This window comes from Paenibacillus xylanexedens, assembly GCF_007680605.1.
GTDB lineage: Bacteria > Bacillota > Bacilli > Paenibacillales > Paenibacillaceae > Paenibacillus > Paenibacillus xylanexedens_B.
Window position 1 is genome coordinate 3253718 of the sequence record NZ_VEIO01000001.1, and the last position, 57671, is coordinate 3311388.

Here is a 57671-nt window from a genome sequence, read left to right on the forward strand (position 1 = left end):
ACGGATCTTGCTTTCGCAGACGATGCCACCAGCACAGCCGGGTCACCTGCACGGCGTGGTTCCTGAACAACCGGTATATCCAGGCCTGTTACTTTTTTAGCGGTTTCGATCACTTGCTTCACCGAGAATCCAGTGCCGTTCCCCAGGTTGAACACATTGCTGTTCTCCCCTTTGCGCAGATAATCCACAGCACGCAGATGCGCATCAGCCAAATCGCTAACGTGGATGTAGTCGCGGACACATGTGCCATCTTCTGTTGCATAGTCATCTCCGAATACAGCGATATGTGAACGTTGTTTCAATGCCGTCTGCAATACAAGCGGAATCAAGTGACTTTCCGGCTGGTGATCTTCACCGATTTTGCCACTTTCGTGTGCACCGGCTGCGTTGAAGTAACGCAGGGACACGTATTTGATATCCTGCACTTTGTCGAACCAGGACATCATGCGCTCCATCATCAATTTGGTTTCACCATATACATTCGTAGGCTCCGTACGGTCGCTCTCTTCAATCGGCACCTTCTCAGGTTCGCCGTAAGTTGCTGCTGTAGAAGAGAAGACGATGCGGCGTACATTCGCTGCATTCATCGCTTCAAGCAGGCAAAGTGTGCCGAATACGTTATTATCGTAGTATTTAGCCGGTTCTTTCATGCTCTCGCCGACCAGCGAGTTCGCCGCAAAGTGAATGACGGCATCAATTGAATTTTCCGCGAACAGCTTCGTCAAGATTTCCTTGTCACGCAAATCACCTTCATACAACTTACCGCCAAGCAATGCCTCGCGATGTCCTGTCTGCAAGTTATCCAGCACAACGACCTCTTCGCCACGTTCAAGCAACGCTGCCACCGTATGAGAACCAATATACCCTGCTCCACCTGTCACCAAAATTGCCATTTTACTTCGCCTCCTTGAGTTCGTTAACACCTTCGCCTACGCCACATACATAAAAATCACCTGTGAGACCGGTACGTGCTTCGTACGCCGCCCCCACCTCACTCACAAAACGTTCCACATCATTCTCATGTACCAGGGACACTGTACATCCACCAAAACCTGCTCCCGTCATACGTGCACCTAGTGTTCCTGGAATCCGCTGTGCTTCCTCAACCATGACATCCAGTTCACTGCAGCTGACTTCATACAAATCACGCAACGATTCATGCGAAGCATTCATCAGCTGTCCAAACATCTGCAAGTCATTGTTCTGCAGCGCTTCTACGGATGCAAGTACTCGTGCATTTTCTTCTACAACGTGCTGGGCACGCTGTCTGACTTTCTCATCCTTGATCTGATCCTGTAAGGTGTCAAACTGCTCTGGCTTCAATTGAGCCAGGTAATTCAGTGCAGGCAGCTGTTCCTTCAAAATGGCAAGTGCCTGCTCGCATTGAGAGCGCCGCTCGTTGTAAGCCGAATCAACCAAACCACGGCGTTTGTTTGTGTTACCGATAATCAGTTTGTAAGCACCTGTACGGAAAGGAACCTTCTCGTACTCCAGCGTATCACACATCAGCAGAATCGCATGATCCTTCGCCCCGTTGGCTACAGCAAACTGATCCATAATACCGCAGTTGACACCAACAAACTCATTCTCTGCTTTCTGGGACAAAAGCGCAAGTTCCACTGTATCGATGTCCGCGATCCCTTCCATCGATTGAATAGCATACCCGGTGAGAACCTCCAGAGATGCTGATGAGGAAAGTCCTGCGCCATTTGGTATTTCACCGTGGTAGAGGAAATCATACCCTCTCGTCACTTGCACACCTTTGCCTTGAAGCTGTACCATGACGCCTATCGGGTAGTCCGTCCACTCTCCCGTTTTCTCCTGACCAATGGAGGCTCTGTCCAGAGTCCCCTCGTAATCCATATTGGTAGAAGCCAGCTGCAATTCGTTATCCGTACGTTCACGAATGAGCAAGGTTGTGCCAAACTCAAGCGCGGCCGGGAGCACATAACCACCATTGTAGTCGATGTGTTCACCAATCAGATTCACACGCCCAGGGGCATGAAATACACGGATGTCCGCTCCACTTTCTCCGTACTTCTCAATAAACTTTTGTTGCAAATCAGTTACATTCAAAGCCGATGCACCTCGCCTCTTTGTTGTGGTTTTCTTAATGTTATTATACAAGGAAGTGATCTCTCTTAAAATGAAACCATGTGTGATTCATATGGATAAATGTGACCTTTAATCATATAATGAATCTAACGACCGAGGCTCTAATCAACGGAAAGAAGGATTCCACATGAAAGATTCCAAAACAAATCCGGCAGAAACATCCCATAACACAACAGGTTCGTCCAGTTCCAGGCCCTCACAGGAAACAGCGGTAAGCAAAAGCGGAGCACTTAGTTATTCGGTTGCCTCCAATCCCACCTATGATAACCGAGGGGCACTTCATGTCCTGTTTGCCGGTGCAAGCCAGACTCTCCCTGGACATGCACTTGGACCGAAGCTATATGATTATTATCTTTTGCATTATGTAGAAAAAGGAGCCGGTACGTTCCGTACGGAGCTGCACACCTACGATCTCGCCGCAGGCGATTGTTTTTTGATCCATCCGGGACAACTGGTAAGCTACCAGTCCCATGCCCGCAAGCCGTGGCAATACCGCTGGATTGCCTTTACAGGCAGTGAAGCTGCCCAGCACGTTGAACGGGCCGGGTTCAGGCCCGAGAAATCGGTTTTTCATGCCGGTATAGCCTGTGACATATCCAACTGGTTGTCGGTCATGCAAGATGCTTTTGCCGAGCGAAAAGAAAGTGCCCATTATACATCACTCGGTACACTGTATATGATTTTAGCCGAGGCCCAGACCCATCTCTCCGAGGGGCAGACATTAACATCAGGAGAATCCTCCATCCGGCGGACGGTAAAACAGATGATTCAATATATGTCCACTCAATACGCTTACCCCGTATCCATTGAACAAATGTCGGAGAGTCTGGGATATAACCGTGCGTACCTGTCGCGTATTTTCAAACAGGAAACCGGACTCACCCCTGTAACCTATTTGTTGAAACTGCGGATCGACAAGTCACGTCAATTACTGCGGGAACGGCCAGACTTGTCGATTGAACAGGTATCTGCATCTGTCGGTATGCCTGATGCTCTGTATTTTTCTAGGCAATTCAAACGTTTCCATGGTGAAGCCCCCACTCTCTATCGGGAGAAACTGCTTGCGCGTCCGTTACGTTCAAAAGGTACGTAAGATCACTTCTCCACATAAAAGAGAGAACATCACATCGTAAAATAAATGAACAAAAGTACAGAATGACTGACTGAATTTGGCCCACATGTTCAAAATAAAAAGTGCACCTCGCCTTTATGGCTAAGATGCACTTTTTGGTTATGATTTATTTGTAGACGCTCCCCATACACGGCACAGGTTCTAATCTTTGTTTTTATTCGTAGACTCTGGTCGCAAAATGGATTCAATCCGCTCCAGTTCCTCCGCGGAAAACTCCAGCTGACTAAGCGCAGCTACGTTCTCTTCAATCTGAGACGGACGGCTTGCGCCAATTAACGCAGACGTGACTCTTCCATTGCGCAGTACCCATGCCAGTGCAAACTGGGCAAGACTCTGACCACGGGATGCCGCAATCTGATTCAGAGCACGTACCTTACGAAGTGTCTCGGGAGAGATATTATTTTCATTCAGAAATACAGAAGGGCCTTTGGCACGTGAATCTTCCGGAATCCCATTCAAATATTTGTTCGTAAGAACGCCTTGCTCCAATGGACAAAACGCGATACTGCCTGCTCCATACTCATCCAGCACATCCTGGAGCCCATCCTCAATCCAGCGATCCAGCATGGAGTACCTTGGCTGATGAATCAATAGCGGTGTACCTAAGCTTTTCAAAATCTCGGCCGCCTGTTTCGTTTGCTCTGCAGGATAATTGGAGATGCCCACATAAAGTGCCTTGCCTGAACGAACCAGTTGATCAAGTGCCATCATGGTTTCTTCCAGTGGTGTATCTGGATCATAACGGTGTGAATAAAATATATCTACATAATCCAGTCCCATTCGAGTCAGACTCTGATTCAGACTGGAAATCAAGTATTTGCGGGACCCCCACTCACCGTAAGGCCCTGGCCACATATAATATCCCGCTTTGGTGGAGATTATCAGTTCATCCCGGTATGGTTTCAGATCCTGAGCCAGCACCTGACCAAACAGTTGCTCCGCTGAACCTGCAGGTGGGCCATAATTGTTCGCCAAATCAAAATGGGTAATCCCGAGATCAAACGCACGCGTAATCATGTTGCGTCCATTCTCCAGACTGTTAATTCCACCAAAATTATGCCACAGTCCAAGTGAAATCGCTGGCAGCTTCAGGCCCGAACGTCCCACGCGGTTATATTTCATCGTTTCATAGCGAGTATCAGCAGCTACATAGACCATTATGAATCCCTTCTTTCCCCAGGTTCGCGCATCCTGTATCCAAGCCTTAGCCAGAGGATGCCATCATTCCATTCAATCCGTTTACTAAAGCTGGTTCACAACTTTGTATCAACCAATAAGCTGGTCTACACCCTTCATTACCTCGCCAATCGGCTCTGTAATCAACAAGTCTGCCCGGTGATCATAAGCGGTTGGTGTGGCATTCAGCAGAACGGTGTGTTTTCCCTGAAAATACGTAATTAATTGCGCTGCTGGATATACCGTCAGCGAAGTCCCGCCTACAAGCAGTAAATCTGCTGAAGACAAGGCGTCGATGGCATGATACAACGTTGCCTGATCCAGTTCTTCTTCGTACAGGACCACATCTGGCTTGACCACACCTCCGCATGACGAGCAACGGGGTACAACCTCTTTCGATTGCATAATGTCATGTAGCGAATAGAACTGTTTGCAATCCATGCAAGCATTGCGATGAACGGAACCGTGAAGCTCCAGCACATGACTGCTGCCTGCCTTTTGATGCAAACCATCGATGTTTTGCGTAATGACAGCGTGAAGTTTACCCTCCTGCTCCAGCCTGGCAAGTAAACGATGACAACCATTCGGTTCCGCATCGGGATGAAGCATTTTCCCCCGGTAGAAGTCATAAAAAATATCGGCGTGCTGATCAAAAAAATGTCGGCTTAACAGTTCCTCTGGAGGATAAGGGGAGTGTTGCTCCGTCTGGTACAGTCCCGCAGCCGAGCGAAAGTCGGGAATTCCGCTTTCCGTTGAAGTTCCGGCTCCTCCGAAAAAAACAATGCGTGAGCTTTCCTGAATCCAGGCAGCCAGTTGCTCTGTTGCGTTCATCCTCTCTCCTCCTTTGATTTCCCTTATACTTACGAACATAGAGCAGGATCTATAACACAATAGCTAACTCATCATAATGACGAATGACGGCGTCCGCATCATGCAAATGCACACCTTGGTCTACTTGAAGGCAGAACCCCAAAGTATATGCCGCTCCTGCATGGCGTCCCATTTGCATATCCCCGTTGCTGTCCCCAATGACTACAGCCTCATGAGGCTCAACCGTTAATTCCCGGCAAGCCAGCAGGAATGATTCACCATCGGGTTTGCCGCGCGTTACCCGGTCACAGCCTACAATCGAACTGAAAAAGGAACGGATGCCCATCCAGTCCAGATGTGCCTCAGCCGCTGATGTACTGTCGGAAGTCACCACTGCAAGCTGAATGCCTGCTTCCTTACAACGTTGCAGTAAGTCCAGTAATCCAGGCATGGGTTCAGCGGATTTCCGCTCTCTTACAGACTTCATCGCTATGCTCGAAAACTGGCGTATCGTTGTAATGGCTTCGTTCCATGGCGTACTCGCAGCATAGAGCTGCCCTGCCAGCCAGCCGTTACACTCATCTACAGTTGCAATGGCAAGCGGCCCTTGCACATCGTATCCGCTGAGATGGCCTTCCGAATCATGAACCGTACCCAGCACCTGTTCAAGTTCCACGGTAAAAGAGGCATCTCGTTCCCGCATATATGCTTGCATCTGCACAAGCATACTCTCAGCCCATGGGCCCCATAATTGAAGAAACTCCAGCAAAGTGCCATCTTTGTCAAACAGAATTGCCCTGCAGGGAATCTCCTCTCCCTGCACCTGTAGCAAAGCCACTGACCTTCACCTCCGCTGAAAATTAGACTACTTGATGGTATCTAACCAAGATAACAACGTTTTGACCGTCTGCTTCAACTGATCTTCTTCACTAACTGACGGCTCGCCGTCTCCCTTCTGATGACCATAGTCACCAAACTGAGCGTGGTTCCCTCCTTCAACGGTGTAATACACGGTATCTGGTGGCAAATACATGCGTCCTGCCTGATACTTGGTCATATTCACAACGCCATCATTCGTGCCGAGAATGGATAAGGCCGGAATATCCAGCTTCTGCACACTTCCTTTTTCATCCGGATAGGACGCCAGGAAAAAAATGCCGTGAAGGGCATCTGGATGTGCCACTACATATCGTGCAGCCATGGAGCCCCCTAACGAGTGACCACCCATGACGAACTGCTCTTCAGGGTACGCTGCCAAAATATCATCGGCCAGATCGGGTTTGATTACAGCCAAGTTTACCGGCATCTTAGCAATAATGGTATGATGACCAGCTGCAGCGAGCTCGTGAGCAAGAGGAGCATAACTTTCTGGTTTAACTAATCCGCCAGGATAGAAAAGTACACTTTTTCCATTTGCTTTGGGTTTATCCGGCTTAAAATCGATCCAGTTCTCCTGCTCACTGACGGTAACCCCATCAGAAGTTTCCATCGCAGCCTGTGCTGCTTCCTGCGGGCCATAAGGCGTGAGCAACTTCCATGCAACATATCCGCAACCAATAACAATGAGCGCCAAAAGTACGAGCAGAAACTTGCCAATGCCCCTCTTCTTGCGCCCCGTATGATAACGATTTCTCAACATCATTCACCTTTCTGCACTTCCGCAAATTACCGCGGCTTATGGAAGCGGGAGCCTGCTTGCCGCAGGCTCCCTTCCATCTTGAAACATTATTCAGCCTTGGCTTTGCGATAAGCTTCCATATATTGTTCCGCTTTGCGGCGGACATGACTCAAATCTCCCGTCTTCACAGCTTCCGACGTCAGATCAGAGCCGATGCCGACAGCTACTGCTCCACCTTTGATCCACTCACCCAGATTGGACAAAGACACACCGCCTGTTGGCATGAAGTTCGCCTGTGGCATAGGGCCTTTCATCGTTTTGATAATGGATGGATCATACAGGTTGCCAGGGAACAGCTTGATAATATCCACGCCAAGCTCCAGTGCACGCTGCACGTCGGCAATGGTCATCACACCCGGCAAGATCGGCACGCGATACAGATTACACATCTGAACGGTCTCAGGGTTAAGAGATGGTCCTACGACAAACTCGGCACCTGACATAATTGCAGCTCTCGCCGTTTGCGCCTCAAGCACAGTTCCTGCGCCAATAATCGCGAATTTCTCCGGATCTTGCGTATTCCAATGATACACACGGCTTAATTTTTCGATCGCTTTGAGCGCACCCGGAACGGTCATCGTAATTTCGATCACCTTGATCCCACCCGCGATTGCCTGCTCGGCCATCGCAATGACCTGGTCAGCTGAATCTGCGCGCAGAACCGCCACCACACCATTGTCCGTCATCTTTTGCAACAGTTGAAGCTTCTTCATTTCATTCTCTCCCTTGTTCATGTGGTGGTTGTGTATACAAACTTTACATTTTTAAAGAACGAAGATGAGTCATCCTGATTTTAACGCGACTTAACGCTCGACGTGAGCAACATTATTCAGCTTGGCCTCGACTTGTGCCCATGTCGGGAGTGCTTCCCAATCCCCGACGGCCTGAATAACCATTGATCCGTTCAAATTACCAAGCCGGGTCGCTTCCTGCGGAGTGTAGCCTTTTAACAGGCCAGCTAAAAAACCTGCACAGAATCCGTCTCCAGCTCCGACAGTATCAAGAACCTGATCTGCTTTAAAGTACGGAACTTCCGTTAGGGTACCATCCGCAAGTACGTAGGTCAAATCAGGCCCACCCTTAACAATGCACACGGCATCCATGGCAGCCAAGCGTTCAAGCACCTTCTCATCGCTTTCTTCGTTATATAACAGCTTCATCTCATCCAAACCTGGTAAAAAGTAGTCCGCCTGTTCAGCCAAACGTAGTAATACAGGTCGGGCCTTCTCTGCTGACCAAAGCTTCAGGCGCAGATTCGGATCGAAGCTCACTTTCACCCCTGCCTGCTTGGCAATATGTATGGCGGCTTCAACCGTGGCAAGACCTGATTCGCTAATCGCTGCAGTAATACCTGTGACGTGCAAAATCTTGGCCCCGGCAATATATTCCGGATCCAGATTATCCGGTGTCATGGCACTGGCCGCGGATAACTTCCTATAATAATGCACCGAAGCTTTCCCGGAAGCGTTCTCACGAATCATCAGACCTGTAGGTTCATGATCACTTAGTCTGGCCCGGGATACATCCACACCTTCGCCGCGAATAGCTTTTAGAATCATGTTTCCGATCGGATCGTTGCCAAGCCGTCCAAACCAGCCGCTGGTATGTCCAAGGCGTGCTACGCCAATGGCCAGATTGCTCTCGGCACCTCCGAACGTCTTGTCCAGTGTAGCTGCATATTCAAGCCCTCTCGTATCTCTGGCCGTCAGCAACCCCATACTCTCCCCGAATGTAATAATATCAGGGCTTTGAAAGGGACTCGTTGACATATTGCCTTCCTCCTTAATATTGACTACCTCATCTTCTTCTACCATTGTCATCCCGTATGCAACCGTTGTCAATCCCGAAGCATTCTTTTTGTTGTCACATCTTTGAGAAAAGATAACGTTTACTAATGTGAATTAAATCACAATCATTGGAGTGAATCCATATTAACCTTAGTACAGTTGTATATAACGAATGCAGATAAACTTTTAAACGAAGTTTTCGAGGGGGCTACATCATGAGAAAACAGATACTGATTCAGCATGATCAGGAATCTTTCTTTTACAATCTTCGCTTTATGTTAATTGTGTGCGTACTTGCGGGAAATGCACTGGAACCGCTCATTACCCGCTTTGCCGGAGCAGAGGCATTGTTTCTGTGGATTTATACGTTTCATATGCCGCTGTTCGTTTGGGTGACCGGATATTTTGCCAAACCTTCTATCCAGGGTGTCTCGGGGCGCAACGTCCTGAAACAGATTGCACTTCAATATCTTCTGTTCCAAACGTTATATGCATTGATGGATGCGACCGTGTTTCATACACCTCATATGCGCTTATCCTTCTTTGCACCGTACCTGTTGCTATGGTTCCTTGCCAGCCATTTCTGCTGGAGGTTACTTGTCCGGCTCACCATCTCCTGGAAACCTGTATATCGGTTGATTGCTTCAATCGCGCTTGGAGTCATTGCCGGTTACTTGCCTGTCGACGGTTTTTGGCTCAGCTGTAGCCGCACCTTTGTATTTCTGCCATTTTTCGTCATCGGATATGACTATGGTGCAGCCATCCGTGCTCGCCTGCTCCCCGGCTGGGGCCGCAGAGCAGCCGCTATTCTGTCAGTTGCTCTGCTGATCTATATTGCATATGGCGGTTTAAACATTCCGCAAGGATGGCTGTTTGGAAGCAAGACTTATGCTGAACTGGGGCATCAGGAGTGGTATGCCGGGATTTTCCGACTTGGCATATATCTGCTGGAGATCATATCCGCCACGCTTTTCCTTGCCTGGGTTCCGAATTTGACCTCCAAACTGACCGACCTGGGTCGTCGTACATTGTACGTCTTCCTTTTACACGGATTCCTTGTACGGCTTGCGATCTGGTCAGGGATCTACAGTTATATGGGTAGCGCACTCTTCATCCCGGTTATCCTTGGTGTTGCTGTGCTCTTCTCGGTTACTCTGGCCCACCCGCTTGTACGGCATACCTTTAAAGTACTCATTGAGCCGGACATCTCACGGATTTCAATTCATCGACATGGTGTTTTCAAGCGTTCTGCCTGAAGTTTTACTCTTTTCTAATATCCAACCGTTTCCATTTAAGTTGTTTCATACTGGAAAAACTGTGGTAATTCAGCATACACGGTGCAAAAAACAACTTATTATGGTAAGGAGTGATTTGTAATGGCACGAGGGCAGACGTCAGAACGCAAGATGAGCAGGGAAGAAGCCGGACGGTTAGGCGGGAAAGCCACATCGAGAAACCATGACCGGAGCTTCTACCAGACCATTGGTAAAAAAGGTGGTGAAGCGACTTCCGACGCTCATGATGCAGATTTCTACAAGGAAATCGGACGTAAGGGCGGAGAAGCGACTTCTGAAAACCATAGCAAAGAATTTTATCGCGAAATTGGTCGTAAAGGCGGAAGTAGTTAAATTCAGCTTATAAAAGGCGTATACGATTTTGAAGTGAACCTGCTTTGAACTCAATTCAGAAGCCAAACTCCATGTCAATGGAATAGTGGCTTCTTTTCTATATGTCTATTGAATGTAGAAATATGACGATGGTTGTGATAGACTCTATAGAAAAACCGGGTGTTCACGGGTTTAAAGCAGCAAAGAAATTCACAAACTACGGGGAGCCAGACACCAGCCCACGGGTTATTTTTTAGAGTACGGATGAAATTAAACGACAGATGCACTGCCATTTATTTTTCCATTCATGTTGCTCAATATTATAGTTTTGGGGGGAATACACCATGTCAGCCAATAAAATGCGTTCCGATATGATCAAAAAGGGGTTTGACCGCGCACCACACCGGAGTTTGCTCCGTGCAGCGGGCGTAAAAGAAGAGGATTTTGGCAAGCCGTTTATCGCGGTATGTAACTCGTACATCGATATCGTACCTGGTCATGTTCACTTGCAGGAGTTTGGTAAAATTGTTAAAGATGCCATCCGCGAAGCCGGCGGCGTTCCGTTCGAATTCAACACCATCGGGGTTGATGACGGAATTGCGATGGGCCACATCGGTATGCGTTACTCCTTGCCAAGCCGTGACATTATTGCGGATTCCGTAGAAACGGTTGTATCAGCTCACTGGTTCGACGGCATGGTTTGTATCCCGAACTGTGACAAAATCACTCCTGGTATGATGATGGGCGCACTGCGCTGCAACATCCCTACCGTATTTGTAAGTGGTGGCCCGATGAAAGCAGGCCGTGACAGCAACGGTAAAGCCCTCTCCCTCACGTCCGTATTTGAAGGCGTAGGTGCATTCCAGGCTGGTAAAATTGATGATAAAAGCTTGCTTGAGCTTGAGCAATTCGGATGCCCAACTTGCGGCTCCTGCTCCGGTATGTTTACAGCTAACTCCATGAACTGCCTCGCAGAAGCGATGGGCCTGGCTATGCCAGGTAACGGAACCATTCTGGCTGTTGCTCCAGAGCGCCGCGAATTTGTTAAACAATCGGCGAAACAACTGATGGAACTGATCAAACTGGATCTGAAACCACGCGATATCGTAACTGTAGAAGCCATCGACAATGCGTTTGCTCTCGACATGGCGATGGGCGGTTCCACAAATACGGTACTTCACACACTTGCTCTGGCACACGAAGCTGGCATTGAATATCCGATCGAGCGTATCAATGAAGTTGCTAACCGCGTTCCGCATCTGGCGAAACTGGCACCAGCTTCTGACCTGCACATCGAAGATGTTCACAATGCAGGTGGCGTAAGTGCGGTTCTGAATGAATTGCTCAAGAAACCGGGCGCAATTCACGCGGACTGTATTACGGTTACAGGTAAAACGATCCGTGAAAACGTGGAAGGCCAGGAAATCAAAGATACAAACGTAATCCACAAGCTGGACAACCCGCACTCCGAAAAAGGCGGATTGGCTGTATTGTTCGGTAACCTTGCACCAGAAGGTGCAATCATTAAAGTTGGCGCGGTTGACGCTTCGGTTGGCGGATACCACAAAGGTCCTGCGATCTGTTTCGACTCCCAGGAAGAAGCACTCGAAGGTATTGCTAACGGGAAAGTTAAAGAGGGACATGTCGTAGTTATTCGTTATGAAGGACCAAAAGGCGGACCAGGTATGCCTGAAATGCTCGCTCCAACTTCCCAGATCGTAGGTATGGGACTTGGTGCCAAAGTCGGTCTGATTACGGATGGACGGTTCTCCGGTGCATCCCGCGGAATCAGTATCGGCCATATCTCTCCGGAAGCAGCGGAAGGCGGTCCGATTGCCTTTGTTGAAGAAGGAGATATCATCGAACTCGACCTCAACAACCGTACGATTGAGTTGCAAATTAGCGATGAGGAATTCGAAGCTCGTCGTGCGAACTGGAAAGGTTTTGAACCAAAAGTCAAAACCGGCTTGCTGGCTCGCTACTCCAAACTTGTAACCAATGCAAGCAACGGTGGAGTACTGAAAATCTAGTTTGCTTGAAGAAGCCACAAATACTGAAACAAGTATATAAAAACCAAAAGGATGGGCTCTGCCACGCTGGCATAGCCCATCCTTTTTTTGCATCGAAATTGCGTACAAACGCTCTGCTCAGAAAAATTGCAATGTTTAAATGAATAATTAAATTTTTGTATAAGTCCGTTACACCCTTATCAGCGAATTCAGTCCTCATCAATGAATTCAATTCTGTTCCGTCAAAACCTCATTTTCTATAACAAAGGAATCGTCTTCTGCTTGTTCAGTTACACCTGAAGCGACCGTATGATGTTGCTGTCCATAACGTTTCAACAGTTCCTCGACAGGCATCACAATCATTTTAGGCACCAATTGATCTGTACGCTGTTTCAAGCGCTTTTGCCCTGCCGGATGAATAACGCTAAGCAACAGCCTTAGATATAACCTGGTGGCCAAGCTGAACGGGCCTGGTGCCAGCTCTTGCACAGTGAATCCAAATTTTTCAGGACCACGGTTAATCATGCTTACGCCATAGAGTGCCTTTGCCGAACGTAATTCAGGATCTGCAGCAACAACCTGTGCCAGGTCTGGCAGTTGTTGTTCCATCGCACGAATCATACGAATCGCTAAATGCATCGTTGAACGGGATGTAACACCAAGTTCGAATAATGTTTGATTGTCAAAATGTAGCTCTATAATCGGATCTCCGTTCTGCATCACATAACCATGTTCCATCTCAACTCGCGCACCGTGGTACACACGGGAACGAAAATGGAGCATCGTATTTTTAGGTGAAGCGGCCCGCAGATGATATGCCCAGTGAAACAGCTTTTCCCATCCTAACCACAAAGCAACCACGGCACGTTTCCACAGCTTCAGTTTCAAGCGGGTTTCCACTTCCTTCGTTGAAACTCCTGACGACGATTCGGTTATTGTGTTACCATTCATCAACGTGTCCACACGTACACTTTCCAAGCCACGCCGCTCCGCTTCCTGTAGCACGGCCTCCAGCGCCTCAAGCATCTGCTCCGGTGCTTGTGCATCTGCCCCCAAAGTCGTGCCGCGATCATGGAGTAGCATTACCTCTCCGCCCTTTAATTTGTTCAGCATACGTTCTTCCAGCCGCTCCACACCTACGCTGCATTTCCAATCCTCAAACATGGCGGACCAAAGAATAATTTTGCGATCTTTTTTGCTGAAAAAATCAAACAGGTTCATAATGCCCCATGGCGGACGATAATAACAGGTCTTTTCCCCCGTAATTTCTTGAATAATCTGGCCTGTTCGATCGATCTGATCCCGAACCGTTCGTGGACGCATCAACCAGTTTGTTTTGTGAATGTAGTTATGGATTCCGATCAAATGTCCTTCCTCATGCATACGTCTGATTAACTCCGGATGACTTGCAGCATGCTCCCCCACAACAAAAAAAGTTGCCTTCACGTTATACTTACGTAACAGATCAAGCAACCGGGGCGTATAAAAAGGATCAGGCCCATCGTCAAATGTCAGGGCATAGTGCGTCTCGCTTTTCCCTCTCCTGAACACACGAAATCCGAACAGTCTGCTGATCAGACTCGGAATAAAAGCATAAAAAGAGGACAGATACAATAACCACAGTAAAATACTCTGAAGCATCGTTGTCATGATGTTAATTCCCCACTTCTCCTGCTAATTTACGGCCATACGGCACTATCTAAAATAAACCGCCTTTAATTTTATCATAGTTAGTTCTTTTATTAAATGCTGTTTTCTCAAATCCCCACTATCATGTACAATGAATACAATCTAATTTCTGCCTGTAAAGGAGTCTATGCCCATGTTGCCGCTTTATAAAAAGTACGGGCGCACCGTCTTTGATATCGCTCTGCTCGTGTTAACCGTGTATGTGATCATGTTTGCTTTTAGTAAATTGTATCACATCGCCGCACCCGTTTTTCTTTCATTTATTGTCTTTTGGATGATTGAGCCGTTAGCCAAATTCCTTCACCGAAAAGGATTGCCCAAAACAGCTGGAACCGCCATATCCGTATTATTGTTTCTCGGAGTCATTGTGGCTGCCTTTTTCGGTCTAGGCTTTTTTATCATTTCACAAATATCGGATCTTCAGCTCAATTTTCCGGTTTATGTTGAGATGATCCAACGTGAATTCACGAATCTGGTTATGCTCATCCAGGATAAGTCCAATGCTCTTCCTGACGGAATACTGGATAAAGTAAACGAATATTTTGCCACACTGTCCGGGATTCTTTCCCGCTGGGTCACTAGTGGAGCACAATTCATTATCGGTTTTCTAAGCTCATTCTCTACCTTCATTACAAACTTTGGGATCGCGATCATTCTGGCATTTTTCCTCAGTATCGAGATTGAATCCTGGCGTAAGTTTGCTCGTGCCAAAACGCCTAAAACATTAAAAACAGCGAATGAATTTATGCGCACTCACGTGTTCAAAACGATCCGTTCCTATATGAAGGCACAATTGATCATGATGCTTATTACTTTTGTATTGATATATGCGGGGTTGTTGATTCTGGGAACCTCCAATGCCTTTACTATCGCAGCTGTCTGCGCCATCTTTGATCTGGTGCCGTTGCTCGGTGTTCCAGTGATATTTATTCCGTGGATTGTTTATTTGTTTATCGTGGGCAACAGTACACTTGCGATTGGCTTGATTGTGGTTTTGGCTGTGACCATGCTGACGCGGCAACTGTTGGAACCTAAAATTTCAGGAAATTCCATCGGTGTTTCCTCTGCTTATTTGATGCTTTCGTTTATGTTAATTTCCCTGTCGATCTTCGGACTCGCAGGTGTCGTATTATCTCCTGTGCTTCTGATCTTGTTAAAAGAACTTCTACAGCAAGGTTATCTGCAAAAATGGATTCATCTGCCCACAGACGAATTCGAATCGTCACCATTAGTGGTTGATGCTCCTGTCCCTGATGTATCAGAGAGAACAGAACAGCAGTAGATGGCATGCTCGTGATCCTTCCCCGCTGAAAAATCACGAGCACTTGGCCAGATAGTCCATGACTTTGCGAAATAGAGCCTTAGCCTGATGAGAAGCTTCTGGAGAGACATTCTGTACCAACACAGCAACAGCGTATCTCGGCTTCTCTACGGGCCCATATCCTATGAACCATTGGTTGTTTCTGGTGTTTCCTTGTTGTTGTACCTGAGCTGTCCCTGACTTCCCTGCGACGTGCCATCTTGCGTGTTGCAGGGATTTTCCTGTTCCCTCCCGTACTACGGTATTCATCCACCTTAACAGCAGATGAGCTGTGGCCGGAGAAATCTGTCCTTCTGCTGAAGGAGATTCATGTAAAGGCATGTCCAGCATCGTACCTCCATCCGCGTACCTGATTCGTTGCACCAGCCGAGGGGCGTTTACTTTTCCATCATGCAATAATGTCACGATCAGGTTTGCTGCTTGTAGCGGAGTGACCAGAACATCCCGCTGTCCAATGGCTGTTTGAATTTTGGCTCCTTCGTCTGCAGACTCTACAGCATTGGTTCGAATGCGTCCAGATTCTTCATGGTCAAAATGTTTTAATACCGGCATCCCCGCGATATGTTGTGCTTGCCAGCCGACAGAACGTGCAAGCCCCAGGCGATCAGCAGTTTGTTCCAATTGCTCCATGTGCAGTCTACGTGCAGTTTCAGCGAACACAATGTTACATGACTCCGCGAATCCCTTTTCTAAATTCAATTCGCCATGTCCATGCTCCTTCCAGCAGGAAAGACCATATTTTCCATAAGCTCCTTCGCAGTGGAACTTCTCATCACGAGAAACAACCTGATTTTCCAGGGCTGCTGCAGCCGTTACGATTTTGAAAATAGAGCCGGGTACAGCCGCCTGTATCGCTCGATTCCCCCAGGAGGAGTGCAGTGGATCAACATGTTGCGGTTGATAAAAGGGACGTGATACCATTGCGCGTACATCTGCATTTGCAGTATCAAGAACCACTATGGCTCCTTCCTTCAGCCCGGCTGCTTCTGATAATTCTTCGATGCCTTGCTGTATACGTGCATCAATCGTGGTTTCCACCACTAATGGATAGTGCGAATTCCTAGGAGCAACTACGCGCGGCTCCATCTCTGGAATGACCTGCCCATTCCCTGATACCATACGAGTTATTAACGTTGGGCCTATACCTCTTAGCAACGGCTCCAGCGTTCTTTCCAGTCCAGATGCTCCCGATTTCATGGCAAAAGGCTGTTTTACTTCATCTTGATGTCTGCTAAGCTTCCCATCATCTTTGGGAGATTCATTGAGATAACCCAGCCACTGGCTTCCACTAGCCTCTGGGAAATACCTCGTCATAACAGGGTACACATCAGCTCCTTGGAGGTGCAGGTTCCGTACATTAACAACTTGGGCATCCGTTAATAAAATAGGCTCTGAACCGCCTCCGGTCCAAAGATGTGGCGTTTCCTCCTTATGCCATTCCCTTTTTAACTGGTTCACATCTGTATGAAGGAAGGAGGACAGTTGTTTGAGCTTGAGATCATGCTCACTTTTCCCACTGGATGGATAAAGCACAAGCCCCCATTGCAGCTTCCCTGTTAATAGACGCCCGTGGACATCCGTAAACTGCCCACGGCCTGAATCCAGCATCACACCCTGTTCACGTTGCAGCACCGACATCTCCCGCACGGTTCGCTGAAACCCGGGCATCGTTCGGTTCACTTGAACCATTTGAATCCAGCCAAGTCTCAGCACCAACACTGCGAAGAGAATAGTAAGTCCGGCGCTTATTATGGCTATACGACGTTTCCGCACCAGTTGCAACTGCACACCTGTTCCACCCTCACCGTTTTCGTGTATTATGCGCTGCCCTGTCTGGAATTATCCGGAAAACAAACGAACCTGCCTCGAAAAGGCAGGTTCGTTTGTAATTCGTAGCTAGCTTTTTCTGCTGGTTACACAGTAAAACGTGAGAGCGTTTCTTTTAATTCCGTCGATACATTCTCCAGCTTGCCAGAAAGGCTGACGAGTTGATTACTGATGTTTTGCTGTTCACTGCTCAAGGAAGCCACTTCCTCTGAAGTTGCCGAGGATTCTTCAGCAACAGCGCTGACATTGCTCATCGCTTCAGACAACGTTGCTTGAGATTTGCTCAATTCTCCAATGGAGCCTGTGACCATACCCAGACGTTGCACGAAAGCACCCATCTGTTCCTGTACAGAAGCAAAGATCACATTGGTATCTTTGACAGCATCCATCTGTTCCTTAAACAAAGGATATGCATCGGACAGAGCTTTTACCGTTTCGTTCATCTCTGACATGATTTTGTCGGTAATTTCCCCAACCATATCAATGGACTGTCTGGATTGGGCAGCGAGTTGACGCACTTCATCCGCTACGACCATAAAACCACGGCCAGCTGCACCAGCCCGCGCTGCTTCAATCGTTGCATTCAGAGACAAAATGTTGGTCTGCTTCGTAATATTTTGCATAACATCCAGCACTTTTAATACAGAGGATGTGCTCTCTTTTAACGAATCAACTTTGTTAACCAACGCTCCAATCATTTCTTCGGTCTTCTGCGTTTTGGTCATCAACTGATTCAGATGCTGAGTTCCCGTTTGACTGGATTTCTCCACATGACGGGCAGAACTGCCCATCTCTTCATTGGCTGCAATCACACTTTCCATCTGACGAGAGATATTATCCGTCAACTCATTGCCTCGTTCCGCTTCCGTTGCCAGACTACCTGCACCACCAGCAATTTCTTCGGTAGCTACAGCAATTTCGGAAGCAGATACAGCTGTTTTCTTCGAAGCATTGCTCAGTTCTGAAGCTGTATCCAATACTTCCTGTGCAGAACGATTGGTCTGCTCGACCAGCTTCGTAATTTGTTCCATCATCGTATTAAATGCAGCGGATAGCTGTCCAATCTCATCTTGGGAACTATACGGAGTGCGCACTTTCAGATTTCCTTTTGCACCCTCTTGCATCAGATCTTTCAATCCGCTGAGCGGACGAGCAATCATACGAACCATCCAGACGCCGATGACCACAGCAAGGGCTGCAAATGCAAGTGCCATCCACAAGGTCATTGTCAAGATGCCTTTGGCATCCTTAACCAGCATTGAAGTGGGAACCATACCCACCATCTTCCACGCAGATGAATCCAGCGTACTGTATACAGCCAGCATATTCGTCGATTTGCCATCGATATCATATTCGGTATTTGTACTTCCTGCAGGCTCTTTCAAATCTTTCACAAAGGCAAGTTCCGTTTCTTTTCCTGCACGTCCCGCCATAGACGAAGCAACGACTTTGTTATCCGGAGCAATCAATTGAATGACCGAGCCTGCCCCCAGATCCAGTGATTTCAGTTGCTCCTCCAGCACTTCCAGTTTCAACTCAATAATCAGTACATAAGACTGTGTTGTCCCTTGCAGGTTCTTCATCGAACGTGCAATTCGGAAAGTCTGTGTTGTGCCATCGGTCTTCTCTTGTGTCGGGAGCCAGCGGTATCCACCCTGTGCTACGAGGTCCGTATACCATGATTCCTGACGCACGCTTCCCATCGTTGAACTGCTGTTCCCTGTGCCCATAACCGATTTAGATTCATCTGTCGGCACCAAATAAATCGCTTCCATGGATTTGTTTGTAAAAGCTACATTCGATAACTGTTTATTAATTGAACTCGAATTGACGAACGTATCATATGCCGTCAGATTCGGATCTGACATTTTCTGAAGCAAAGACTGCATCTCTGGATCAAAGAAGATCTGTGTAGACGTATCCACAAAACGCTCCAAAATGATATCCAGCTTCTGCTTGGTTTGATCAATCGTCTCCTGATTTGCTCTGGATGCATTAGCCTCGATCGTATTTTTAGCCTTGGAATAGGATAATAGGCCTAAACTAATAACAACAATCATAATGGCTGCAAAAAAGATTAAAAATAGTTTAACCCCTACAGATTTGACCGGATTAACTTTCCTAATCTGTTTGAATGAACTTCCTCCAAGCCCTTTCCAATCCCGATTCTTCAGTTGTTTCTTCAACCAATCCACTCTGATCCAGTCAAACCTGATCTTACTTCGATCAAATTTGAAAGGCTTTTTATGTATCCCTTCTTTTTTGATTTTGACCGGTTTAACTTTCTTTACATTCTGTGTCTTATCAGGCTTAGCCTGCTCGGGTTGTGTGCTGTGTTCCCCACTGTCTTTATCCTTCTTTTGTACCATCCCAATCACCTGCCAGTAATTTTCTTGTTAGATTTTTCAATCTCTCCCCTATAAATATGTAGTATTCGACAGCTTTCCTGCTTTCCCTCCAATTCCTCAGAAATATATTACAACTTTTTTCCTATTTTTCTATAAAAAAAAGACCCCCATATACCGATATACGGAGGTCTATTTCTGTACTTTATAACACAAATTTGTGATTTGTTAACATTATTTTGTTACAAAATAGGAATATAAGCCTACTTCTTTTTCCGCATCATGTCAAAATAAGAAACTGGCTGATCTACTTTCATTTTCACCAGTTGCAACGGATGTCTGGCAGCATCGAGAACATTGCCTTGTTCATCCTGAATTTCTCCTACCACTTGTTTGAAAAAAGTACCATTGGGACCGAAGAACTCGATTTCATTTCCCGGCTTAAAGTGATTCCGTTGCTGAATGGTCGCCATGCCTGTTTCTTCATCATAACCCATAACCAGACCAGCAAAGTCGTAAGGCACTGCTTTCTCTTCCGGCTCATAGATATGATCTTCATGATCAGGGGTGTCGTAGAAGAAACCGGTATTCAGCGGACGATTCGCCGCTTTATTCATTTCTTCCACCCACTCCGGTTTCAACACATAATTTTCTGGATCAGCCATGTAAGCATCAATGGCCTGACGATATACGTTAACAACAGTCGCAACGTAGTGAATCGACTTCATTCGTCCTTCAATTTTGAAGCTGTCCACACCCACATCAATCAATTCCGGGATATGACCAATCATGCACAAATCTTTCGAACCCATGGAGAAGGAATTATCCTGTTCCTGAAAAAGCGGCAACTGATTATCTCCCAGTTTAAACGGTGCAGGAGCCTTCATCTGCATTTCCTCTTCGCTTACCCAGACCGTATCTTCTCTCGCATCCTCGAACAGATCATACTTCCAGCGGCAAGACTGACAGCAGCCTCCACGGTTAGAGTCACGGTCTGTAAAGTGATTGGACAATACACAACGGCCCGAATAGGAAGAACACATCGCTCCGTGAATGAAGGCCTCAATCTCGATATCGACATTTGCCTTGATCTCTTCAATCTCTTCAAAGCTTGTCTCACGGCCAAGCACAACCCGCGGCAGTCCTTCGTCCTTCCAGAACTTCACGGCTTGCCAGTTCAAAGTGGACTGTTGTGTGCTAAGATGCACTTCCAAGCCCGGTACTGCACGCAAAGCCACTTCAATGATGGCCGGATCGGCAACAATAACCGCGGAGATGCCTGCATCATACAGGTTCTGCAAGTATGCTTCAATGCCTGCCACATCTTCGTTATGGGCATAGATATTCGTTGCTACGAATACTTTAGCTCCATATTTTTTCGCGAATTCCACACCTTCACGCATTTCTTCAAAACTGAAGTTATCCGCGTTCGAACGTAGCCCATAAGCCTGTCCGCCGATATATACGGCGTCAGCCCCATAGTGAATCGCAAATTTTAATTTTTCCAGATTTCCCGCCGGAGCCAAGAGCTCCGGTTTATCCAGACGGTTACGTTTACCGGAAAACTTCCGCTTGACCGCCACTGTTTCCATCTTGTTCACCTCGTCTATTAATACACTTGTTCTTTATAGAAAAATCCAAATGACAATTCCCGCTCAGGGTCCTGCAGCTCGCGAACCTCACGTAACCATTCTTCGTCGTATGCATACGCCTCCGCGTCTGCTTCATACAGATCTATCGCCTTACGATAAGCACGAACAACTGCTTCGTTGTAAGCAAGAGACTTCAGTATCCCCTCTACCTTGAAGCTGTGCACACCTGCTTCCATCATCAGATGAAGATCTTCCAGAATGCAGATGTCCTCTGAACTCATAATATGCGTTCCATTGATGTCCTCATAAATCGGAAACTTCTCATCCCGTCGCTCGGCTTCAATCAGGAACAATCCGCGTTCCTTACCGAGATGCCCCTCCACTGGACGTCCTTGATGAGCCATGTAACTCTGAACCAGGCTTCGCTTGGAGTGATAAATATTAGTCATGCCATGAACCTGCACCTGTGCCTCCACTTTTAAAAATGGAACCATCTCCGTGATTTCGTCCATGTTCAACTCACGGGCAAGGACAACGCGGCTGGCCCCCTTGGTTCCCCAGTAGTTGGCCGTTGCATAGTTTGTCGACGTCATCTCTGCGTTCCAATGCAAATGAATATGCGGTGCATGTTCCTTAATCGCAGCCAGTACAGATGGATCATTGAACTCGACCGCATGCACGCCAATTCGGCCCAACGCTTGCACATAGTCAGGCAATTCTTTCAATAATTCATTCGACATCAGGTTGTTCATAGAAACAATAATCCGAGCCTCGTGTTTGGTAGCCATGGCCACCACTTCTGCAGTCTCTTCCAGGCTAAAACTGCCTGGCAGACGCATGCCAAAGCGATCATCTCCAATTAACAAAGCGTCCGCTCCGGCTTGAAGCAACGCTTCTGCTTCTGTTACATTTGCTACTGTCACGAGCAGTTCATGTTTTGTACTCATCTAATCCCCTCCGCTTATTGCGCAGCCTTACTTTTGGCTATATTTCGCTGATGTTCCTTGTATGTCTTGGCAAACAGATGCCCTGAAGTTCCATCCTTTTTCGTCACATAAAACAGATACTCCGAAGCTTCCGGATTCAACGCTGCCTTAATCGACGAAAGACTCGGACTAGCAATCGGGCCTGGTGGCAAACCTTTGTTCAAATACGTATTGTACGGGCTTTGTACCTTTAAATCCTTGAACAATAGCCTTGCCTTCGGTTTATCAAGCAAATACTGTACCGTTGCATCAATCTCCAGCTTCATATCGTCTTTGATCCGATTATAGATTACACCCGCTACCAATGCACGTTCCTGATCTACGACAACTTCCCGTTCCACCAGCGATGCAATCGTCAGAAGTTCATGCAACGAAAGTTTCTTTTCATCAAGCTTCGCTTGCAAATCTGGAATAGAATTCACTTTCGTCTGAAACTCTTCCAGCATTCGCTGCATCACATCATGAGTACTGCTGCCTTTTTTCATTTCGTAGGTTTCCGGGAAGAGATAACCTTCCAGCACATATCTCAATTCTTCATCCACCGGGATACTTTTGATGATATCCACATTGAAGGCTGAAGGATCATTCGCCAGCTTAAGGAACTCCTTCTTATCCACAATGTCCTCAGCCGAAAGCTTGTCCGCCATCTGCAATACGGTGTAGCCTTCCGGGATCGTAAACTTCACCATCTCCTCAGGGACAACCTCGCCGCTGCTCAGTTTGTGAATGATCTCATCGTACGTTACACCCGGATTCATGGCATATTTTCCCGCCATAAAATTACTGCCCAGTTTCTTCCACTTTAGATAACCTTTGAAGACCAGACTGTTTCGAATAAGTCCTTCCTGCTGCAACTGATCCGCAATTGCGGATATGCCCGAACCGCTCTTGATTTCAAATACAACTGGTTCGGAAGAAGCTTCCACTGGACGCATCATGTTCCATACATAACCGCCAGCTCCTCCTGCCAGAATGAGCAGTACGAGTAGCAAGATGCCTATGACTTTGCCTTTCAACAGAGATACAACTCCTTTACACAACCAAAAAGAGCGGACTTCTCCGCCCTTCCGGTTTTTTCAATTTGAAGCTGGTTAATCCTCGTCAATCGGGAGTGTACATTCATCATAAAGCTCTGAAATACTCTCCCACTCATCGTCATCATCAATCGTAACTAACTCCGGCATGATCTGGTCTTCGCTACCAGGTACAACCCTTAGCAGTTCAACCTCGTCATACGGACGCAATGAACTGCGGAGCACCGCGTACTGCTGCCCATGTACCTCAAATTCAGCGAGCAGTTCATACGGATGTGATTTACCGTTCTCTTCCTCGAGCTCCACATGAGCACCGAATGCCAGACGCAGCGAATCTGTCCATTTCAGGTCCTTGCGATTATATTCCGTCATTTAGTTCGCTTCCTCTTCATCTTCAGCAAGAAATGTATTAAAGGTCTCCTCGACGATGTCCCACTCGGCATCATCTTGGATCACAAAAAGTTTGATATCATCGCCATCTTCTTCATAACGGAATGCATACACATCCGTCTCGCCATCTTCAGGTTCAACCGGAGCAACCATCATATACTTGGCCTCCGAACCGTCCACTTCGAATTTCATGATGACTTCGAATTCCTCTTCGTTACCCTCATCATCTGCAATGTAAATGATCTCAGCTTCTTCTTCCATACCCAGTTGATCTTCAGCCATTGTTGATCCCCCTCACCTTGTACTATTGGCATCCAAATAATTTTGCAAAATCAGGCTAGCGGCCATTTTGTCCACGACCTGTTTGCGTTTTTTGCGACTGACATCCGCTTCGATCAGCGTACGTTCTGCTGCCATCGTTGTCAGCCGTTCATCCCAAAGGTGAACAGGTAAATTCAGTTCGCCCCGCAGGCGTTCAGCAAACGCAATGCATAGTTCACCACGTGGTCCTACGGTGCCGTTCATGTTTTTGGGGAGCCCCACCACAATTTCGCTGATCTCATGCTCACGCACTAATTCAGCAATTCGTGTGAACTCGCCTTCATCCCGGCGGCGTTCAAGCACTTCCAATCCCTGGGCAGTCCAACCGAAGGCGTCACTGACAGCAACTCCGATTCTGCGGTCCCCATAGTCCAAACCTAATTTTTTCATCATGCTCTCCCATCCTGAGTCTGTTCAGAACGATATACAATCGTCAGCTTAGACTTCAGTCTGTCTTCTGTCGGTTCATTATCCGTTTGCCTGCACGGCTGCAGACAAACGGAAGTGGCGTATATTACCGGTGATTGGCCAGATAAGATCGAACAAGCTCTTCAATCAGCTCGTCGCGCTCCTTTTTCCGGACCAGACTGCGTGCGTTGTTGTGACGCGGAATATACGCGGGGTCGCCGGATATCAGATATCCAACGATCTGGTTAATGGGATTATACTCTTTATCGACCAGCGCGTCATATACCGTGAGAAGAATCTCTTGCGAAGATGCCTCCTGTTCGTCACCTTTCACATTAAATTTAACCGTCTTATCCATGGAGTCCATTGATGACACCTCGCTCCTGCATGAACATGGGGACCATGTCCTGCCGAATTGATTTCTGTTTATATAATAACATATTCTGACTGCCACAAGTACACAAAGGATAAGGCAATTGTGTTTTTTGCTTGTCCTTTACTGGCTGACGATGGAAATCGCCAGTTTCAATGCTTCATCCAGCTTACTTGCGTCCTTGCCTCCGGCCTGAGCCATATCCGGACGTCCGCCGCCGCCGCCGCCGCATACTGCAGCAACTTCCTTCACAATCTTACCGGCATGCAGACCTTGTTTCACCTGCTCGGCAGGTACTGCAACTACAAAATTCACTTTGCCATCCGCCGGCGCACCGAGTACGAGAACGGCATCTGGCAGTTTTACTTTCAGCTCATCCGCAACGGTACGAAGTGCATCCATATTCGGTGCATCTACACGAGCGGCCAGCAATTGGGTATTACCTGCTTGTACCACTTGATCCGTCAACTGACCTGCTTCCATCGCACTGAGTTTACTTTGCAGCGATTCAGTCTCTCTCGCAGCTTCTTTCAGTTGCTGATTCAGACCTTCGATACGCTTCGGAACATCTGTTACATTCGCTTTAAGAAGGTTTGCGGACTGTTTGAGCAGTTCCAACTGGCTTTCCACATACAAATATGCACCGCGGCCTGTCACAGCTTCAATCCGGCGCACACCGGAGCCGATTCCACTTTCGCTGACCAGTTTGAAAATTCCAATCTCTGAAGTATTATTTACGTGACAGCCGCCACAAAGTTCCAAACTGTAATCTCCAATTTGCACGACGCGCACAATATCTCCATATTTTTCGCCGAAAAGAGCCATAGCTCCCATTTCCTTCGCTTCATCGATGCCTTTGAGCTCAATGTTTACGTTCAGACGATTCCAGATCTGCTCATTCACTTGACGTTCAATTTCAGTCAACTCTTCCGGAGTAATACTGCCGAAGTGAGAGAAGTCAAAACGTAGACGCTGTGGTTCCACAAGGGAACCAGCCTGATTGACATGCGTACCGAGCACATCTTTCAATGCTTTGTGGAGCAAGTGTGTTGCCGTATGGTTTTTAATGATATCGCCGCGTTTGGTTGCGTCCACTTCTGCTTGAATGACATCGCCCACACGAAGCTCACCGGACTTAATCGTCACCACATGCACGTGCTGTCCTTGCGGAGCCTTGAACAGACCTTGAACAGTTGCTACAGCACTTGCACTACGAAGCACGCCTTGGTCACTGACTTGACCGCCACTTTCTGCATAAAATGGCGTTTGATCCAGAATAACCTGAGCAGTCTGTCCTTCTCCTACAGAGTCTGCAAGAGCATCTCCGGTAACAATGGCTACCACTTTTGCTTCCGTCAAAAGGTCAGTATATCCAACAAACTCGCTTTTAACCTCCAGGTCAGCCAGCGGTCCACCTTGAATCTTCATGCTTTCGTTCTCTTGACGCCCTGCACGCGCACGATCACGTTGCTCTTGCATGGATGCATCGAAGCCATCACGATCTACGGTCAGACCATGTTCCGACGCATAATCCTCAGTCAGGTCAAACGGGAATCCGTACGTATCGTATAGTTTGAATGCTTCTGGTCCGCTAATCACTGTACGTCCTTCGGATTTGGCTGCAGCACTGATATCTGCCAGAATGGAAAGTCCGTCTGACAACGTTTCGTGGAAACGTTCTTCCTCGGTTTTGATCACTTTGGCAATAAATTCTTGCTTCTCTACCACTTCAGGATAGTACATGCCCATCACTTCACCAACAGTCGTTGTCAGCTCATACAGGAACGGACGATCCAGGCCCAATACTTTACCGTAACGAACGGCACGGCGCAACAAACGGCGAATGACATATCCGCGGCCTTCATTGCTTGGCAGTACGCCATCACCTACAGCAAATGCCACGGTACGGATATGATCGGCAATGACTTTGAGCGCAACATCAATCTCAACGCTATCATTATATTTAACGCCTGCCAGTGCAGCCGTTTTCTGAATCATCGGTTGGAACAGATCGGTGTCAAAGTTGGAATCTACATTTTGCAGAATGGATGCAAAACGCTCCAGCCCTGCACCTGTATCAATGTTTTTGTTCGGAAGAGGTGTGTAGCTGCCGTCTTTGTTATGGTTGAATTGCGAGAATACAAGGTTCCACACTTCCAGATAACGCTCGTTCTCTCCACCTGGATACATTTCAGGATCGTTCATATCGTTACCGTAAGCTTCCCCACGGTCATAGAAGATTTCAGTACAAGGTCCACATGGGCCTTCGCCGATATCCCAGAAGTTTTCGTCTAACTTGATGATGCGTTCAGCCGGCAGTCCGATTTTTTCATTCCACAGCTTGAAGGCTTCTTCATCTTCCGGGTATACGGTAACGGACAGGCGATCCGGATCAAATCCGATCCACTCTTTGCTCGTTAGGAATTCCCAAGCCCAAGTCACCGTTTCTTCCTTGAAGTAATCACCGATGGAGAAGTTACCAAGCATTTCAAAGAACGTATGGTGACGGCGCGTTTTGCCGACATTCTCGATATCGTTGGTACGGATACATTTTTGCGAGTTTGCCAGACGTGGGTTCTCCGGCTTCTCCCGTCCGTCAAAGTATGGTTTCAGCGGTGCCATACCTGCGTTAATCCACAGCAGGGAAGGATCATTGTGTGGTACAAGCGACGCGCTTGGTTCAATTTTGTGGCCTTTACTTGCAAAAAACTGGATCCATTTGGATCGGATTTCACTAGCTTTCATACTGGTTGCCCCCATCAGATTATAAGTTCCGCAGCGAGATCGCCCCGGTTGGTTAACAGATTGTTTTGTACATTTTTTTGGTAACGCATCTGTAAAAATAAACACAAAAAACGCCCCTGAATGATCAGGGACGATGTTATCGCGGTACCACCCTGGTTATTGTTCATCTCCCCTTATTGAAAGGGTTCAACTCCCATCATTGAAAAGGGTTCAACTCCCGTCATTGGAAGGATAAACGAACAATCGCCTCGTTCATGCGAGTAACGGTCGCGCCCGGCAGGGTTGTCCTGCACTCCGAAATCAGCTTTCTGCCGCTTCAACTTTCAAGACTCTCCCAGCCAACGAACTCAGCACGTGTCTGAATTCGAAGAAGTCTATTCTCTGAGGAAAGGAACCCTCGGCATACTTCATTTCATCATCGATTTTAATTTAGTAAACATACACCCTCATTATATCGATAGAGTTCCCCAGTGTCAACGCGCCTTCTGAGGCGATTCCAGATAATTTCCTGTCTCACTCTGCCTATTTGATTACTCGGTTCTCCGCTTGATGTAATAGGCGAAGAAGTGCTGCACGATGACCTTCAACACGGCAAAGACCGGTACTGCTAGAATAAGACCGACAATCCCCGCCAGCTCTCCCCCGACCAGAAGCGCAAATATAATCGAAAGAGGGTGCAAATGCAGCGTTCGTCCAACCACCTGCGGGGAAACCACATTGCTCTCCAGCACCTGGCAGAGTGTATTCACCGCGATGACCAGAAGTACCATTTTGAAAGAAACCGTTGAAGCCATCACCACTGCAGGTGCCGCCCCCAAAAAAGGCCCCAGATACGGCACAATGTTGAATACCGCCACAATACTTGCCAGAAGCAGAGCATAAGGCATATCGATCACGATATATCCGATATATGCGAAGATACCCACGATCACACAGACGATAAATTGTCCCCGGATATAATTTCCAAGTGCGGTGTCGATCTCTTTCATCACGGAAACAATGGCTTTACGGCGAGAACGAGGCAGATAAGCCACTACCGTGCGTTCAAATACATCAAAATCCTTTAACATATAGAAAATCAGAAACGGCACGATGAATACGTTAAACAGCACATTGATCGTTGCTCCGATATTGTCCATCAGCACGGTGATCCCTTGCGTAAGCCGGTCTTCCATCTGAAAAAACCAGCTGTTCATGCCTGTGCGTATGCTTGGCGGCATTAATTTGTGATCCATACTGTTCATCAGACTTTGCGCCCGCATCGATAGTTCCGGCATATGTTCATTTAACTCTTCCAATTGTTCAATCAGGACAGGAATAACATTCATTAAGATGACTCCGATACAGGTCAGAAAAAAAGCATAGATTAACAAAACCGCAATGGAACGCGGAACTTTGCGCCCGCCAAGCATACTTACTATCGGGTTAAGTACATAAGATATGATCAGTGCAACGATGAATGGGGCCAGTACCGTTTTCAAAAATCCATAGATATGTAATAATAACGGCCGTAACAGCCAGATAAAATATAAAATGATCAATCCGAGCAAGAGCCAGATCGCGTAACGAAACATTTTATTTTTGGTTAGTTGCTCCATTTCGATTCTCCCCTTTGGACTGCCTCTACAGTTCAGTATATGGACTGGCTCTGAAAGTCAGTATATGTAGGAGAGGGATTTTTTATTAACTCCGTGCAGATGTGGTAAAAGAGGAAGGGAACAAGAATATGTTCGGTGTTCTGAAATTGGTATTCTATATTAAGCTTGAATAATAAAAAAACGCTCCCCTCTAAAAAAGAGGAAAGCGAATTTTATGAATCATTGTCTCATATAATCATTCATATGCTTCCTGACCACTATGTAACTACATCTATATCCATCTGTCGCCAGATTGCGACATCATTAAATGACATGTATTGTCATGAAACCGCATATAGAGGAAGTTAAACCGCGTATTAAGAAGAAGCGTGAATATGTGGGAAGTCTTGTGGCAACTCTTCTCCGAAGAACAGATCATCCAGAGAGCTTAACGTGCCGTCCTCTTCCACCTGATATACAGACATTTTCTCACCGTTTACCGTTAACTCAATAAAGCATCCCCAGCAATAAAACTGATGGGAGCCAATTTTTCCGATATCTTTCGAACTACAATTTGGACATTTCATATTCATTCACCTATCCATTAACAGAATGAATGGCATTTTCCAAGCGCTGTTCACTCAGCGGCGGTACCATAATGGCACTTTCTCCGATAGACATATCACTTGTACATGGCAGCCATTTACGGCCCTCGATCAGGTCGGACACAAAACCGTCCGTAATTTCAATCCCTATTATTGTATTTCCCAACTCCTGGTCAAAATAAACATCGGAGACACGTCCGAGCAGCAAACCTTCTTCGGTGAGCACGGACATCTCCTTCAATTTGGAACGACCAAGGAGGTACGTGTATTTTATGTCGTCGGCCCCCGTCTTGCGGACAGCCTGTTGATTACGGATCATGACGGCATCTTCGCCATAGGCAACGATATCTTCCCATTGCACCATTTTGACATGATTGGTAAACAGGCCTTTATTCTCAAGTTCAATGCCTTCAATCTCCCAATCATCATTCACAATGAAATCCTGGATTTTACCGACCTGCTTCCCATCCTCAACATCAAAAACGGCAAGTCCGATCATTTCCTGAAGCTTCATCGCTGGGTCCCCCTCATCTTCTTCACATTGTATAGGCGCGGCGCTATTGCTAGGTATGCCCAAAGTTGATGAGTGGCAATCAGACGCCGATCATCAAACCGCTTCTATCCAACCGATGAAAATGGAACTTCTCCCCTCCTTCTGTTCCATGTGTAAAGAGCCCCTTAAGGTCTATTACGTAGCCGTTGAAGAATGGTTCCAATTTTTTCGGCGGTTGTGATGATTTCTTTTGTAGTATTACCCAAACCCCAGCTAAATCGAATCGCAGACTGCAAAAATGCTTCCGGCAAGTTCATTGCTTTGAGTACATGGGATACTTCCAGGGAACCAGAAGTGCAAGCTGAACCGCTTGCTACAGCAATGCCCTCCATATCCAGGTTCATCAGCATCGTTTCGGTAGATACCTCGGGGAAACTGATATTGAGAATATTGGGAAGCGTGTAATCATGATGTCCGTTGACATGAAAATGTTCTGCCCCAACATGAATGGCAAGCTGATCCAGCAGGATTTTTTTTAATTCCAGCGCATGCTGCAGATGCTCTTCCGCATTCTCGGTAATGATCTTGAGCGCCTCTGCAAAACCTGCGATCCCCGCCATGTTCTCTGTTCCTGCACGACGTTGTCGTTCCTGTAATCCACCATGTGATCTGGCTTCCAATGTCACGCCACGTCTGACATACAGTGCACCCACACCTTGGGGTCCGTTAATCTTGTGCGCAGAGAAGCTGATCAGATCTACAGGCAAGTCTCTACAGGAAATGGGCTGGCTGCCCAGTGCTTGAACCGCATCTGTATGAAATAAAATATCATGCTGACGCGCGAGTTCACCAACCTCACGAATCGGCTGAATCGTGCCTACTTCGTTGTTGGCATACATCATTGTGATCAGCACAGTTTCAGGCCTGATGGCTTCACGCAGTTCCTCCAGCTTGATGCGCCCAGATTTGTCCACAGACAGATAGGTCACATCGTAACCCTGCCGCTCAAGCTCTTGACATGAATGAAGTACAGCATGATGTTCAATCTCCGTCGTAATCACATGTTTGCCTTTATCCGCTCTGGCAGCAACCGCCCCAAAAATCGCCAGATTGTCGCTCTCTGTCCCGCCACCTGTAAATACAAGCTCGTCCGGTTTACACCCCAAAGATGCCGCGATACTGTCTCTTGCTCCACTGACCGTGCGTTTGGCTTCACGCCCAAAGGCATGAATGCTGGATGGGTTACCATATTGCCCTGTCATCACGTTCATCATCGCTTCTGCAACGCGTGGATGCATAGGTGTCGATGCGGCGTGATCTAAATATATACGATTCATCGATATCACCCCGTTGGTGTTGGATTGTATGAAGTCATTGCACTTCTTAGTCTTATATAGAAAAGCCCGATTGACAAATTAATCAAATGCGAACATGTCGCATCTTCGTGTATAATGTAAAAATAAAACTTTGAAAGGAGAGAAAGAGCATGAGTGATGCAATTCTTGGTCAAATCCTGAATCAGCTACAACAGATGGACAAACGGTTTGATACTGTGGATCAACGCTTAGATCAAGTGGATAAACGCCTAGATCAAGTAGATAAACGTTTTGATCAGGTTGATAAACGTTTCGATCAGGTTGATAATCGCTTAGATCGTATGGATGAACGGCTCGATTCTTTCGATAAGAGACTCAATGTCATTGAAGAACAGACCAAAAATATTCCACTCCTTCAGCAAGCGGTTCTGGAAACGCTCGATATTACTAAACGCCTTGAAGCTTCTCAAATTACGTTTGAACGTAAAGTAACCTCTGAATTGAATACTCACCAGCATAGTATTGATATACTAAACCGTCGTCAGTTACGCATGGAAGCAGATATAGAGTCACTGAAAAGCCGTTAGTGGAATGCTTTGCCTGGCGGTTAAACATTAATCTAATTCCGAATGAGCGAGCGGTTTTCCTCGTCTTAACATAGTACGTATTTACATATGTTCATCTCGCTCAGGGTTTTACGCTCCAATTCAATTAACAAGGCCATTTATACATCGGATTTATCACGTAAAATGCCTTTATCTCTGTTGTCACGGCTAAAGCCCCCATTTATTTGGGGGCTTTAGTGTGTCGTCTGGATGATCACTCATATCCTGGCCTAAATATAGAACATGTAGGAATCTTTCTTCTCCTGATCCTCAAACGTAATCAGATCTTTCAATGTCGTCGAATCCAGTACATTTGCAATGCTATCACGGATGCGCAACCACAAATCACGCTTTGCCGGGTCATCTTCTTCCGTAAAGTCTACTGGTGAAATTGGTCCCTCCAGTACACGAATGACATCCCCTGCGGTCACGGTTGCAGCATCACCCGCCAGAATGTAACCGCCATATGCGCCGCGGATACTCTTAACTAGGCCAGCATTACGCAGTGGCGCAATCAGTTGCTCCAGATAATGTTCCGAGAGCTGGTTGCGCTCGGCAATGCTCTTCAAGGATGTTGGACCTTCGCCGGTTCTTGCGGCCAGCTCCATCATAATAGTGAGGCCGTAACGGCCTTTTGTCGATATTTTCAAAGGAGTCACCTCTTTCAATTTTCAGAAAAACAAGGATGGAACGTATGTGTTTACTGTTCTCAAGCTCTGTTGCTTCAAGCTGTTTCTCTATGTGGTTCATGACCGTTAATTCCGTGATTTCGCCACGCGAACCTCAGGGAAAATAGGCCTCGACCTTCTAATCCTCCGTATTCCGATCATAACCCTCAAGTAATGTTAACATATCTGCATACGTTATGGAAAAGAAAGATTGACGATATTGCAAAATGTGCGCCTGGAGTGGACACTATCCAAAATTGGCCGGGTGTATCGTAAGTTCGGTCGGGTTATGCTAGAATAGTAACGAAACACATTTATATATAGAAATGGTGATAACGATGTCCAAAGCAAATGAAAATACACGGGTCGTCGTTGGCATGTCCGGAGGTGTGGATTCATCGGTTACCGCATTGCTTCTGAAAGAGCAAGGTTACGATGTCATCGGCATTTTCATGAAAAACTGGGATGATACGGACGAGTTCGGCCATTGCACCGCTGAAGAAGATTCAGAGGATGTGCGCCGGGTGTGCGAACAGATCGGCATTCCGTACTACACTGTCAACTTCGAGAAAGAATACTTTGATAAAGTATTTACCTATTTCCTTGATGAATATAAGTCGGGTCGTACGCCGAACCCGGATGTCATGTGTAACCGTGAGATCAAATTCGGTGAGTTCCTGAACAAAGCGCTGGATCTCGGCGCAGATTATGTAGCTACTGGCCATTATGCGCGCCTCATTGAAGAGGACGGCACGTTCAAATTGTTGCGCGGTGTGGACAACAACAAAGATCAGACTTACTTCCTGAATGCTCTTAATCAAAAGCAACTATCCAAAGCCATGTTCCCGATTGGTCACCTGCCTAAACCGGAGGTACGCAAAATTGCTGAAGCTGCCGGTCTGTACACAGCCAAGAAAAAAGATAGCACAGGTGTATGCTTTATCGGCGAACGCAACTTCAAGGAGTTCCTGAGCAACTATCTGCCAGCCAAAGGCGGAGACATGGTTGATATCGTAACTGGTGAAGTCAAAGGCCGTCACGACGGTCTCATGTACTACACGCTTGGTCAACGTCAAGGACTTGGCATTGGCGGTTCCGGCAACGGCGAGCCTTGGTTTGTTGCAGATAAAAACCTGGAGAAAAATCAATTGCTTGTGGTGCAGGGCGACGCTCATGCCAGCTTGTACTCCACAGGTTTGACGGCTACAGGCGTAAACTGGATTGCAGGTGCAGACCGCACTCCTAATGTGCCGTACCGCTGCACAGCAAAATTCCGTTATCGTCAACCGGATCAGGGCGTTACATTGACCTGGCAGGAGGACGGTAGTGTGGATGTACAGTTTGATCAACAGCAAAAAGCGATCACGCCAGGACAAGCCGTTGTTTTCTACGACGGAGAGGTTTGCCTCGGCGGTGGTACGATTGATCAGGTACAGAAAGTACCCGTGCCGGCCATGCAATAACATGCCGGACATCCATGACGGATTGACTGTTATCATTATGCACAGCATGAGCGAGTCAATTCCATGTATTCCTACAAAAAAAGCCGTCTTTCATGTAATACCATGAAGGATGGCTTTTTTCCTGCTTTTTTTGCAAAAAAATTTAAATATTTAATTTATGCAGTGAGCCAGACTCCTGCCAGACAACCTAGCACCCCCATCACCACTGAACTTACCACGTAAATAACGGCTCTGGCTTGTTGCTGTTGCCCCATTAACGTTAATGTTTCATACCCAAAGGTTGAGAACGTGGTGTACGCTCCGCAGAAGCCAGTTCCCCATACTACCCACATTGCGTATGGCAAACTTCCTGCTTGATGCCCGCCGTACAACATTCCCAAAATAATAGAACCGCTGATATTAATTACCCACGTTCCCCAGGGAAAGGCGGTTCCCACTCTACCTGAGATGAATTTTCCCAGGCTGTAACGGAGCAAAGCGCCTAACACACCTGCTAGTCCAATCCAGATGATCATCGGGCATCACCCTCTTTGGGGGAGGTAGTTAACATTCGGTTGCCCAGCTTGATACCAAGGGCGCAGAGCACCAGTCCTGCCACTACACTTAAAAGGAGATAAACCGCCGCTTTGATCCATTCGCCGCTTTCCGATAAACGAACGATATCCAGTGTAAATGTGGAAAAGGTCGTGAAAGCTCCAGTAAATCCTGTGCCGATGGCAAGGCGGAGCTGAGGTGTTATTTTTTCCGGAATAGCCATGGTAAAAAAAAAGCCCAAAAACAGGCTGCCGATCGCATTGATCAACAGCACTGCCCATGGAAAACCTGTATTAGCCGAGGGGAGCATCAGTTGAATGGTGTACCTGGTTAACGTGCCCAGAAACCCTCCGGCCCCGATATATGCTAACTCTTTCATCCTTACAGCTCCCTGCGCCGCTGTTGATTCAGCCTGATCTTCGACTCATTCCCCTGCTCAGTCGCCTCGTAAAATACTCTTCGAGACAGCTGTTTAGGCAGATACTCCTGTTTCACGTAATGTCCAGGGTAGTTATGAGGATACTGGTATCCTTCATGTCCCAGCTTCGCGGCACCAGAGTAATGGGTATCCCTCAAATGCATCGGCACTTCGGCCGACCTCACCTCATCAATGGCACTCATCGCTTTGGATATCGCAGTATATACCGCATTGGACTTCGGACTTTCCACTGCAAACAAAATGGCTTGCGCAATATTTAGCTTGGCCTCCGGCCAGCCGTTATTTCGGTAGGCATCAAGTGCTCCAATTGCCTGAGTCATCGCCTGTGGATTCGCCAGTCCAATGTCTTCACTGCTTGCTGCAATCAGGCGCCTAATGAATGTCATGGGGTCCATGCCCAGTTTCTCCACCGCATACAGAAACCAGAACAGTGCCGCATCACTCGAACCACGAATGCTTTTGTGAAAAGCGGATAATACGTCATACTGTGTGGACTCGTCTGCCTTGACAATGGGACGACGGATCGACTCTTCCGCAACAGCCAGTGTGATGTGAACTGATCCATCCTGCTCAGGCGGTGTCGTTAACGCGGCAAGCTCCAGAGCATTCAGGGCACGGCGAATATCACCATTCGCCATCGTAGCAATGTGTGCCAGCGCTTCATCATCGGCTTTCAGGTCCATAAACCCAAGGCCTTTATCCGCATCGCTCAGCGCTCTGCGCATCGCAATCAGGGAATGCTCCTTATTTAAGGATTCCAATTGAAACAGGGTGGAACGACTCATCAAGGCTCCGTTTACATAATGGAAGGGGTTCTCTGTCGTTGCCCCGATAAAAATGATGGTGCCCTTCTCCACCGCTGGTAGCAATGCATCCTGGCGTGAACTGTTAAAACGATGTACCTCATCGAGGAAAAGAATCGTTTTGGTTCCATACAGTTGTTTATTCGTCTGCGCTTGCTCAATTACTTCGCGTACATCCTTCACAGAGGCATCCACGGCATTCAGTCGCACGAATTGTCCTTGAGTGTGCTGTGAGATGATGTGAGCAAGCGTGGTCTTCCCACATCCTGGCGGGCCGTACAGTAGAATGGATGAGATCTGATCCGCCTCAATGGCCCGGCGTAGAAGTTTTCCAGGGCCGATGATCTGTTCCTGTCCAATATATTCATCCAGATGCTGAGGCCGCATACGGTCTGCTAACAATCTGGCCTGTGGTTGTGTATCCTGTTGAAACGAAAATAAATCCATGGGTTTATCACTTCCTTAAAGGGTTGCCAATCATAGTGCGCATCTCAAGCATCACTTGCCATGTAAGAGTGCTTTTTCCGAACTGTTCTCAACCAATGAATCTCCACTCCCTATCATATCACATCCCTGCGGGAGCATTGCCATAAATGCGCCAAGGGCACTGCTGACAAACGCATCCTTGCGGGTAATAAACCTTGTCATCATACGGTTCATCCCAGCAGGAAGAGAGTGTTTACGCAGCAAACCGTTTTCGAGTTGCTGACGAATGACGATTTCAGGAAGTAGAGAGATGCCCATTCCGGAGATTACACCACTGATAATGGCCTCCAGCGTCCCGAATTCCATAATCACGGGCCTGTGAACACCGCTCAGAAGCATCCAGTCCTCCAAAATTTTACGGTAAGAGCACCCCATACTGTAAACCAGTATCGGCTTTCGGATCAGTTCCTCCTCCGATAGACTTGGAGACGATACAACAAAAAGTTCCTCATCAAATACATCCACGGATTTAATATCAGGATGGTCGCAAGAACAGCCAATAAATGCGCCTTCCAATTCATACCCGATAACTTGATCAATAAGCATTTGAGAATGACCTGTAGCCAGCGCCAGAGAAACGTCTGGATACTGGTTGTAATATTTCGCTAAAAGACGAGGCAACCTTACTGCCGCCGCCGTCTGTATGGAGCCAATTTGCAAAGGTCCAGATGGTGTATTGGTAGACTGAAGCGCTTTGGATGCATCGTTCAACAGACCAATGATTTTATCTGTGTACGTTAGCAGTATTTCCCCAGCGGGAGATAAGTTCATGCCCCGATTGTGACGAATAAACAACGGGGTACCCACTTCAGCCTCCAAATGCCGAATGCGGGCCGTAACGTTGGATTGAACATACCCCAACTTGACCGCAGCTCTGGTCAAATTTCCTTCCCTGGCAACACACTGAAATATTCGAAGATCCCCGCTCTCCATCTTGCCTCCGCTCTGACATCATTTAAAATGATATCCAGTTCATTTGTAATCATTATACATTATGTCTAGTTCGATCTACAATAAGTCCTGAACGTTACACGTCTCATGTTATTTCAAAGGAGTGTTCAACATGAACCGAGCCAAATACATCATATTGATTATCGTGACAACACTCATTATGGGTACTTCTTTTCCTGTAGGTAAAATAGGACTCAGTTATGCACCACCGTTTCTATTGATGGGCTTGCGTTATATCACTTGCTGGTGGTTTGATGGCCCTGGCCCTGCGTAAGCAACCCTTACCGAGGGGATGGCGAGCTTGGGGTAGAATCGTGCTCATCGGCTTGTTCCAATCCGCCGGGGTGATGGGCTGCGCCTATTACAGCATGAACTGGATTTCATCCGGTGAATCGGCCATTATTACCTTTACGAATCCATTAATCGTCATTGTTCTCAGTGCGCTACTATATAAACTGAGATATCGATTAAGCCAGTGGATTGGCGTAATTGTTGGGTTTGTCGGCATTTTGTTTACCTTTGGATGGCATATGAGCTTCACCCCCGGAACCTGGATCGGTTTTGGCGGAGCAATTTCATTTGCCGTATCCACACTCCTGATTAAGCGCTGGGGTGGTGGATATGATACGTTCGTGCTCACGGCTTATCAGATGCTTGCCGGAGGTGTAGCATTACTTTTGCTAAGTTTATGGACGGAGCAGCCTCATTTTACAGTAACTACAGTTTCCATCATATCGTTGTTATATCTAACGCTGATTTGTTCCATCCTGCAGTTTTCCCTCTGGTTTTATCTATTACAGCACAGTGATTCCGCCCAGACCAGCAGTTACCTGTTTCTCGCACCGTTCTTCGGTGTGCTTTCAAGCTGGGTTTTGTTAGGTGAGGAGGTTCAATGGTTTGTCGGGGCTGGAGGCGTACTCATCGGGGTGGGCATCTATCTAGTGAACCGCCGTTCAGCTAAGAAAAAACAAGACGTATCTCCCACTGTAACCTCCCTATAAGAAACCTACCTTCATCTTCCTATACAAAAAAGGCATGCGTCAGGGTTAACCTGCGTCATGCCTTTATTTCTATATAGCTTAGTACTATGTGATCTATTTATCTATGAAACAGTCTCATCAGGCCAGCCTTGAATCGTAACCTGTTCACCTTCGGGATTATGCGTTGCTGCGGCATACGCCGGCATGCTACCGTCGTGGAATAACCACAATTCATGCAGAGCCCGTGTACAGCCGACATAGAGCAGCTTCGCATCACCCGCGCCAGGCAAATAGTGCTGCTGATCAACATCAGCCACGATAGCCGCATCGAATTCAAGCCCTTTGGACAGATACACAGGCAAAATGGAATGTCCGCCACTGTACTGTTTTTTGCCGCCATCGATCAGGTTCAAATCCCAGCCCGCCTTCTGAAACTCGCGATGAAGTTCTTCGGCTTCATGCAACGTTCGTGTCAGGATGGACACCGTCCGATAGTCTTTATTCGTCAGTATGTTCAGTGCCCGCTCCAGGCTCCCCGTTCGTCCTTCACTTCCGTATGCAAGCGTACGCACCGGATCACCGCTCCGGAACACGGGAATCGCCGTAATCCCACTCTTCACACCCTGCTCCAGGATGGTATTGGCATAATCAATAATTTCCATCGTGGAACGATAGCTCCGGGTTAAGGCAAAATACGCATTCTGTTCCTCTGGAAACAGTGAACTCATCTCTTCCCAAGCATGAACACCACGGTACTCATGAATGCCTTGAGACAAGTCTCCCAGAATAGTAAAAGAATGTCCTTTCACAAACTGATCCAGCAGCGCAACATGAAATGGCGAGAAATCCTGGGCTTCATCAATGACAACGTGGTCAAAACGCTCCGCTCCTTCAATGTCATGCACCAGCGTATGGATATAAACCAGTGCCGGAAGATCCTCTTCCCGAATGACATCTTGCTTCAAATCTGCACCGGTTTTCTTCATGATCGCTTTGGGTATTAAGCTGCTTAGCTCAGCAGGCACAGACCCGCCTTTTGCGGCCTTGAACAGCTGTTTGTACAACGTCAGCGGATTGTACTCAGGCCACTTTTTGGCATAGGACTTCTCCCGGGTTGCTGCCTTCTTCTTACGTTCTTTGCGCACCGTTTCCGGCATCGGCTTTTTCAATTCCATCTCAATCCAGCGGTGAACCCGTGCCATGACCCGCTCTTTGCGTTTGGCCAGCGGATAATGTTTGTACTCCGTCCCAAACCAGCTTTCGATTTCCTGTTTACTGAGCACCGCACCGTCCCATGGACTGAAATCACCATCCGGCACGGATGCTTCCTCCATCCCCGATAACCACTCCCGAATCAGTTCCATGAAAGGAATCGAGCCTTTGTAACGTCCAGGAACATCATCATTCAGTTCAGGCCGAGTAGCAGGGGTTTCAAACCACGTCTGCAACGTCTCTGACGCATCTGCAAGCGGCATATCCAGCCCCAGCAGATTCATCGCCCAATCGGGAAAGGTTTGCTGCTGAATGTCTCCTACCCCAAGCTCTGGCAATACATCGGAGATGTAATCCAGAAACATATGGTTGGGTGCAAAAATAACCATTTTCTCCGCCGACACCTGCTCCTTGTACTGATACAGCAAAAAAGCAAGGCGATGCAGGGCCACTGTTGTTTTCCCTGATCCGGCGACCCCCTGAATGATCAGTGCGGTGTTTCTCGCCGCCCGAATGATCTGATCCTGCTCGGCCTGAATCGTGGATACGATGTCCCGCAGCTTATTGTCCTTGTTTTCACCAAGGCGGTACACGAGGAATTCATCGGATACGGCAGGTTGGTCACTGTCCCGGTTATACGTATCTGCCACACGTTCCAGTATGCGCTGACGAATCACGACATTTCGTTTCAGATACACCAAACCTTCAATCAGCCCTTCAGGGGCTTCATACGTTGCAGAGGCTTCTCCTCCGGTAAAAGAGTAAAACAGGCTCGCGACAGGAGCGCGCCAATCGATCACAAGCGGATGCTCACCGATCTCTTCGCGGTCTACGCCAATCTTGCCAATATACAGCGGTTTCCGTTCACCACTGCCCTGCTCTTCGAAATCCAAGCGTCCGAAATAGGGTTGTTGCGCGCTCTTGGACAAGGCATTCCGGCGTTCTTCACGTCCGGCTTCCAGCACTTGTTCCGTGAAATCGTGACCGGTATACACCGGAAAGTTCCGCAGCCGTTCAAGCTGGCGGTCCACTTCTTCCATCGTTCGCGCTAACCTGTACTCTTCTTCTTGATAGGCACTTTGAAAGCTGTCTGACATGTTTCAGTTACCTCCTAAGAATAGTTGTTTGCTCTGCATCGCTGTAGATCGCGCAATACAAAAGGATATCCAATATATCACAAAGGGCAACTGAAAGCCATATCGATTTTCCATATGAGCAGAACGAATCATGAAGTCCTTACCATAAAAAGAAGGACTCTGTTGAGCGATACCTTCACAGATATCGCTCTCAGCAGAGTCCTTCGATCCTCATCCCTCTGTCGAGCGAGCATTACTATGTGTTTCGTATTTCTCCATTGCTGCTTGCATTGCCATCTCCGTCCTGGGCCACAAACTGTTTTTGCGCAAGCTCCCGGTATACGGGATGCGTATGGATCAATTCTGCGTGAGTTCCTGTTCCGGTCACGTGCCCATGTTCCAACACCACAATCTGATCGGAATCCACAACTGTAGACAATCGATGTGCGATCACAATGGTGGTTCTGCCCTCCATCAGATTGGATAACGCCTGTTGAACTTCGTACTCGGAGGTACTGTCCAGACTGGAGGTGGCTTCATCCAGCATCAGAATATCAGGGCTACGCAGCAACGCACGGGCAATAGCGATCCGCTGACGCTGGCCCCCGGATAACTTCATTCCGCGTTCGCCCACTTCGGTGTCAAAACCTTGTGGCAGTTTGTCGATAAAGTCAGCCGAATAGGCCATCTCCGCGGCTCTTCTGATCTCATCCATGGTTACTTCACGATTGAGACCATACGTGATATTGTCTTTAATCGTACCTGCCATAAGTGGACTTTCTTGTGATACATAGCCAATTTTGCTACGCCAGGAAGCGAGGGAATACGTTGTTATCGCTTCTCCCCCATACGAAATGTGACCCGAATCGGGCAAGTAAAACTGCTCCAGCAGTGAGAACAGCGTAGACTTACCACTTCCGCTCGGACCCACAATCGCTGTTACTTTGCGAGTCGGCACCGTTAGATGAATGCCATGCAGCACTTCTTCGCCTGTAACATAAGAGAAATGTACATCGTGAAACGCAATCGTTTCATTGCCTTGCGGAGCAAGCTTTGTGCTGTGATCCGGTTCTTCCTCGTCCGCAAGAATCGCCTGAATTCGTTCAGTAGCTCCTACGACTTTTTGCAAACGTGAGTACAACGTTGTGAACTGTCCCATAGGCATAATAACCTGGAACAGTAGCAGAATGAACGCAACCAGTTCCCCCGGCGACAATAGCCCCGAAGCAACCCGCATCCCCCCGACACCTAGAATAACAACGAGCACAGCCGTCATAACAAAAGTAAACAAAGGCCCGATCAAAGCAAGAATACGTGCTTCCTGTAATCCAAAAGCGAACATTTTACGAATGCGGGAATCTCCCGCCTCGGATTCCTGCTTCTCGGTTCCATATGCCTTGACCAAACGAATTTCACTAATCACCTGACTGAGCACCGACGTCAGCCCTGCCATCTCGTCCTGCTGTTTTTTGGAGATTTTGTACATTTTTCTGCCCACAGGCAACAAGATCAGCATGGTCAGCGGCACCAGGCTTAGAATAATGAGAGACATTACCCAATCCAGATAAAAGAGCAGCGCCACCCCACCGATTACCGCAACGATATTGGAGACAAAGGACACGAGATAATCTGCGATTAACGTCATAATTTGGCTGGTATCATTGGTGATGCGACTCATCGTATCTCCTGTACGATTTCGGTCGAAATATGGCATGCGAAGTGACAGTACCTTGTTCCACAGCTTGGTGCGGAGCGTCGCCACGACACGTTGCCCGGCGTAGTTCAACATATAGATGCTAATTCCTGAAGCTATGGCTTGGATCACAAACGCCCCTAGCAACAGAAAAATAACCGATTTATTTAGAGCTGATGTCGTCAGTCCGTCAATGAGTCCTTTGGTCATCAAGGGAACGATGAGACCCGCCGTCGTTTGAATCAACGTCAAGATGAGAGCCACGGTCAGAATCAATTTTGGCGGATTTGTGGAAGCGATCAGTCTAACAAAATCCTTGAATCCTTTTGTTCCGACTTTCGGCTTATTCGACTCCGAGTGTTGCTGTTCTTGCATTCCCTGTTCTTGCCTTTCCTGTTCTTCCATCCGTATTCCTCCCGTTCTCTATCTCATCACTTTTCGTTTCGTTTTACAAAATACCATGCAATACAAAGTTCGCCAGGAACAGAATCGAAATGCCATACATGACAACAGGCACTTCTTTTCCTTTTCCGGCAGCCAGTTTTGCCAGCGGGTACGCGATAAAGCCAAATGCCATTCCATCCACAATGCTATATGTAAAAGGAATCATGACCATGATCAGAAACGCCGGAAACGCTTCGGTAAAATCGCTGAAATCCATATCTCTGACACCCTGTACCATCAAGCCGCCGATGATGATCAAAATAGGTGCAATCGCACTATCGGGAATATACCCGAGTAGCGGAATGAAGAAAAAGGTAGCTCCGAACAGCACCGCCGTCACGAGTGGCGTTAATCCTGTGCGTCCACCTGCCGCGATGCCCGCTGTAGTCTCCGCTGCTGCCACGGGTGGACTACTACCCAAAATACCTGCCAGCACCGTGCTAACCGACAGTGCACGCAGACTGCCCTTGAACCGTTCCGGCCGACCAATCATATTCGTTTGCGCGGTGATGAGCCCGATATTTTCAAACACAACAATCAACAGTAGCAAAAAGACAGCAATCCAGAATGCAATATCCGCCAGCTTCATCAGAGATAATTCACCAAACAGACCGCCATATTGCCGCAGTGCTTCCATAGCAGATACCGCTTCGCCGGGATGTACAGCTCCGAGCACGTAAGCAAGTCCTGTCCCAATTAAAATACTGATGAGCAAACCGCCTTGAACATTTCGGATAAATAAAATAACGGCGAGCACAAGTGTTACGCAAGCTGTAATAACATTGGGATCATTAAAGTGTCCGATAGCAACAAACGTTGTCTGATGGGCAATCACAATGCTGCTCTTTTGCAGTCCGATAAAGGTTAGAAACAATCCAATCCCGACCGTGATGCCATGCTGCAAATTTTTCGGGATCGCTTCGCTGATCATTTTATATAACGACGTAAAGGCAACGACAGCAAACAGAGCACCCGTAACAGCCACTACAGCCAGCGCTTCTTGCCAAGTCAGCTTCATCGAGTGCACAAGTGTGTATGTGAAAAATGCATTTATTCCCATGCCGGGCACCACAACAATCGGTGATTTACCTCCAAAAGCCATAAGCAAACATCCTGCAATGGATGTGAGCAACGTACCTACCATCGCTGCCTGCAACGGCATACCCGCATCGGAAAGAATCTTCGCATTCACCATCACAATATAAACGACCGCAAAATAGGATATGGCACCAGCCACAATTTCCTTCTTCCACTGATCTTCTGGTTCCATGCCCAGCTGTCTGGACAACCACCCGTGTTTCATTTGTTCTGTTCCCCTCTCGCTTTTTATAAATTCAACTAAAGAATGTTTACACTTGCCACTCCGATGACAGAATAACCTTCCGATGTAGCTTTCTTTCAGAAAGCTTATAGGCGAACACTTCGCTTCTCCAGCTTTTTTCTGTCCTCTACGTTCTCGTGTAAAAAGTTAAGTTGAACCTATACGCCGCAAATCTTTATGTATGTATCATCATTTCGCGCAGCACATCATATCATACACCGTTTTCAAAGTGAAGTACATGACGTACTCCTGACATATCGTATCCCCCATTGAAGATGCGGCGCGCAAAAAGAAAAATACCAAAAAACGCAGGTGCTCATAGCACCCGCGCTTCATCGGTTAATCTTATACAATGTTAATTGATTTGATCTGTTGTTTGCTTAAGCCTCTGACTCCTCTGCTTTTTCAAGCAGATCTTTCACGGCAACACTGACCATAATCAGACCAGCTACCGGCGGGACAAAAGCGTTACTTGCCGGCGGCTGTTTCGCTTTGCGAATCTCAGGCGCATTCTCGGGAACGATCTTCTGCGTCACGTCTGCACGTGGCTTGAGTGGCTCTTCGGTGGAGAATACTACCTTCACGCCCTTTTTGATGCCGTCTTTGCGTAGCTTGGTGCGTACTACACGGGCAATCGGGTCCATGGACGTTTTCGAAATATCCGCGACCTGGAATTTCGTCGGGTCCATTTTGTTCGCAGCGCCCATGCTGGAGATGATCGGAATTTTGCGTTTAAGACACTCTTTAATGAGATGTATTTTGTAGATAATCGTATCGGAAGCATCCAGTACATAATCCAGATCGTACTTGAACAATTCCTCATACGTTTCTTCCGTATAAAACATGTTAAGCGCAATGGCGTCACATTCCGGATTGATCAATTTCACACGTTCTACCATCAAGTCGGCTTTTTTCTGACCTACTGTCGTGGTAAGTGCATGAATTTGCCGGTTGATGTTCGTGATATCCACTACATCTTTGTCAATCAGGATGATTCGGCCAACTCCGCTGCGGGCAAGTGCTTCTACAGCAATCCCGCCCACACCGCCGATGCCAAGTACAGCTACCGTGCTATTTCTGAGCGTGTTCAGACCTTCTGGTCCGATTGCAAGCTCTGTTCTTGAAAATTGATGGAGCATTGAAAATCGATGCCTCCTTTATTTCTTTTCCGCGACAGGTTTACGGGCTACACGGATGTGAAGTTGTTCGAGTTGTGATCCATCCACTTCGGAAGGTGCATTCATCAAGAGATCAGTTGCACTCGCCGTTTTCGGGAAGGCAATGGTTTCACGCAGATTTGTGCGTCCTGCCAGCAACATTACGAGACGGTCCAGACCAAATGCGATACCGCCATGTGGTGGTGTACCATATTCGAATGCTTCGAGCAGATAACCGAATTTATCGTTAGCCACTTCTGGTGTAAGTCCAAGCGCAGCAAACATTTTTTCTTGTACATCACGTTTGTAGATACGCATCGAACCGCCACCGACTTCATAACCATTCAGTACAAGGTCGTAGGCTTGAGCGCGGATTGCACCCGGATCTGTGTCAAACAAATGTACATCTTCGTCTTTTGGACGTGTGAACGGGTGGTGTTCCGCCACATAACGTTTCGCTTCTTCATCATAGCCGAGTAGCGGGAAGTCCACAACCCAAGCAAACTTGAACTTGCTGTCATCGATCAGGCCCAGTTGACGTCCGATTTTCAGACGCAGGGCACCGAGAACATCAGCAACGACTTTTTTGGTGTCAGCGGAGAAGAGCAGCAAGTCCCCTTCTTCAGCGCCTGTACGTTCTTTAACCGCTTCAATCTCTTCCGGCGTAAAGAACTTCACGATTGGCCCTTTGAACTCGCCGTCTTTCACTTGAATCCAAGCGAGACCTTTAGCGCCGTAACGTGCAGCGAATGGTCCGAGATCATCGATCTCTTTACGGCTCCAAGTACCGCAGCCTTTGGCGTTCAGTACCTTCACTTCGCCGCCTTTTTCAATGACGGAAGCGAATACCTTCACACCGCTGCCTGCTACGATATCGTTCATCTCCACCAGTTCCATGCCAAAACGCAGATCTGGTTTGTCAGAACCGTATTTGCCCATGGCATCAGCATACGTAATCCGTTGGAATGGCAATTCCAGCTCAATGCCTTTCGTTTCACGAAGCAATTTGGCCATCAACTGTTCCATCATTGGTAACAGGTCATCTTGTTGCAAGAAAGACGTCTCGATGTCGACTTGAGTGAATTCCGGTTGACGGTCTGCACGCAAGTCCTCGTCACGGAAACAACGAGCGATTTGGTAGTAACGCTCAAGTCCACCAACCATCAACAATTGTTTGTAGATTTGTGGGGATTGTGGCAGGGCAAAGAATTCTCCTTCATGTACACGGCTTGGTACGAGATAGTCACGCGCACCTTCCGGGGAACTCTTGGTCAAGATTGGTGTTTCCACCTCAACGAACTCTTCTCCGTCCAGGTAATCACGGAACACTTTAGACGCTTTGGAACGCAGTTTTAAGGTTTCGAACATTTCCGGACGACGCAGGTCCAGGTAACGATATTTCAAACGCAGGGATTCATCTACCTCAACGCCATCTTCGATGAAGAATGGAGGTGTTTTGGCTGCATTCAACACTTCGATTTCCGTAATTTGAACTTCGATCTCGCCTGTTGGCAGGTTTTTGTTTACAGTCTCTGCATCACGTTTAACCACTTTACCCGTTACCGCAATGACATACTCACTGCGTACACGATCTGCGATCTGCAATGCTTCACCGGAATATGCCGGGTTAAAAACAACTTGTACAATTCCGCTGCGGTCACGCAGATCGATAAAAAGTACGCCCCCCAGGTCACGGCGGGTCTGTACCCAGCCGTTCAATGTTACTGTTTCACCGATATGTGCGTCTGTTAATGCGCCGCAATGATGACTTCTTTTCATAACCAAACTCCTCTTATGTGAAATTTCCGTTCTGTGTAAGACAAGCATGTAGCCCGCCTTCCACATTCCGGTTACGTGAAGATATATTCGAAAGGCATGCTGTCTCTGGAGAGTACCATCCGTGAAATCGGAATATCTATTCACCATAGCCACTTGCCGATTCTAAGCTTGTCATTTCAGCGTAGGTTCTTAATGATTTCCGCGTACCGTAGCCACCAGCTCATCCAGCTTAACAGTCTGCTGCTCGCCGGTATCCATCGCTTTAAGTGAGATTTCACCGCGTTCCAGTTCGTCATCCCCAAGAATCGCCGTATAACGAGCTTTGAAGCGGTCTGCTGATTTCATCTGTGCTTTCATCTTACGGCCCAGATAGTCGCGTTCGCCGGATAAGCCCGATTGACGCAATTTAAACAACAGTCGATTGACCTCACGATCAGCCGCCTCACCCAGAGCGACAAAATACACGTCAAGCGGAGCGAGTGTAGTTACTTCAATATTCTGGTGTTCCAGAATGAGTTGAATACGCTCCAGACCAATACCAAAGCCAATACCCGGCTGATCCGGTCCGCCGATATCACCAACAAGACCATTGTATCTTCCACCGCCACCAACGGTATCAATGGCTCCGATACCTTGTGCCTTTAACTCAAATGCTGTCAGCGTGTAATAATCGAGTCCCCGCACTAAACGATTGTTCACCGCGTAGTCTACGCCGAAATCGTCCAGATACGCCTGCAATTTGGCAAAATGACTCAATGATTCTTCATCCAGGCTGTCCAGGATGGACGGAGCCCCAACAAATTTATCCTGATCCACCTTACAATCCAGTACACGCAGCGGGTTACGCTCCATCCGGGATTGGCAGTCTTTGCAAAGCGTATCTTTCATTGGTCTCAGGAAACCAAGCAGCGTCTCCCGGTATTCCGCCCGACTAGTTGCATTGCCCACCGAGTTAATTTCCACTTTGACATCCTTTAGACCAAGCTCTACACACAATTGATAACCAAGCGCAATAACTTCGGCATCAATTGCCGGATCAACTGCACCAAGAGCTTCTACACCGAACTGGTGAAACTGACGCTGACGACCAGCCTGCGGACGCTCATACCGGAACATCGGACCGATATAATACAGCTTGCTCACGTCCGGTTCGCCGTACAGCTTATTCTCTACGTAAGCGCGAACTACGCCAGCTGTGCCTTCCGGACGAAGTGTCATGCTGCGATTGCCTTTGTCATCGAAGGTATACATTTCTTTCTCAACGATATCTGTCGTTTCCCCTACGCCGCGTACAAACAAAGATGTTTGCTCAAAAATCGGCGTGCGGATCTCGCGATAATTAAAACGTCGACACAGATCCCGTGCTTTTTCTTCTACATACTGCCACTTCTCCACTACTCCAGGCAGCAAATCCTGCGTTCCTGTCGGTTTCTGAAAACCCATCTGTATCCCTCCAGCATTGATTTTCTCTGTAAACGTGAATTCTAACTGTACACTTGACCACTTCGATTGTAGTACCATCTTCCGATCGCTGTTATCCCCGGATTTTCCTGATCTAACATGTAGAAATGTTAAAAATCCGGTGATAAAGGCGAACACTCCGTTTCTTCAGATTGGTTCTACACTCTACGTTCCCGTGTACAGGGAGAATCAACTTGAAAACAAAAAAATCCCTCGCCCTGTTTGCTTATGAAAAGCAAACAAAGGGACGAGAGATTGTATATACATTCACCCGTGGTACCACCCACATTCCGGAAGCCTGAGCCTATAGCCGTTCAGGTTGTTGTTGTGCTACGTCAGGATATTTTCAATGCTACATCCAGATCAACAGTTCTTCCGCTCTACGTATAACGCACGTCATGCGCAGGCCGGCTACTAAGATCCGCAGATGTTCTCTGCCTTGTTCGCCGTCTGTTCTCGGGGAAGTCATTCGTCCGCTCATCAAGAGAATCCTTACAGCCTTGGGGATTCCTCTCTGGTCATGTGGGTACGGAGTACTTGGTCCCGTCATCAAATCAGTCATATGTTTCAAAAAAACGACTTTTGTTGACTATGGTCAACGTATTATTTTCTGATTGTAATGAACCGCAGTACTAAAGTCAAGGGCTAACATCCTAAGACAGAAAAAAAACAGAAAAAAATAACCTGCACACGGTGTGCAGGTTCAAAGGATATATAAAAAAAGGGGGTCATGTGTGTTATTATAAACGCACATTGTTAAAGGCTTGTGTTACTAATATTACAGTAATATTACAAAAATGATAGCGCTTTAATTATTTATAATTTTCCACATCCTCTCTTTCTTTTTCGCCAGCAAATCTGCAGGTTCCATCGAATCATTGTGTACAACAAAAAGCCCTTACGTCTTTCCGGCTATAGAAGACCGGGCAGCGTAAGGGCCAGCTTGTTTTTATCAATTAATCGAGTTCTTCCACATAGGCATGATTAGAGCGAAGCTTATGAACGATCGCATCATAATCCTCATCTCTTACTTTGGCAGACAGAACATAATGCAGGTCATCATAGTCGGCCGAAGTCACATCTGCGGCATCCAGCATATCTCCGTCCTCATTCACTCTGTTGCGAGGATCGCGTTCAGCGTCACGATTAACATCGGTGACAACAGGAATTACATTTTCGCTAGCTGGAACACCAGGGGCAGCTCCTACGCCCATTGCACCATTCGTACCTACACCACCAGCCGTATTATAAGGAACCAGTGGAACCATAACTCGTGTATCCCTGCCAATGGCAGCATCCAGTTGACCTACTTCAAGCTGCTCGGTATGGAACGTCAATAGTGAGGTTCTTGCACCCTCTGCCTCGTCCTCGGTTCGAAAATACGCCTGAATATGTTTTGCCATGTCAAACCCTCCTTTATGGAATAAAATATATCATTAGAATGCCATCATCGTATTCAGTTTACCCTTTAATGCTTATATTACTTTCATCAATTCACGAACAAATGCTGGTTCATCTTCGGGTGTACGGGATGTAATATAGTTTCCATCCACAACCGCTTCATGATCCTTGAAATCGGCTCCTGCATTGACCATGTCATCCTTGAGTGGAGGATAAGATGTAATTGTTCGTCCCTTGAGCAGATCCGCGCTAGCCAAAATTTGCGGACCATGGCAGATTGCAGCGATTGGTTTATTGGCCGCATTGATTTCCGTAACAAATTTCAGGATATTTGCGTCTGTTCGCAAATTTTCCGGCGACGACCCACCCGGGATAACGACTGCATCATAATCTGACGCATGCACCTCTGAGATCGCTTTGTCCGTCGTATATGAAGCCTTGCCGCCCTTGCCTTGAAGCGTTTCACCCGCTTTTAACCCGATAATGTGTACCTCGTGTCCAGCCTTCTTCACCTCATCGTACGGAACCTTCATTTCTGAATCCTCAAACTCATTCGCAAGCAAAAAAGCAACTTTACTCATGATCTATGGTCTCCTTTCCGTATTCGAATGTGATTAAACCTAGAGAGATTGATTCTATCCTTTGGCACTTCTTTTGTGCCTCGTTTTGTTATTACCCCAAGGAGTGCCTTTTATAACAATCCATGCATTTGGAATTGATTTTGCAGCCTGCCTCCGGGAAGATGAAATGTGAATCATAACAGCAAAAAGCCCCGGATTGTCAAACAACCGGGGTTTCGAGCATCACTATTTTGTTTTATTAGATGGTTGAGCTATGGTCGTGGATGATGCTCCTGCCTGTCTTTATCTGAAGTTTGCAACGTCCACAATGTGCACACATGAGCAGCGGCAGATCGGGCAAGTTGAAGTGACTCCGCCAGATTGCCAGGCATCATTAGCGGCTCGTTCTGGTTCTTGGTTACTTTTGCTGATTGGCGCATAATTCAGAGAAACTCCTTTGGTCAACAAAGATACAACAACAATGTAATACCAACGTTTACTTCTCTCTCATTATGACCCCTTCACTGCGCAATTATGCGCAAGCTCAGTCTTACGAAGGACTTTCTACCATCAGGGTAACCGGCCCCCAGTTCGTAAACGTAACGTCCATCATCGCTCCGAAACGTCCCGTTTCCACCTGAATCCCTTTATCCCGCAACAACTGATTAAACGTTTCATACAAACGTTCAGCCGCTTCTGGACGAGCCGCCGCAGCAAAGCTTGGGCGTTTGCCTTTACGACAATCACCATACAGCGTAAACTGTGAAACGGACAAAACCGCACCGCCTACATCCAGCAGGCTGAGATTCATCTTTCCCTGTTCATCCTCGAAAATGCGAAGCCCGCTAATTTTATCTGCCAAGTAGATCGCATCTTTCTCCGTGTCCTCATGAGTTATGCCTACAAGCAGCATTAAACCGGATTCGATTCTGCCTGTCAATTCATTTCCCACGGTTACCTGAGCCTCTTTACAGCGTTGTACCAGCACTCTCATCTTACGGACTCCTTACTGCATAATTCGGTGTACAGAATAAACATCCTTCACCCGTTTAATTCGTTCCACAACGGCATGCAAATGATCTGTATTGCGAATCAGAATGGTGACGTGCACCAATGCCAATTTATTTTTATCCGTCCGTCCGGTGACAGCAGATATATTCGTTTTACTTTCGGAAACAGCCTGAAGCACCTCATTGAGCAGTCCATTGCGATCATGACCTGTAATCTCGATATCGACACTGTAGCTCGATTCGATATTCTCTTCCCACTCGACTTCAATTACCCGTGCTGCCTCTTCACCATCCGCACTTGTAGGGATATTTGGACAGTCACTGCGGTGCACAGAAACGCCGCGGCCGCGTGTAACATAACCGATAATGTCATCTCCAGGCACAGGGTTACAGCACCTTGCAAAGCGAACCAGCAGATTATCAATGCCTTTGACACGAATACCGTTGGTTGGTCTGTTTCTGCGTTCAGGAGCTGGCTTCAGTTCACGCATCTCGGAATTCAGTTCCAGCAGATTGGATTCTTCCTGCTCTTTGCGGAGCTTCTCCGTTGCTTTTGTGACGATCTGAGCGGCAGTAATCCCGCCAAAGCCAACCGCCGCTAGCATATCATCGATATCGTTAAACGCAAATTTCTTGGCCGCTTCCATTAGCTTGTCATCGGTCATCCACGCAGAAGGATCAAGTCCCATACGTTTCAGCTCCCGCTCGCAGCTCTCCCGGCCTTTTTCTACGTTCTCTTCACGACGTTCCTTCTTGAACCATTGTTTGATCTTCGCCCGTGCATGAGAAGATTTTGCAATTTTCAACCAGTCCTGACTTGGACCGTAAGAATGCTTGGAAGTTAAAATTTCGATAATATCGCCCGTTTTGAGATGATAGTCGAGCGGAACAATTCGGCCGTTTACTTTGGCACCAATGGTTCGATTTCCCACCTCGGTATGAATGCGGTAGGCAAAATCCAGCGGTACGGAGCCGCTTGGCAATTCAATGACTTCCCCTTTTGGCGTAAATACAAACACCAGATCCGAGAAGAAATCCATTTTGAGCGATTCGACAAATTCGGAAGCATCCTGCGCTTCATTTTGAAGTTCAAGAATTTCCCGGAAAAAGGTGATTTTATCTTCAAACTGAGGCCCTGCCGCAGTTCCTTCTTTATAAGCCCAGTGTGCCGCGATACCAAACTCGGCTGTACGGTGCATATCCCAGGTACGAATCTGTACCTCGGTTGGCTCCCCGTTAGGCCCCACCACAGTCGTGTGCAAGGACTGATACATATTGGCTTTTGGCATGGCAATATAATCCTTGAATCGTCCAGGCATCGGCTTCCATAATGTGTGGATAATGCCGAGCGTAGCATAACAGTCCTTGATATTATCCACAATAATACGAATCGCAAGCAGGTCATAAATCTCGTTAAACTGCTTGTTCTTGGTCGTCATTTTTTTGAACACACTATAGATATGTTTCGGGCGGCCAGACAAGTCTGCTTGAATGCCCATCTCTTCGAGCTTGCTTGTAATGCCATCCATTACTGTGTCGATGTACTGCTCACGTTCTGCACGTTTTTTGTGCATCAGATTTGCAATACGGTAGTATTGTTGCGGATTCAAATAACGGAGGGCGATGTCCTCCATTTCCCATTTGATCGCAGAGATCCCCAAACGGTTTGCAATCGGACAGAAAATTTCCAGTGTCTCATACGAGATCCTGCGCTGGCTTTCTTCCGACTGAAATTTGAGGGTCCGCATATTATGCAGACGGTCAGCCAATTTAATCACGATGACACGGATGTCCTGCGCCATGGCGATGAACATTTTGCGGTAGTTCTCGTTCTGCTGTTCTTCCTTGGAGCGAAACTGGATGCGTTCCAGCTTCGTCAAGCCGTCAACAAGCATGGCACACGTATTGCCGAAATGAGTGCGGATCTCTTCAAGCGACACCGTAGTGTCCTCTACTACATCATGAAGAAGTGCTGCAATAATGGAGATGGTGTCCATCTGCATATTCACAACAATGTCGGCAACCGCAAGCGGATGCAGAATATACGGTTCTCCCGATTTTCGCGTCTGTCCGTGGTGAGCCTGATCAGCAAATTCGTAAGCCTCTCGTATGCGCACCAGATCGGGTTCTTTGATATACGCCCCGGCCTTCTCGAGTAATTGCTCTATGCCCATTCTGATCTGTTCCGTGTCCTTTCTATACAAAATGGAACCCGTGACAATACATCAACACAGGTTCCCCGTAAAAGTAATTTCCTATAATTATGACGCCTTGCCCGTTTCTCGTCAACTGCTGACGAATAAGAGCGTTTATCCAATTTTTAAAAAGTCTCCGTTGTTATCCATTATTGCCGATAATTGCTGAAATAGAAGGGAAATCTGAGAAAATAAGTGATTTACAGTCCAAACCTGAAAATTGTTATTGCTAATTTGAAAGAAACTCTGTAATCTATTGAAAGTTTGTGTATCGGAAAAGGAGATGAGATTCGTTGCAACGCGAAATTCAAGTTAATCAGAAGATGCCTTTTGGCCCAGGTGCATTATTGAGTTTGCAACATTTATTCGCTATGTTTGGCAGTACAGTACTTGTACCTAACCTGTTCGGAGTGGACCCTAGCATGATTCTGTTGATGAACGGAATTGGTACGCTATTGTACATTCTGATGTGTAAAGGAAAAATCCCCGCATATCTCGGGTCAAGCTTTGCTTTTATTGCACCGGTTATGGCTGTTTTGAAAGGCCATCCAGAGAATGGTTACTCCATGGCTCTCGCAGCTTTTATCGTAACAGGAGTCGTGTTTTGCCTCGTTGCACTCATTATTAAATATGCCGGCACAGGCTGGATTAATATTGTATTTCCACCAGCCGTCATGGGTGCGATCGTAGCCCTGATTGGTCTGGAGCTTGTACCTGTCGCCGCCGGAATGGCGGGTCTCATTAATTCTGATCCTGTGAACAACCCCGGTTGGGTTCCTCAAGCCAAACCTATTATTTTATCCATGGTCACGTTAGGAATTACCGTCATCGGTGCTGTAACCTTCCGCGGCTTTCCTAAAATTATTCATATCCTGATCGGTATTGTGTCCGGTTATGCCCTAGGGTACTTTTTAAAAGAAGTGAACACAGATAAAATTGCTAACGCAGATTTCCTCTCTCTGCCAACCATAACTACACCTACATTTGATTGGTCCGTCATCTTCACAATTTTACCGGTAGCACTCGTCGTTATCGTCGAACATATCGGGCATCTACTTGTCACCAGCAGCATTGTGGGCAAAGATTTGTCCAGAGACCCTGGACTGCATCGTTCCTTGCTTGGTAATGGTGTGTCTACGATTCTGTCCGGTTTCGTGGGATCCACACCGAATACAACATATGGCGAAAACATCGGTGTTATGGCTCTGACTCGTGTCTACTCCATTTATGTTATCGGTGGTGCAGCTGTCATTGCCATCCTGCTCTCTTTCTCCGGCACGTTCTCAGCACTTATTGCGAACATTCCAGTACCTGTTATGGGTGGTGTCTCCCTCCTTCTGTTCGGAGTCATTGCGGCTTCCGGTCTACGTATCTTGGTTGAACAAAAAGTGGATTTCGCCAAACCGACAAATCTGCTCCTGACTACACTCGTATTGGTTATCGGGCTTAGCGGTACGGAAGTTTCCTTCTATGGTGTACATCTGAAAGGCATGGCACTGGCTACGATTGCCGGAATGCTTCTCAGTCTGTTGTTCAAATTGTTCGAGGTACTTGGTTTATTGAACGAAGACAGTAAAAAGCAACCCATTATCGAAAAAACACCTGACTAAGCATCATATGATAAGAATGCAAGTTCGCGTGTGCATATCTCAATATAGAGAACGTATTTCACCTTCAAAAAAGTAATTTAAAAAGCCTGCCTCCCCAACTTAATACGTTGGAGAAGCAGGCTTTTTGCCAATCGTTAATGCTGTATATTATTTCCCGGGAAACTTGGGAAGTCAACTTCTTCATAACTCACAGCAACTCATAAGTTGATTTACGTTTAGTAGTTCATTAATGTAAATACACTCATATTTTCAGGCAATTTGCCACGGCCATTCAGATCTGTCAATTCAATCAGGAATGCAGCACCTACCACATTACCGCCCAATTGTTCAATCAGATTAATGGAAGTTGCAATGGTTCCGCCCGTTGCGAGCAGATCATCTGCGATCAGGACATTTTGCCCTTTCTCGATTGCATCTGTATGCATTGCAAGTGTATCCTTGCCATATTCGAGATCATACCCTGCTTCGATTGTCGCTCCAGGCAATTTTCCACTTTTGCGAATTGGAGCAAAACCAACGCCAAGAGCGTATGCGAGTGGGGCGCCCACAACGAAACCGCGTGCTTCAGGTCCAGCAATGACATCAATTTTCAGTTCAGATACCATCTGTTTCAGTTCATTGATCGCATTGCGGTACATTTCTCCATCTTTCAGCAATGTTGTAATGTCCTTGAAGCTGATTCCCGGTTGTGGAAAGTCAGGAATGACACGAATATACTCTTTAAAATCCAAAATAATCTCCTCCTAAAATAAATACACAAACTTCCATCTAAGATACGCCCTTCATCCGGGATACCATCCATTGTGTCAGTTGAGGTGTAGATGCATCCAGCATCACCTGTTCTGTCTCGGCCATGTTTTCCAGCGCCTGATAATGACGTGCTGAAGTTAAATCACGTTTTGGCGGGCTTTCCGCAACCACGATTTTGCCGTCCTTCCGAGTAATGAAGGCCAGCTCCTCAAAAACATCAAGCATCATCGTGATCATACGCGTAGAACAACCACATTGACGACTGAGTACAGGGGTTATCTCTTGTTCCTCCACAGGTTCCGTTTTCCATTTGAACACCAGCATATAAAACCGCTTGAACAGTTCTCTGGAAGGCATCTGAAGTCGGTCTCGACGGTTGCCTGATCCGTGCAGAAGGATGATATTCTCGGCTCCGCTGAACAAAGCCAGCATTGCATCAAGTTGTTCCGGGGTTTCCGGCGTATCAAACACAAATAACGTCCGGACTTCTTCCTGCCCATACTGCTTTGCGGCAGCATTACACGGAAATAACCCGACCTTTCTATCATATACCCAAAGGCACGGTTCATACAATGAATTTCCCTCAGAAACATTGGTTTCTTTTCGAACAATGGCCCCAATCGCCCCCGCTTTATATCGCAGATGTACGTCAAGCGCACTCAGGAAGTGCTTCATTGCAATCAGCGGCTCAGCATGTCCACGCATATCAAACACTTGTGACCCAGGAACGCTGATGTCCTGAAGCATCATTTGCGGCTTTCTCATGCCATTCCATTCATTGATCGACAGTTCCCCCATCACATCGATGACAGAACCGGGGGAGAGAAATTCGGCCAGTGCTCCCTTGCCAAAAGCAACAGTTTCCAGCTGCTGACCGTCTTGTTCAAGAACCAGCTTCAAATGGCGTTTTTCCCTCCCCATGGTTCTGGTTTCCTTGACAGTCACCTGTCTCAATACAAAACGCGGTGATGGATTACTCATGCCAAACGGCTGTAATCGGTCAATCTCCTGAATCACCTTGAGTGGCACATCACTAATTCTGCATTCATCATCAGCCAGGCGCTGAGGTACAAAGTCTTCTTCGGTTAGTACCGTCGCGGCATATTCATTTAAACCCGCCTCAAGCTCTTCCAATTGATCACGATGCAACGTCATTCCTGCAGCCGCAGGATGGCCACCATAATGATCCATACTATCTTTGTTCACGGTAAGTGCCTCATAAATATCCAGACCCTCAATGGAACGCGCGGAGCCTTTGCAGACGCCACTCTCGGGATCAATTCCCAGAATCAGTGTTGGGCGATAGTATCGCTCCAGCAACTTGGAAGCCACAATGCCGACTACACCGACATTCCACCCTTCGCCCGCCAGTACGATAACATCCGGCACAGCTCCGGACCGTTGCTCCATTTTCTGTTCCAGTTGTGCTGTCGCTTCCTGTAGAATACCCTCCACGACTTGTTGCCGCTCTCGATTGAGTAGATCCAGCTGTCCCGCAAGGGTATGAGCTTCATCCAAATCTTCCGTCGTGAGCAGTGATACCGCTCTTCCCGCATGATCTAATCGGCCGCTAGCATTAATACGTGGAGCCATGGCAAAAGCTATATTAATCGAAGTCACCTGGCTTTGATCCACACCACTAATCTCAAGTAAGGCACTAACTCCAGGAAGTTTGGAACCTCTCATAGATTCGATCCCGTAACTGACGATCACCCGATTCTCGCCCTCAAGCGGCAT

Annotated in this window: 50 protein-coding genes and 1 pseudogene (2 of these 51 running past the window's edge); 10 read left to right on the top strand and 41 right to left on the bottom strand. The window is 47.2% G+C overall.

Features of this window, described 5'->3' with window-relative positions; all coding sequences use genetic code 11:
• Positions 1-893, bottom strand: partial view of a UDP-glucose 4-epimerase GalE gene (gene galE, locus FS818_RS14345; protein ID WP_090915498.1) — the 5' portion only. The gene continues 97 nt to the left of window position 1, outside the view; the window shows 893 of its 990 coding nt (coding positions 1-893); its start codon is at positions 891-893; its stop codon lies beyond the left edge, outside the window.
• 1 nt (position 894) lies between these two features.
• Positions 895-2076 (bottom strand): galactokinase, encoded by a 1182-nt coding sequence (locus FS818_RS14350; protein WP_145332648.1) that lies wholly within the window; start codon positions 2074-2076, stop codon positions 895-897.
• 166 nt (positions 2077-2242) lie between these two features.
• On the opposite strand from FS818_RS14350, the gene FS818_RS14355 reads away from it, so the two are divergent.
• A complete protein-coding gene (locus tag FS818_RS14355) occupies positions 2243-3208 on the top strand; it encodes an AraC family transcriptional regulator (protein ID WP_145332649.1) in 966 nt (321 codons plus the stop codon).
• A 180-nt stretch (positions 3209-3388) separates the two neighbouring features.
• On the opposite strand, the gene mgrA is transcribed toward FS818_RS14355, so the two are convergent.
• From mgrA to FS818_RS14385, 6 genes are all read right to left on the bottom strand, one after another.
• Entirely contained in the window at positions 3389-4405 is a 1017-nt protein-coding gene (gene mgrA, locus FS818_RS14360; RefSeq protein WP_145332650.1) for an L-glyceraldehyde 3-phosphate reductase, read from the bottom strand.
• 108 nt (positions 4406-4513) lie between these two features.
• Positions 4514-5254, bottom strand: coding sequence for an NAD-dependent protein deacylase (locus FS818_RS14365; RefSeq protein ID WP_145332651.1), 741 nt, complete (start codon positions 5252-5254; stop codon positions 4514-4516).
• Between the two features lie 49 nt (positions 5255-5303).
• A complete protein-coding gene (locus tag FS818_RS14370) occupies positions 5304-6071 on the bottom strand; it encodes an HAD family hydrolase (protein WP_145332652.1) in 768 nt (255 codons plus the stop codon).
• Positions 6072-6098: 27 nt separating this feature from the next.
• Positions 6099-6869 (bottom strand): alpha/beta hydrolase, encoded by a 771-nt coding sequence (locus tag FS818_RS14375; protein WP_260989854.1) that lies wholly within the window; start codon positions 6867-6869, stop codon positions 6099-6101.
• An 89-nt stretch (positions 6870-6958) separates the two neighbouring features.
• The gene (locus FS818_RS14380; protein ID WP_090915508.1) at positions 6959-7624 is read right to left on the bottom strand and encodes a bifunctional 2-keto-4-hydroxyglutarate aldolase/2-keto-3-deoxy-6-phosphogluconate aldolase; all 666 of its coding nucleotides are present in this window, start codon (positions 7622-7624) and stop codon (positions 6959-6961) included.
• Between the two features lie 90 nt (positions 7625-7714).
• On the bottom strand, positions 7715-8680 hold the full coding sequence (locus FS818_RS14385) for a sugar kinase (protein WP_145332654.1): 966 nt from the start codon (positions 8678-8680) through the stop codon (positions 7715-7717).
• A gap of 233 nt (positions 8681-8913) precedes the next feature.
• On the opposite strand from FS818_RS14385, the gene FS818_RS14390 reads away from it, so the two are divergent.
• From FS818_RS14390 to ilvD, 3 genes and pseudogenes are all read left to right on the top strand, one after another.
• Positions 8914-9954: an acyltransferase family protein gene (locus FS818_RS14390; protein ID WP_145332655.1), complete on the top strand. Its 1041-nt coding sequence runs from the start codon at positions 8914-8916 to the stop codon at positions 9952-9954.
• Between the two features lie 120 nt (positions 9955-10074).
• Positions 10075-10323, top strand: a pseudogene (locus FS818_RS14395) (KGG domain-containing protein); the annotation flags it as partial.
• A 326-nt stretch (positions 10324-10649) separates the two neighbouring features.
• Positions 10650-12335: a dihydroxy-acid dehydratase gene (ilvD, locus tag FS818_RS14400; RefSeq protein WP_145332657.1), complete on the top strand. Its 1686-nt coding sequence runs from the start codon at positions 10650-10652 to the stop codon at positions 12333-12335.
• Between the two features lie 207 nt (positions 12336-12542).
• Here the strand turns inward: ilvD and FS818_RS14405 are convergent, their stop codons facing one another.
• Positions 12543-13964: a polysaccharide deacetylase family protein gene (locus FS818_RS14405; RefSeq protein WP_145332658.1), complete on the bottom strand. Its 1422-nt coding sequence runs from the start codon at positions 13962-13964 to the stop codon at positions 12543-12545.
• A 172-nt stretch (positions 13965-14136) separates the two neighbouring features.
• On the opposite strand from FS818_RS14405, the gene FS818_RS14410 reads away from it, so the two are divergent.
• Positions 14137-15285 (top strand): AI-2E family transporter, encoded by a 1149-nt coding sequence (locus FS818_RS14410; protein ID WP_145332659.1) that lies wholly within the window; start codon positions 14137-14139, stop codon positions 15283-15285.
• 33 nt (positions 15286-15318) lie between these two features.
• On the opposite strand, the gene FS818_RS14415 is transcribed toward FS818_RS14410, so the two are convergent.
• From FS818_RS14415 to FS818_RS14480, 14 genes are all read right to left on the bottom strand, one after another.
• Positions 15319-16992: a peptidoglycan D,D-transpeptidase FtsI family protein gene (locus FS818_RS14415; RefSeq protein WP_260989877.1), complete on the bottom strand. Its 1674-nt coding sequence runs from the start codon at positions 16990-16992 to the stop codon at positions 15319-15321.
• Positions 16993-17237: 245 nt separating this feature from the next.
• Entirely contained in the window at positions 17238-19520 is a 2283-nt protein-coding gene (locus tag FS818_RS14420; protein WP_145332660.1) for a methyl-accepting chemotaxis protein, read from the bottom strand.
• Positions 19521-19759: 239 nt separating this feature from the next.
• Complete coding sequence (locus tag FS818_RS14425) at positions 19760-21088, bottom strand: peptidase U32 family protein (RefSeq protein ID WP_145332661.1); 1329 nt, start codon at positions 21086-21088, stop codon at positions 19760-19762.
• 17 nt (positions 21089-21105) lie between these two features.
• A complete protein-coding gene (locus FS818_RS14430; protein WP_145332662.1) occupies positions 21106-22035 on the bottom strand; it encodes a peptidase U32 family protein in 930 nt (309 codons plus the stop codon).
• A 14-nt stretch (positions 22036-22049) separates the two neighbouring features.
• A complete protein-coding gene (gene mltG, locus FS818_RS14435; RefSeq protein ID WP_260984627.1) occupies positions 22050-23090 on the bottom strand; it encodes an endolytic transglycosylase MltG in 1041 nt (346 codons plus the stop codon).
• A 75-nt stretch (positions 23091-23165) separates the two neighbouring features.
• Positions 23166-23480, bottom strand: a complete 315-nt coding sequence (locus FS818_RS14440) for a DUF1292 domain-containing protein (protein WP_090915530.1) — start codon at positions 23478-23480, stop codon at positions 23166-23168.
• Positions 23481-23780, bottom strand: a complete 300-nt coding sequence (locus tag FS818_RS14445) for a DUF1292 domain-containing protein (RefSeq protein ID WP_090915532.1) — start codon at positions 23778-23780, stop codon at positions 23481-23483.
• Positions 23781-23792: 12 nt separating this feature from the next.
• The gene (ruvX, locus tag FS818_RS14450; RefSeq protein ID WP_184186045.1) at positions 23793-24209 is read right to left on the bottom strand and encodes a Holliday junction resolvase RuvX; all 417 of its coding nucleotides are present in this window, start codon (positions 24207-24209) and stop codon (positions 23793-23795) included.
• Positions 24210-24333: 124 nt separating this feature from the next.
• Positions 24334-24594: an IreB family regulatory phosphoprotein gene (locus FS818_RS14455; protein ID WP_090915537.1), complete on the bottom strand. Its 261-nt coding sequence runs from the start codon at positions 24592-24594 to the stop codon at positions 24334-24336.
• A 129-nt stretch (positions 24595-24723) separates the two neighbouring features.
• Complete coding sequence (alaS, locus tag FS818_RS14460) at positions 24724-27345, bottom strand: alanine--tRNA ligase (protein ID WP_145332663.1); 2622 nt, start codon at positions 27343-27345, stop codon at positions 24724-24726.
• Positions 27346-27875: 530 nt separating this feature from the next.
• The gene (locus FS818_RS14465; RefSeq protein WP_145332664.1) at positions 27876-28943 is read right to left on the bottom strand and encodes an AI-2E family transporter; all 1068 of its coding nucleotides are present in this window, start codon (positions 28941-28943) and stop codon (positions 27876-27878) included.
• 356 nt (positions 28944-29299) lie between these two features.
• Positions 29300-29509: a hypothetical protein gene (locus tag FS818_RS14470; RefSeq protein WP_090915543.1), complete on the bottom strand. Its 210-nt coding sequence runs from the start codon at positions 29507-29509 to the stop codon at positions 29300-29302.
• 10 nt (positions 29510-29519) lie between these two features.
• Positions 29520-30041, bottom strand: coding sequence for a PRC-barrel domain-containing protein (locus FS818_RS14475; protein WP_090915545.1), 522 nt, complete (start codon positions 30039-30041; stop codon positions 29520-29522).
• A 164-nt stretch (positions 30042-30205) separates the two neighbouring features.
• Complete coding sequence (locus FS818_RS14480; protein WP_145332665.1) at positions 30206-31357, bottom strand: cysteine desulfurase family protein; 1152 nt, start codon at positions 31355-31357, stop codon at positions 30206-30208.
• 149 nt (positions 31358-31506) lie between these two features.
• Between FS818_RS14480 and FS818_RS14485 the strand changes: the two genes are divergently transcribed.
• Positions 31507-31923 carry a hypothetical protein gene (locus FS818_RS14485; protein ID WP_145332666.1) on the top strand — a complete coding sequence of 139 codons (417 nt, stop codon included), beginning with the start codon at positions 31507-31509 and terminating at the stop codon, positions 31921-31923.
• Positions 31924-32171: 248 nt separating this feature from the next.
• On the opposite strand, the gene cymR is transcribed toward FS818_RS14485, so the two are convergent.
• A complete protein-coding gene (gene cymR / locus FS818_RS14490; RefSeq protein WP_145332667.1) occupies positions 32172-32591 on the bottom strand; it encodes a cysteine metabolism transcriptional regulator CymR in 420 nt (139 codons plus the stop codon).
• 356 nt (positions 32592-32947) lie between these two features.
• Here cymR and mnmA point away from each other — a divergent pair, with 356 nt between their 5' ends.
• Positions 32948-34072: a tRNA 2-thiouridine(34) synthase MnmA gene (mnmA, locus tag FS818_RS14495; RefSeq protein ID WP_145332668.1), complete on the top strand. Its 1125-nt coding sequence runs from the start codon at positions 32948-32950 to the stop codon at positions 34070-34072.
• Positions 34073-34227: 155 nt separating this feature from the next.
• On the opposite strand, the gene crcB (FS818_RS14500) is transcribed toward mnmA, so the two are convergent.
• The 4 genes from crcB (FS818_RS14500) to FS818_RS14515 are packed head-to-tail and all read right to left on the bottom strand — an operon-like array spanning position 34228 to position 37267.
• Positions 34228-34587: a fluoride efflux transporter CrcB gene (gene crcB, locus FS818_RS14500; protein WP_145332669.1), complete on the bottom strand. Its 360-nt coding sequence runs from the start codon at positions 34585-34587 to the stop codon at positions 34228-34230.
• The gene (gene crcB / locus FS818_RS14505) at positions 34584-34985 is read right to left on the bottom strand and encodes a fluoride efflux transporter CrcB (protein ID WP_145332670.1); all 402 of its coding nucleotides are present in this window, start codon (positions 34983-34985) and stop codon (positions 34584-34586) included. Before crcB (FS818_RS14505) ends, crcB (FS818_RS14500) begins: the two co-directional genes overlap by 4 nt.
• A gap of 2 nt (positions 34986-34987) precedes the next feature.
• Positions 34988-36295, bottom strand: a complete 1308-nt coding sequence (locus FS818_RS14510) for a replication-associated recombination protein A (RefSeq protein ID WP_145332671.1) — start codon at positions 36293-36295, stop codon at positions 34988-34990.
• Between the two features lie 51 nt (positions 36296-36346).
• Positions 36347-37267 carry a LysR family transcriptional regulator gene (locus FS818_RS14515; protein ID WP_145332672.1) on the bottom strand — a complete coding sequence of 307 codons (921 nt, stop codon included), beginning with the start codon at positions 37265-37267 and terminating at the stop codon, positions 36347-36349.
• A gap of 130 nt (positions 37268-37397) precedes the next feature.
• Here FS818_RS14515 and FS818_RS29500 point away from each other — a divergent pair, with 130 nt between their 5' ends.
• A complete protein-coding gene (locus tag FS818_RS29500; protein ID WP_313960469.1) occupies positions 37398-37559 on the top strand; it encodes a hypothetical protein in 162 nt (53 codons plus the stop codon).
• Positions 37540-38286 carry a DMT family transporter gene (locus tag FS818_RS14520; RefSeq protein ID WP_313960470.1) on the top strand — a complete coding sequence of 249 codons (747 nt, stop codon included), beginning with the start codon at positions 37540-37542 and terminating at the stop codon, positions 38284-38286. Before FS818_RS29500 ends, FS818_RS14520 begins: the two co-directional genes overlap by 20 nt.
• A gap of 101 nt (positions 38287-38387) precedes the next feature.
• On the opposite strand, the gene FS818_RS14525 is transcribed toward FS818_RS14520, so the two are convergent.
• The 11 genes from FS818_RS14525 to FS818_RS14570 form a co-directional block, all read right to left on the bottom strand.
• Positions 38388-40574, bottom strand: a complete 2187-nt coding sequence (locus FS818_RS14525) for a HelD family protein (RefSeq protein ID WP_145332673.1) — start codon at positions 40572-40574, stop codon at positions 38388-38390.
• Positions 40575-40809: 235 nt separating this feature from the next.
• Positions 40810-42651: an ABC transporter ATP-binding protein gene (locus FS818_RS14530; RefSeq protein ID WP_397351752.1), complete on the bottom strand. Its 1842-nt coding sequence runs from the start codon at positions 42649-42651 to the stop codon at positions 40810-40812.
• Between the two features lie 43 nt (positions 42652-42694).
• Entirely contained in the window at positions 42695-43993 is a 1299-nt protein-coding gene (locus tag FS818_RS14535; RefSeq protein ID WP_145332674.1) for an NCS2 family permease, read from the bottom strand.
• Between the two features lie 398 nt (positions 43994-44391).
• Positions 44392-45150 (bottom strand): tRNA threonylcarbamoyladenosine dehydratase, encoded by a 759-nt coding sequence (locus FS818_RS14540; protein WP_145332675.1) that lies wholly within the window; start codon positions 45148-45150, stop codon positions 44392-44394.
• An 18-nt stretch (positions 45151-45168) separates the two neighbouring features.
• Entirely contained in the window at positions 45169-46947 is a 1779-nt protein-coding gene (aspS, locus tag FS818_RS14545) for an aspartate--tRNA ligase (RefSeq protein WP_145332676.1), read from the bottom strand.
• A gap of 189 nt (positions 46948-47136) precedes the next feature.
• Positions 47137-48390, bottom strand: coding sequence for a histidine--tRNA ligase (gene hisS, locus FS818_RS14550; protein WP_145332677.1), 1254 nt, complete (start codon positions 48388-48390; stop codon positions 47137-47139).
• A 974-nt stretch (positions 48391-49364) separates the two neighbouring features.
• Positions 49365-49811, bottom strand: a complete 447-nt coding sequence (locus tag FS818_RS14555) for a hypothetical protein (protein WP_123066289.1) — start codon at positions 49809-49811, stop codon at positions 49365-49367.
• Positions 49812-49883: 72 nt separating this feature from the next.
• Positions 49884-50390 carry a type 1 glutamine amidotransferase domain-containing protein gene (locus FS818_RS14560; protein ID WP_123066288.1) on the bottom strand — a complete coding sequence of 169 codons (507 nt, stop codon included), beginning with the start codon at positions 50388-50390 and terminating at the stop codon, positions 49884-49886.
• A 251-nt stretch (positions 50391-50641) separates the two neighbouring features.
• The gene (locus tag FS818_RS28800; RefSeq protein ID WP_186331698.1) at positions 50642-50809 is read right to left on the bottom strand and encodes a hypothetical protein; all 168 of its coding nucleotides are present in this window, start codon (positions 50807-50809) and stop codon (positions 50642-50644) included.
• A 110-nt stretch (positions 50810-50919) separates the two neighbouring features.
• On the bottom strand, positions 50920-51363 hold the full coding sequence (gene dtd, locus FS818_RS14565; protein WP_145332678.1) for a D-aminoacyl-tRNA deacylase: 444 nt from the start codon (positions 51361-51363) through the stop codon (positions 50920-50922).
• Between the two features lie 12 nt (positions 51364-51375).
• The gene (locus FS818_RS14570) at positions 51376-53553 is read right to left on the bottom strand and encodes a RelA/SpoT family protein (RefSeq protein WP_090915582.1); all 2178 of its coding nucleotides are present in this window, start codon (positions 53551-53553) and stop codon (positions 51376-51378) included.
• Positions 53554-53867: 314 nt separating this feature from the next.
• Here FS818_RS14570 and uraA point away from each other — a divergent pair, with 314 nt between their 5' ends.
• Positions 53868-55184 (top strand): uracil permease, encoded by a 1317-nt coding sequence (gene uraA / locus FS818_RS14575; protein ID WP_145332679.1) that lies wholly within the window; start codon positions 53868-53870, stop codon positions 55182-55184.
• A 215-nt stretch (positions 55185-55399) separates the two neighbouring features.
• Here uraA and FS818_RS14580 read toward each other — a convergent pair whose 3' ends face one another.
• Positions 55400-55915 (bottom strand): adenine phosphoribosyltransferase, encoded by a 516-nt coding sequence (locus FS818_RS14580; RefSeq protein ID WP_090915586.1) that lies wholly within the window; start codon positions 55913-55915, stop codon positions 55400-55402.
• Between the two features lie 37 nt (positions 55916-55952).
• A protein-coding gene (gene recJ, locus FS818_RS14585; RefSeq protein WP_145332680.1) for a single-stranded-DNA-specific exonuclease RecJ crosses the window boundary here: on the bottom strand, positions 55953-57671 show its 3' portion. Its footprint extends 690 nt past the window's final position; the window shows 1719 of its 2409 coding nt (coding positions 691-2409); its start codon lies beyond the right edge, outside the window; it ends in the stop codon at positions 55953-55955.

Excerpts from the sequence above, each read along its gene's own strand:
- crcB (WP_145332670.1), bottom strand. The coding sequence starts at position 34,985 with ATGAAAGAGTTAGCATATATCGGGGCCGGAGGGTTTCTGGGCACGTTA.
- FS818_RS14485 (WP_145332666.1), top strand. The coding sequence starts at position 31,507 with ATGAGTGATGCAATTCTTGGTCAAATCCTGAATCAGCTACAACAGATG.
- FS818_RS14425 (WP_145332661.1), bottom strand. The coding sequence starts at position 21,088 with ATGGAAACAGTGGCGGTCAAGCGGAAGTTTTCCGGTAAACGTAACCGT.
- FS818_RS14420 (WP_145332660.1), bottom strand. The coding sequence starts at position 19,520 with ATGGTACAAAAGAAGGATAAAGACAGTGGGGAACACAGCACACAACCC.
- FS818_RS14520 (WP_313960470.1), top strand. The coding sequence starts at position 37,540 with ATGGCCCTGGCCCTGCGTAAGCAACCCTTACCGAGGGGATGGCGAGCT.
- mnmA (WP_145332668.1), top strand. The coding sequence starts at position 32,948 with ATGTCCAAAGCAAATGAAAATACACGGGTCGTCGTTGGCATGTCCGGA.
- FS818_RS14475 (WP_090915545.1), bottom strand. The coding sequence starts at position 30,041 with ATGAAGCTTCAGGAAATGATCGGACTTGCCGTTTTTGATGTTGAGGAT.
- hisS (WP_145332677.1), bottom strand. The coding sequence starts at position 48,390 with ATGGGTTTTCAGAAACCGACAGGAACGCAGGATTTGCTGCCTGGAGTA.
- FS818_RS14365 (WP_145332651.1), bottom strand. The coding sequence starts at position 5,254 with ATGAACGCAACAGAGCAACTGGCTGCCTGGATTCAGGAAAGCTCACGC.
- mgrA (WP_145332650.1), bottom strand. The coding sequence starts at position 4,405 with ATGGTCTATGTAGCTGCTGATACTCGCTATGAAACGATGAAATATAAC.
- FS818_RS14480 (WP_145332665.1), bottom strand. The coding sequence starts at position 31,357 with ATGAATCGTATATATTTAGATCACGCCGCATCGACACCTATGCATCCA.
- FS818_RS14430 (WP_145332662.1), bottom strand. The coding sequence starts at position 22,035 with ATGAGTACAAAACATGAACTGCTCGTGACAGTAGCAAATGTAACAGAA.
- FS818_RS14555 (WP_123066289.1), bottom strand. The coding sequence starts at position 49,811 with ATGGCAAAACATATTCAGGCGTATTTTCGAACCGAGGACGAGGCAGAG.
- FS818_RS14405 (WP_145332658.1), bottom strand. The coding sequence starts at position 13,964 with ATGACAACGATGCTTCAGAGTATTTTACTGTGGTTATTGTATCTGTCC.
- FS818_RS14535 (WP_145332674.1), bottom strand. The coding sequence starts at position 43,993 with ATGAAACACGGGTGGTTGTCCAGACAGCTGGGCATGGAACCAGAAGAT.
- FS818_RS28800 (WP_186331698.1), bottom strand. The coding sequence starts at position 50,809 with ATGCGCCAATCAGCAAAAGTAACCAAGAACCAGAACGAGCCGCTAATG.
- FS818_RS14410 (WP_145332659.1), top strand. The coding sequence starts at position 14,137 with ATGTTGCCGCTTTATAAAAAGTACGGGCGCACCGTCTTTGATATCGCT.
- FS818_RS14540 (WP_145332675.1), bottom strand. The coding sequence starts at position 45,150 with ATGCTCCATCAATTTTCAAGAACAGAGCTTGCAATCGGACCAGAAGGT.
- crcB (WP_145332669.1), bottom strand. The coding sequence starts at position 34,587 with ATGATCATCTGGATTGGACTAGCAGGTGTGTTAGGCGCTTTGCTCCGT.
- FS818_RS14440 (WP_090915530.1), bottom strand. The coding sequence starts at position 23,480 with ATGACGGAATATAATCGCAAGGACCTGAAATGGACAGATTCGCTGCGT.
- FS818_RS14390 (WP_145332655.1), top strand. The coding sequence starts at position 8,914 with ATGAGAAAACAGATACTGATTCAGCATGATCAGGAATCTTTCTTTTAC.
- FS818_RS14560 (WP_123066288.1), bottom strand. The coding sequence starts at position 50,390 with ATGAGTAAAGTTGCTTTTTTGCTTGCGAATGAGTTTGAGGATTCAGAA.
- FS818_RS14515 (WP_145332672.1), bottom strand. The coding sequence starts at position 37,267 with ATGGAGAGCGGGGATCTTCGAATATTTCAGTGTGTTGCCAGGGAAGGA.
- FS818_RS14455 (WP_090915537.1), bottom strand. The coding sequence starts at position 24,594 with ATGGACTCCATGGATAAGACGGTTAAATTTAATGTGAAAGGTGACGAA.
- FS818_RS14380 (WP_090915508.1), bottom strand. The coding sequence starts at position 7,624 with ATGAAGAAGCTTCAACTGTTGCAAAAGATGACGGACAATGGTGTGGTG.
- FS818_RS14415 (WP_260989877.1), bottom strand. The coding sequence starts at position 16,992 with ATGCCCGGGTTTCAGCGAACCGTGCGGGAGATGTCGGTGCTGCAACGT.
- FS818_RS14355 (WP_145332649.1), top strand. The coding sequence starts at position 2,243 with ATGAAAGATTCCAAAACAAATCCGGCAGAAACATCCCATAACACAACA.
- ruvX (WP_184186045.1), bottom strand. The coding sequence starts at position 24,209 with ATGAAAAAATTAGGTTTGGACTATGGGGACCGCAGAATCGGAGTTGCT.
- FS818_RS14525 (WP_145332673.1), bottom strand. The coding sequence starts at position 40,574 with ATGTCAGACAGCTTTCAAAGTGCCTATCAAGAAGAAGAGTACAGGTTA.
- FS818_RS14570 (WP_090915582.1), bottom strand. The coding sequence starts at position 53,553 with ATGGGCATAGAGCAATTACTCGAGAAGGCCGGGGCGTATATCAAAGAA.
- FS818_RS14510 (WP_145332671.1), bottom strand. The coding sequence starts at position 36,295 with ATGGATTTATTTTCGTTTCAACAGGATACACAACCACAGGCCAGATTG.
- FS818_RS14385 (WP_145332654.1), bottom strand. The coding sequence starts at position 8,680 with ATGTCAACGAGTCCCTTTCAAAGCCCTGATATTATTACATTCGGGGAG.
- FS818_RS14470 (WP_090915543.1), bottom strand. The coding sequence starts at position 29,509 with ATGAAATGTCCAAATTGTAGTTCGAAAGATATCGGAAAAATTGGCTCC.
- FS818_RS29500 (WP_313960469.1), top strand. The coding sequence starts at position 37,398 with ATGAACCGAGCCAAATACATCATATTGATTATCGTGACAACACTCATT.
- alaS (WP_145332663.1), bottom strand. The coding sequence starts at position 27,345 with ATGAAAGCTAGTGAAATCCGATCCAAATGGATCCAGTTTTTTGCAAGT.
- FS818_RS14530 (WP_397351752.1), bottom strand. The coding sequence starts at position 42,651 with ATGGAAGAACAGGAAAGGCAAGAACAGGGAATGCAAGAACAGCAACAC.
- ilvD (WP_145332657.1), top strand. The coding sequence starts at position 10,650 with ATGTCAGCCAATAAAATGCGTTCCGATATGATCAAAAAGGGGTTTGAC.
- FS818_RS14445 (WP_090915532.1), bottom strand. The coding sequence starts at position 23,780 with ATGGCTGAAGATCAACTGGGTATGGAAGAAGAAGCTGAGATCATTTAC.
- dtd (WP_145332678.1), bottom strand. The coding sequence starts at position 51,363 with ATGAGAGTGCTGGTACAACGCTGTAAAGAGGCTCAGGTAACCGTGGGA.
- FS818_RS14465 (WP_145332664.1), bottom strand. The coding sequence starts at position 28,943 with ATGGAGCAACTAACCAAAAATAAAATGTTTCGTTACGCGATCTGGCTC.
- aspS (WP_145332676.1), bottom strand. The coding sequence starts at position 46,947 with ATGAAAAGAAGTCATCATTGCGGCGCATTAACAGACGCACATATCGGT.